Genomic DNA, 56683 nt, shown 5'->3' on the forward strand with positions numbered 1-56683 from the left:
CCCCCCCCCCCCCCCCCCCCCCCCCCCCCCCCCCCCCCCCCCCCCCCCCCCCCCCCCCCCCGCGACTGCACTATTTCCAGTTCTTGCGCCGTTCGATCTCGGCTTGCGAAGGCTTCTCCTGGGCAAACGAGCCCGTGCGGATTGCGCCCGCTCGCTCATAGGTCGCGATGATGACGCCCGTGGCGGAAGTCTGCGATTTGACGAGCTTGAAGGCTGCCGGCATCGCGTTGTCGCCGAACAGCCGCTTGCCCTTGCCCAGCACCAGCGGGAAGATCATCAACCGGATTTCGTCGATCAGCCCGTGGGCGAGCAAGGTCTGGGTCAGATTGCCTGAGCCTTGGATGAGCAGGTCGGGTCCGTCTTCCTGCTTGAGCTCCTTGAGCCTGGCAACGATGTCCGATCCGAGCGACTGGGTGTTCTGCCAGGCCAGCGAATCCGGCCGGTGCGTGGCGACATATTTGACTGCAGGGTTGAAGACATCCGCGATCTGATCGTTCTGATACGGCCAATGCGCGGCGAAGATGTCGTAGGTTCTGCGGCCGAGCAGCAGGGCGAAGGGTTTGGAGAACAGTTCCTCCATTGCCGCGCCGCCCACCTCGTCGAAGTAATGGAAGGTCCAGCCGCCGAACTTGAAGCCGCCGACCGGATCTTCTTCCGGCCCGCCGGGCGCCTGCATGACGCCGTCGAGGCTTACGAATGTGGCGGCGATGATCTTGCGCATCTTTATTCTCCGTTTTCACGATCCGCGCCATCGCGGCCGGATTTCTGCCTAGAGTGGTTTGACGCAATTCCGGACGGAAAACCGCTTCGCGCTTTTCCTGGAATTGCTCTGGATCGGAATGACGATTCATTGAATCGTCATTCCGATCCAGCTCTTGTTGGAGCATGATCTTTTCCGAAAACCGGTTCCACTTTTCGGGATCATGCACCTAGGACGAACGGCAAGGCGCGTTTTCGACAAGAGCCTTAAAATTTCTGTCGCGGGCTGTCGGCGCGAATTGCGCGCGATGAGAACCAGACGTCGCCGAACACGGCGGTTGCGGTGCGGTCCGGCGCCTTGTCTTTACTCAGCCAGATCGAGCGGGTGCGCGCGGCGCGCTCGCGGGTCGGTATTTTCGCGCCAGCCTCGGCAACGGAGGCGCCGACGCAAGGGATGAACCAGGAGCCCATGAAGGGCCGGCAGGCAAAGCCGTTTTCCAGGCGGGTTATCAGGACCGCAAGGCCGACGGTTTCGGACGGGCGCCACGGAAAGATCATGCGACCGCCGGGCTTCAACGCTTTCAGCCACGCGGCGGGCGGAGCGGCGACGCCGGCATTGACATAGATGACGTCGGACGGTGGCGGCGCATTGGCGACGGCGTCGGCTTGGACCACCTCGATGTTGCCGTACCGGGCAAGGTTCGCCTTGGCGCGCGCGGCCAGACCGGCCTCCAGTTCGAAGGCCATGACGACGCCCCCCGGCTCGACCAGCTTTGACAGCAGCGCCGTGTAATAGCCGGTGCCGGCGCCGATATGGGTGACGTGCTCGCCAGGCTTCAGATCGACCTTGCCGATCCACATGGCGTGCAGAAGCGGCTCGCCATTGTTGATGCCCTTGTCGGCATCGAGTACGACAAGCACGTTCTGGTAGATATAGGCTGGATCGGCCTTCGGCGTTTCGATCCTGCCGTCGCCGGCAAAGACGGTCCAGGGCCCCGGGCCGAGAAAGGCTTCACGCGGCACGGAAGCAAACACCTGCTCGATGCGCGGGTCGGCCCAACGCGCCTGCGCCGCCATCAGCCTGGCGTAGAATTTGCGGGCGTCGTCCGATCCGGCCATGCTTGAAGAAGATAGCGCGGCCGGCGCGAATGTCGCGGTCAGCCGGCGATGGTGTCGTAGAGCAGCTTGAAGTTGAGAACGAGGATGATTGCGGCCACCACCCAGGCTAGCGCCGCGACGCCGCGCGGTATGGCGAAACTGCCCATCTTCTTCTTGTCCGACACGAACTGCACCAGCGGGATGACCGCGAAGGGCAGCTGCATCGACAGCACCACCTGGCTGAAGACCAGAAGTTCTGCCGTGCCCTTCTCGCCGTAGAGCGCCGTGACCACCACCACCGGGACGATGGCGATGCCGCGCGTCAGGAGGCGCCGTGCCCATTGCGGGATGCGCAGCCGCAGGAAGCCTTCCATCACGATCTGGCCGGCAAGCGTCGCGGTGACCGTCGAGTTGAGGCCGGAGGCGAGCAGCGCGACGGCGAACAGGATCGAGGCGATGCTCAGGCCGAGCAGCGGCGACAAGAGCTCGAAGGCCTGGCCGATCTCGGCGACGTCCTGGTGTCCGGTGCCGTGGAAGGCGACAGCCGCGACGATCAGGATCGAAGCGTTGACGAACAGCGCCAGGATCAGCGCGATGGTCGAATCCGTCGTCGCCCATTTGATGGCGTCGCGCTTGCCGGCATCGGTGCGCTCATAGGCGCGGGTCTGCACGATCGAGGAATGCAGATAAAGGTTATGCGGCATGACCGTCGCGCCGATGATGCCGATGGCGATGTAGAGCATCGCCGGGTTGGTGACGATCTCGGATGACGGCACGAACATCGAATGCAGGATCGTGCCGGCCGGCGGCGCGGCGACGAATATCTGGATGGCAAAGCAGCCGAAGATGATGATCAGCAGCGCGATGACGAAGGCTTCGAGATAGCGGAAGCCCTTGTTCATCAACAGAAGCACCAGGAAGGCGTCGAGCGCGGTCAGCATGGCGCCGCCGATCAGCGGAATGCCGAACAGAAGCTGCAGCGCGATCGCCGTGCCGATCACCTCGGCGAGGTCGCAGGCGATGATCGCCAGCTCACAGGCGATCCAGAGCACCAGATTGACGGGGCGCGGATAGTAGGCGCGGCAGGCCTGGGCGAGGTCGCGCCCGGTGGCGATGCCGAGGCGGGCGGACAGCGCCTGCAGCAGGATCGCCATCAGGTTCGACAGCATGACGATGAAAAGCAGCGTGTAGCCGAACTGGGCGCCGCCGGCGAGGTCGGTCGCCCAGTTGCCCGGATCCATATAGCCGACCGAGACCATGTAGCCGGGTCCCATGAAGGCGAACAGGCGGCGGAACCAGGCGCCAGTCTGCGGCACCGCGATCGAGGCGTTCACCTCGCGCAGGCTCGGCTGCTCGTCGTCAGGCCTGTCGAATCGCCATGCGGGTCGGGCTACTGTTGCTGCATCGGCGTCGGACATGAGGGATTTCCGCTGGAATGTATCGAGGGTGCTCCTTATCTACGCCATGGCTCAACATTATTCAATAGGCTATATTTCATTGATCATGCTTTCGTGATGCGCTTGGGCAAGTCTGGACGCAGGCGACCGCGAACGCCGGTTGCGCCCGCCCGGGAATGCAAATAAACGCCGGACCATCAGGGGTTCGTGTTATGGATACGATCCCGATTCAAGGAGGAGCGCGTATTGGCGCTGAGGAACAAACTAGTTCGACGCGAAGAGCCGCTTCCCGATGCCGAAATCCATTCGGAAGGATTCCGGCAGCAGCGCCAAGCGCGCCGCAGCGCGCTGGTCGAGGACTATGTCGAGCTGATCGCCGACCTTATCGAGGACGGCAACGAGGCGCGGCAGGTGGATATCGCGGCGAGGCTCGGCGTCGCGCAGCCGACGGTGGCAAAGATGCTGACCAGGCTGTGCGCCGACGGACTGGTCTCGCGCAAGCCCTATCGCGGCGTGTTCCTGACCGAAGCCGGCCGCAAGGTCGCCGAGGAAAGCCGCATTCGCCACCAGACGGTGGAGGCCTTCCTGCGCTCTCTCGGCGTCAGCGCCGAGACGGCACGCATCGACGCCGAGGGCATCGAGCACCATGTCAGCGCCGAAACGCTGGAAGCCTTCCGCCGTGCAATGACGCATCGCCAGGCGTAGGAGCCCGATCCACCCGAGCACCTTGAAACGGAACCGACGCATCTCCGCCGCATTACTTCCCACATCGCGCGATTGTCGCGCTTAGGGAGGAAGCAATGGGCATCGAACAAGCACCGACCGCCAAGGGGAAGCAGGCAGCCGGGGGATTGCGGCAGGCCGCCGCCAGGGACGAGCGCAAGACCGAGGCCGAGACCGGCCATCCGCTGAAGAAGGGAGCGGCGCGTTTTGAGGAACGTTCGAAAAGCTCGGACGGCAAGAGCGCCGGCGCCAAGCAGAAAAGTCGAGGTTTTTAGCCGGTTTATGGTCGGTGAGCCTTGCCTGTCCGATTGACGTTCCCGGCGCATCCGACATTTGGCGGGAGCGAAAAATTCTGTGACTTAGGCCAGCCGTTGCGATAATTGTCTGCAGGGGATGGTCGCGGGCCAGTCCCTCCAGGACATTCGCGTTGCGAGGAGTTGCCATGCTTTGGAGAGGCCGTCGTCAGAGCGACAACATCGAGGATGACCGTAGCGACAGCGGCGGCGGACTTGGCGGTGGATTGGGCGGCGGTGGCCAGTTCCGCCTTCCTATCGGCGGCCGTACCGGTGGCGGCGGCAGCATCCTCCTGGTCATCCTGGTCGTGCTCGCAGGATGGTATTTCGGCTTCGACCCGTCGCAGATCCTGGGTGGCGGCGACGGCGGCCTGCTGCCGGGTGGCGGCGGCCAGATCACCGACAACAGCGGCTCGCAGGATAATGGCGGCGCGCCCGCCAATGACGAGATGAAGCAGTTCGTCGCGACGGTGCTGGCGGAAACCGAAGACACGTGGACGGGCATTTTCAAGGCGCAGGGCCTGACCTACGAGGACCCCAAGCTGGTGCTGTTCAGCGGCCAGGTTCGTTCGGCCTGCGGTTTCGCCTCGGCGGCGGCCGGTCCGTTCTACTGCCCGGGCGATCATAAGGTCTATCTCGACATGACCTTCTTCCAGCAGCTCGACCAGCAGTTCGGCGCTTCCGGCGAGTTCGCGCGCGCCTATGTGGTGGCGCACGAGGTTGGGCACCACGTGCAGAATCTCACCGGCATCATGGGTAAGTTCAACCAGATGCGGCAAGGCATGAGCGAGGCCGACGCCAACCAGCTCTCGGTGCGCATCGAGCTCCAGGCCGATTGCTTCGCCGGCGTGTGGGCACACTACACCGCGCAAAAAGGCATATTGGAGCAGGGCGATATCGAAAGCGCGCTGAACGCGGCCAAGCAGATCGGCGACGACACGCTGCAGAAGAAGATGCAGGGCTATGTCGTGCCGGAAAGCTTCAACCATGGCACCTCGCAACAGCGGCAGACATGGCTGGCGCGCGGCTACAAGAGCGGCAAGCTGTCCGACTGCAACACCATGAGCGGTCCGATCTGAGGCGGCGCTTCCGCTTCTTTTCGGGCGACGATCCACGATCGGCGGCAGCTGGCAAGTGATGTCAGCATAAGACGGTTGCCTTCGTTCGCGGATTGTTCCCGTCGCTAACCTCGCCTATAAGGTCCGTCCCGCCCGTGCCCCAAGGCGGATGAGGAGCTTGTCGCCATGATCGACCCGAAAACCGCCAGGCGGGGCCTTGCGCTCGTTTTCACGACGCTGCTGCTCGACATCATCGGCTTCGGCATCATCATGCCCGTGCTGCCGGCCTATCTTGAGGAACTGAGCGGCGTCAGCATCAGCGAGGCCGCGATCGAGGGCGGTTGGCTGTTCTTCGTCTATGCGGCGATGCAGTTCTTCTTCGCGCCGATCATGGGCGGCTTGAGCGACCGCTTCGGGCGGCGGCCGATCCTGCTTGCCTCGGTGCTGACCTTCTCGATCGACAATCTTATCTGCGCCGTCGCCTGGTCCTATCCGATATTGTTCATAGGCCGCGTGCTCGCCGGCATTTCCGGCGCCAGCTATTCGACGACGTCCGCCTTCATCGCCGATATCTCGAACGACGAGAACCGGGCGAAGAATTTTGGCCTGCTCGGCATCGCCTTCGGTGTCGGCTTCGTCATTGGCCCGGTGCTGGGCGGCCTGCTCGGCACGTTCGGGCCGCGCGTGCCATTCTTTTTCGCCGCCGGGCTCGCTTTCGCGAATTTTCTGATCGCGATGTTCTTCCTGCCGGAAACGCTCGACCAGCAGCACCGCCGCCGCTTCGAGTGGAGGCGCGCCAATCCCGTCGGCACGCTGCTCCAGATGCGCAACTACAAAGGCATCGGCTGGATCGGGCTGGTCTTCTTCCTGATGACGCTCGGCCACATGATGTATCCGGCGGTCTGGTCGTTCGTCTCCAGCTACCGCTACGGCTGGAGCCAACAGCAGATCGGCTTCTCGCTCGGCGCCTTCGGCCTGTGCGGCGCGATCATCATGGCGACGGTGCTGCCGCGGATCATTCCCAGGCTCGGCGAGTGGAAGACGGCGGCTATCGGGCTGACCTTCACCGCGCTCAGCGCCTTCGGCTACGCGTTTTCGACGCAAGGCTGGATGATCTATGCGGTGATCGTGGCCGGTTGCCTGGAGGCGCTGGCCGATCCGCCGCTGAGGAGCCTCGCCGCCGCCAAGGTGCCGCCTTCGGCGCAGGGCGAATTGCAGGGCGCGATGACCTCGATCTTCTCGATCACCTCGATCATCACGCCGCTGCTCTACACGGCGATCTTTTCCTGGTTCACGAGCCCGACCGCGCCGGTCGTGTTCGGCGGCGCCCTTATATGCTGGGCGCGATCTTCCTGACGCTGGCGGTGATCGTCTTCGTGACGAAAGTTGCCAGGCCGGCGCCGAAGGAAGTCGAGCGCCTGCACACGCAGGAAGCGGCGGTGACGGACGCTGCGTGAGGATGACTAATGGATGTCGCCCAGAAGTGTGCTCGGTTCTGGGACAACGACATGCATCAAAACAAAGACTTAAAGCGCGTCGCCTGAATACGGTTCAGCGCGACGCGCTTTAAGGCTCGATCCATTCGCCGGGGATATCGAGCGCCTTCGCCAGCATTGCGCTGGTCTGCTCGGACGGCTTACGGCGATTGGATTCGAGGTCCGACAAGAAACCCTGGCTGACACCGATCGCCGCTGCCAGCTCGGCTTGGGTCAGCTTTCGCCAGTTGCGCAGCGCCTTTAGTCGACTGGAGCCGCGCAAGACATCCATGGTCACGTCCGCGGGCAACGCCCTCTCGGTTTTGAGGTCGGCTTTGCGCTCGTCGTAGATGGCGACATCCGCGGCATCTTCGAGAGCCTCCTCGGCGGCATGCAGCAACGCCTCGTAATCCGCTTTGGGGATCACGACCAATTCCTCGCCGGTTGAGGTTTTGATGATTTGCGGGGCATTCATGACATCTTGTCCTGCTATGACCTGCTGTAGGTTGTTGTCTCGCGTTTTCCTATGTAGATCGCCAGGATAGTGGTGCGATCCTCATCGAAAATAACTCGGTAGCGGCCGATCCGCAGCCTGTAGCCGTTCCTACCAGCTAAGCGCTTTACATCTCCTCGACCGCTTATCGCGTAACCTATCAGGCCCTCGGATACCTGGTTCCGAATGTCGGCGGGTAGATTGTCGAGATCACGAGCGGCGGCTGCCGAGAGGATGATAGTCTTCACGGAATATCGCCGCTCTAACCTCTATCTTGGCGATATTATAGCTAACACGCACGGCGTGTCAACGTTCGGCCAGCGCTTCCTCGCCGCGCCGCTCGCGGATCAGGTTGACGAAGCGGCGGAAGAGGTAGTGCGAATCCTGCGGGCCGGGCGAGGCTTCGGGATGGTGCTGGACCGAGAAGACAGGCCGGCCGGTCAGCGCGATGCCGCAATTGGAGCCGTCGAAGAGCGACACATGGGTTTCCTCGACGCCTTCGGGCAGCGAGTCGGCATCGACGGCGAAACCGTGGTTCATCGACACGATCTCGACCTTGCCGGTGGTGTGGTCCTTGACCGGATGGTTGGCGCCGTGGTGGCCCTGATGCATCTTCTCGGTCCTGCCGCCGAGCGCCAGCGCCAGCATTTGATGGCCGAGGCAGATGCCGAACACCGGGATTTCGGTCTTCAAGAGGCTCTGGATCACCGGCACGGCATATTCGCCGGTCGCTTCTGGATCGCCGGGACCGTTCGACAGGAAGATGCCGTCCGGCTGCATGGCCAGGATTTCCTCCGCACCGGTCTTGGCCGGCACGACGGTGACCTTGGCGCCGAGGCCGGCCAGCAGGCGCAGGATGTTGCGCTTCACCCCGTAGTCGATGGCCACGACGTGCATCGATGGTGCGTCCTGCTCGCCAAAACCCTCGTTCCAGACCCAGGGCGTCTCGCGCCAGACCGAAGACTGTCCCGACGTCACGTCCTTGGCGAGATCGAGGCCGATCAGGCCCGACCAGGCCGCGGCCTGGCGCTTCAGGTCCTCGATGTCGAAGACGCCATCGGGCGCATGCGCGATGACGGCATTGGGCATGCCCTTCTCGCGGATCAGCACGGTCAGCGCGCGGGTGTCGATGCCGGACAGCGCGACGATGCCGCGCCGCTTCAGCCACTGGTCGAGATGGCCGGCGGCGCGATAGTTGGACGGGTCGGTGACATTGGCCTTGAAGATCGCGCCGACCGCGCCGGCGCGGGCCGCGGGATGCAGGTCCTCGATGTCCTCGTCATTGGTGCCGACATTGCCGATATGCGGGAAGGTGAAGGTGACGATCTGGCCGGCATAGGACGGATCGGTGAGGATCTCCTCGTAGCCGGTCAGCGCCGTGTTGAAGCACACTTCCGCGACGGCCGATCCGGTGGCGCCGAGACCGCGGCCTTCGATCACCGTGCCGTCGGCGAGGACCAGAAGGGCGGTCGGCTTTTCGGTGGCCCAGGGGGCGGTGGTCGTGGCCATGGCGGCACTCCTGTCTGTCGCGTCCAAAACGGTCGGCAGCACCGTTTGCGCGGCAAGGCGCGCGAGCTGGACATTTCAGCTCCCACGCGTTGATTCTAGTTGGTCATGTCGTTTCTCCCAAAACCGCTACGCACTTTTGGGCGACATGACTCCATTGTCTTATGCAGGACCGAGTACATAGGGGAAGCCGCGAGAGCGGTCAATGCGCCGCCCCCGAACCGCAGCCGATTTGCTTTCGTCCAGCAATATCAGCGGCTTGGCCGGATTTGCGTTGGCCGTTCGGCGAAGCTATTGTCCGCCGCATTCGAAGGAGAAGCACGATGCGCGAGAAAATCGCCGAATCCATGAAGAGCGCGATGAAGGCGCAGGACAAGCACCGCCTGCCGACGCTGCGGCTGATCCAAGCCGCCATCCACGACCGCGACATCGCCAATCGCGGCGCCGGCAAGCCGCCGGCGAGCGAGGAGGAGATCCTGCAGATCCTCGCCAAGATGGTGAAGCAGCGCGAGGAATCGGCCAAGGCCTTCGAGGACGGCAAGCGGCCGGAACTGGCGGCGCAGGAACGCGGCGAGATGGAGATCATCCGCGAATTCCTGCCGACACAGCTCGACGACGCGGCGATCATGGCCGCCGCGCGCGAGGCGATCGCGGCCACGGGCGCCGCCAGCCAGAAGGACATGGGCAAGGTGATCGGCGCGCTGAAGCAGAAATATGCAGGCCAGATGGACTTCGCCAAGGCGAGCGCCATCATCAAGGGGCTGCTGCAGTAGGGCGCTGCTTCGCTAATCCTTGCACATCGGAACCGGCTGCGGCGGCGGCGCCGGATGGTCCTTCTTGTACTGCGCGATGATCGGCTCCAGCGTCTTCTTCGGCCAGAATTTGGGCGCGCCGATCTCCTTCAGGCAGGAGGCGTTCCAATAGGTTCCCGCGTCTGAGAGCGCCTGGCCGCCGGACTTGGCGCGCGCGACGGCGGCGATGTCGCGCGATTCCGGATAGATGTAGAGCGTCGTCGGGTTGTTCTTCACCAGCGGGATGATCTGCTCGGCATCGGCGGGCGACCAGCTGGTGCAGCCATTGCTGCGACCGCCGGCATAGTTGACCAGCTTGCCGAACGGGACGAGGCCGTCATGGTCGGCGTATGAGCTGTTCGGGTCCTTGCGCATGCACATGCCCCTGAGCAAGGCAGCCGGATGCCCGCCGATCACGCGCTGCCTTGCGTTCGCCGCTTCGCCTTCGCCGTCGAACTGGATGAAGCTGCGCATGAACACCGCGTTCTGCGCGCCGACACGGTAGTAACCCTTGAAGGACGTCTTGGTCTCGGCGGTCATATAGGCGCCGCCGGCGGTGAGCTCGGAATCCATCGCATTGCCGAAATTCTTCGCGCAGCGCCTGCCATTGGAGAAATCGGCAACGCCTTTCAGATTGCGGCCGCCGCCATGACCCGATGAGACCGCGCGGAAAAGCTGCTTGGCCTCGCAGATGATGTAATAACGCTGGCCGAGCACGCTGTTGCCGAGATCGCCGGGACGCGTGGCATCCATGGCGAAGTAGCAGGGGTTGCTGACCGAGCCATCGCTGATTTTCTTCTGGTAGAGCGCGCGCGCCCTTTCCAGCACGACCTGGGAGATCTGGCCCTCGCCGTCGCCGACATGGCGCTGCAGCCAGTCGGGAACGGTCGACGGACGCAGGGCCGCGAACGAGCTGACCGACGCCGTCAAAGCGGCGAGGATCGCGACAAGACAGAAGATGGCCGCGCCCAGCGGAAAAGATCTCAACCGCACCGGTTTGCCCCTCCTGTCGAAGCGTTGTCTGGCACCCGTGATCACCCGGGCCGATGATAGAAGGTCTCGCATGCGTCGGCGAAACACTTCTAGTTTAGCGCCCTTGAACGTTCGCGATTTGAACATTCGCGATTTTTGATTGCCGCGAGCGCCGGTTTGCGGTGACCCCGAGCCTGATATCCGATGGGCTCATCGGCGTCAGCTCATGCCGCGGCATGGCGAGATCACTCCTCAGGTTGAAGGCCCGTCGGGAAAACCACGGAACATAAGTGGCTGGCGATGGCCTCTACCGGTGGCGAAAGCTCCTGCAACGCTATCAAGGCCAGTTCCAGACGAGGGAGTATCGGAAACCTCTCGGAAGGGCCGAGGCGCCGCATACCGGGCGCGATGGTATTTTCCGCCAGAATTGCCGCGCCGAGACCGGCGACGATTGCTGCTTGTACCGCCGCAAGCCCCTGGCCGGTAAAGGCGATTTGCCAGGCCCGTCCGCTCGCGGTCAGCGTTTCGATGGCTTGAGAACGATAAAGGCAACCGTGCGGGAACACCGCCAAGGGAACTATGTCCACGGAAGGGTCGAAGCCCGGCGAGGCAACCCACACCGCATGTTCAGGCCGCGCCGCGAGCGCCGGACCTCCTCGAGCTTGCTTGGCCAGCACAAGGTCGAGCTCGCCGCAGGCCCGCAACCGGTTGAGAACATCACCCCACGCGGAAGTGACCTCCAGCCTCACTTCGGGCACGTGTAGTCGACAGGACTCAAGAAGCCGTACCAGCAAGCTGCTTTCAAGGTCCTCGGTCACCCCCAGGCGAACCACCGCTTGCCTGTTCTCCCGCGAGACCACGGTGCGCGCTTCCGACGAAATGTCGAGCAACCTGCGCGCATACGGCACCAGGACCTCTCCCGAGGGAGTCAATGAAACGCTCCGCCCTGCGCGCTGACGCAAAATCAGCGGCTGCCCCAGCTCTTCCTCCAGGCGGCGTATCTGTTGGCTGATGGTGGATTGCGTCCGCGCGAGGCGATCCGCCGCCCGCGTAAAGCCATCCGCCTCAACCACGGCCAGGAAAACTCGCAGCAGTTCGAGGTCCATTTCATAATCCTGAATTGCGATTAAAAACATCGAAACATTTAATTTTACAATTAATCTGCCACCCCCACAATGGCTCCGACGAATGAAGGGAGCGACCGATGGCACAGGCGAAACGCAAACTGAACTGGCTGGGTGGCAATCCGGGCGACGGCTGGTACGAGATGAGTGAAGGCCTCGTGGCGCTGATCAACGAAGCCAATCCCGGACTCAACATCCAGCTTGTCGCGGGCGGTGGCCGCAGCAATCTCGAGAGCGTCCAAGCGGGCCACGCTCACGTCGCGATGAGCATAGATGTCGTGACCAGCGCGGCGAGGAACGGTGGCGAACCGTTCATCAGCCCGATGGATAGGTTGAACGTGCTTGGAACGGGTTGGTCGCCTCTTCCCTACAATCTGCTGAAGGGACCCAATGGGCCGGCCGATTTGTCCGAGGCCCTGCATAAGGACGGTTTGCGCTTTGGCGCTCCGCCCGAAGACACGACGGACGAACTTGTATTCCGCCGTGTCCTCGGCTTTTGCCAGACATCCTACAAGGACATCGTGCGACGCGGGGGCAAGATCGTCCTCCGAGGATATGATGCGCTGGTCGATGCGCTGGCGCAAAGAGAGATCGACTATGTCTTTGGCGCGACAACGCTACCGGCCCGAAGCATCGCACAGGCAACGGCCACCAAGGGGCTGCGCCTAGCTCCTCTCCCCAACAAGGTCATCTCGCATCTGGCGCGGGAGTGGGGACACGGAAGCGGCATCATCCCCCAAAGCGCCTATCCTGGCCTGTGCGATGGCGACATTCCTACATCGTTCGTTCAGACAGTGCTGGTCGTGTCCTCTGGCGCGTCGGTCGACGACATGCAGGCAATCACGAGAACGCTGCTGGAACACCGCCAAAAGTTGCCCAGGATTCATCCGAGCCTCGCCGCCCTCAACCCGCGGACTGCGTGGAGGAACGTTCCCGCGCCAATGCATCCTGGAGCGTCACGAGCATTTCAAGAACTCGGTTTCATGAGCTGATAGGCGCCGTGCGGAGCAGCTGCGGCGTATCTTCCCGGGTCTATTCCGAAGGTCCGCGATTTTCGATTTGCGAAGTTTCGATTATCATGTGATTCCGGCGCGCGCCCACGCCTCCTCCCTCCATCGGGAAGCATCGTTCATGCAGGGCAGTCCATCACCCGACCAACTGTTCGAGCGCCAGGCATAAGGAGGGGTTGTCGAGACTGCTCGCAGCAGGAGGTTTTTCGATGCGGCTTTCCGCACCCGTCTATCATTTGAAGCGTCAGGCGAGGCTCCTTTCCCGGCGGGAAAATGTGCCCCTGCATCAGGCGCTCGACCGCGTTGCCGCCAGCCAAGGTTTTGGCAGCTGGAGCCTGCTCGCGGCGAAAGCCGCCGAGGCCGCGCCCGCCGGCGTCCTGTTGGCGCGGCTGATACCCGGCGACATGGTTCTCGTGGCGGCGCGGCCGGGCCAGGGCAAGACGCTGATGAGCCTCGAGCTCGCCGTGGCGGCCATGAAGCAAGGCAGTCGCGCCGTGTTCTTCACCCTGGAATACATGCACGCCGACATCCTGGACCGGTTCCGGGACATCGGCGTCGAACCGGCCGATTTCGCCCACCTGTTCGAGTTCGACAATTCCGACGCCATCAGCGCCGACCATATCATCGAGGCGTTGCGCTCGGCGCCGCGCGGCACGCTGGCGGTCGTCGACTATCTGCAACTGCTCGACCAGAGACGGGAGAATCCCGAGCTCATGGTCCAGATAAGCGCCTTGAGATCGTTTGCCCGGGAGCGCGGGCTGGTGCTGGTCTTCATCTCGCAGGTCGACAGATCATATGATTCCGCTCGGAAACCATTTCCGGATATCGGCGATATCCGGCTGCCCAACCCCCTCGACCTGTCGCTGTTCGACAAGGCCTGTTTCCTGAACAAGGACGAAATCCAGTTCCAGGCGACTTGAGAGCGATCCGCGTGGTGGCTATGTCGGTCTCGACAGGAAACGAGCCATGATCGAAATCGTCAAACCCGCGCTCGAACATTTGCCGTCCTACAAGGCGGCGCTGGAGCGCGGGTGGTCGCCCGACAATGTGCGGCTGCTGGAAGCGACGCGCGAGCAGCTCGAGGCGATCGAGAAAGATCCCGTCGAATTCCTCGCCGGCCTCGACGACCCCGAAGCGAAAGGGCCGCCCATCACCTTGCCCGACGGCGCCAAGGTCGCGCGGCTGCCGGGCTTCCGGCGCTGGATCTGGGACGGCGAGGCCGCCGGTTCGATCGGCTTTCGCTGGCAGAAGGGCACGTCGGCGCTGCCTTCGCATGTGCTTGGCCATATCGGCTATGCGGTGGTGCCGTGGAAGCGGGGCCGCGGCTATGCCACCGAAGCGCTGCGGCTGATGCTGGAAGAGGCGAGGGCGGTCGGACTCGACTATGTCGAGATCACTGCGAAGCCGGGCAATCCGGCATCGCAGAAGGTGATCGCGACCAATGGCGGCAGGCTCATCGGCCGCTTCTTCGAGGACGCCGCCTATGGCGGCGCGGAGAGCCTCAAATTCCGTATCGACCTTTAAAGGTCACTCGCCGGGCCTGGCCAGCCTGCCTTCTTCCGCCTTGTGGTAAAACTGGCTTGCCACGAGCCAGCCCTTGAGCGGCCTGAGCGGCGGGATGCAGGTCGCGAGAACGATCGGGATCGAAACGAAGGCGTGGAACCACATGGAGGGCTCGAAGGTCACCTGCGCCCACACGGCGAAGAGCACCGAAGGCACGCAGGCAAAGCAGATGACGAAGAAGGCAGGGCCGTCGGCGGGATCGGCAAAGGAATAGTCGAGCCCGCAAACATCGCATTTCGGCGCCAGCTTCAGGAATCCTTCGAACAGGTGGCCCTCGCCGCAGCGCGGGCAGCGGCCCCGGATCCCTACCTGCCAAGGTATCAGACGTGGATAATGCGCAAGGTCTTCCATGATCGTCGCTCCAGTGGACCTCGCGGGTGGCCAGACCGGCCTTGAGGTCTCTCATGCATACATATATCATTCTTGTATGCATACAATGCGACAAAATGTATGGATGGTGAAAGTGACGGGCGAAAGTGACATCGGCTGGCTCCCGGTCCTGGAGGCGGGGCCGCGACCGGTCTATCTGCAGATCGTTGGCGCCCTGGCGGATGCCCGCTCGAACGGCCGCTTGCAGCCTGGAGACCGGTTGCCGCCGCAGCGGGAGCTTGCCCGGCTGCTCGGGGTCGATCTTACGACCGTCACGCGGGCTTTTTCCGAAGCGCGGCGCAGGAACCTTATCGACGCGACGGCGGGCCGGGGCACCTTCGTCACGCCGGGCGAACCTGAAGAGCCCGTCCTCGATCTCAGCATGAACATTCCGCCGGCACCGGCCGGCCTCAACCTGCCGGCCTTGATCAGGACGGGCATCGAGGGGTTGCTGAAGCGCTCCAGCGCCGAAGCGTTGCTTTCCTACCATCCCGGTCCGGGCTCGCCCGTGGAGCGCGCCGTCGGCTCGTCATGGCTGGCCGAAACGGGGGACAGGCTGCCGGTCGACAGGGTCGTTGTCGGCTCGGGCGCGCAGGCGCTGCTCACGGCCGTGCTCCTGTCAGAGACCCGCGAAGGCGACACGATCCTTGCCGATGCGCTGACCTATCCCGGGCTGATCGCGCTGGCCGGGGCCACGCGACGCAGGCTTGCCGCCGTCGCAAGCGACGGCGAGGGCATGCGGCCCGACGATCTCGAACAGGCGGCGCGACGGCATGGCGCCCACGTTCTCTACCTCAATCCGACGCTGCAGAATCCGACCGCATCCGTCATGCCCGAAGGCCGGCGGCGCGAACTCGCCCGCATGGCCGCAAAGCTCGAGCTGACCATCGTCGAGGACGATCCTTACAGAAGGTTGCTGGCTGCACCTCCGCCGGCCTTTCTGAAGCTGGCGCCGGAGCGGACCTTCCATGTCGCGACATTGGCGAAGTGCATCTCGCCTTTCCTGCGTACGGCTTTCCTGGCGGCGCCCGATCAGCAAGCCGCGGAGCGGGTCGCGGCAGCGATACGCGGCACGACGATGATGGCGCCGCCGCTGATGACGGGCCTTGCCTGCGAATGGCTGCGCAGCGGCCTTGCCGGGGAAATCACCGCCGCCGTGCGCGCCGAAGCGCAGGCCAGGCAAGAGATCGCGCGCAACATCCTGCCCGAAGGCTTTGTGGCGGCGGAGTCCAGCCTGCATCTGTGGTATCCGTTGCAGAGCCAGTTGCGCTCGGCCGAATTCGCCGACATCGCCCGCCGCCGAGGGCTGGCCATCAGCCCCGCAGAAGAGTTCGCGGTCGGAGACGACTTCGCCAACGGCTTCCGCCTGGCGCTGGGCGCTACCCCCAATCGGGAGCGGTTGAAGGAAGGTCTTCAAAGCCTGGCTTCCATCCTTTCGGGCGTGCCGGGCTCGTCGCGGCCGCAGGTCTGAGGCCAGCTATTCCGCCGCTGCCGGCAGTGGCGGCGTCGCGCGGCTGCGCCATTCCCAGGCCTGCGAGGCGACGGCCACCACCACCGCCACCAGCATGGCCAGGGCGCCGGCCAGCGGCAGGCTGCGATAGCCGTAGCCGGCATTGAGCATCGCCGCGCCCAGCGAGGCTGCGAGCGCGATGCCGACATTGAAGCCGGACGGGATCAGCGCGGAAGCGAGGTTCGAAGCATCGGCCGTCCAGGCGAGGATGCGCGTCTGGATCGGCGCGCCGATGGCGAAGTTGAGACCACCCCAGACGACGATGGCGACGACCATCGGCACCGGGTAGGGGCTGACAAGATGGATGACGCCAAGCGCCACCGCCTGCAGGGCGAGCATGACGATCAGCGACGGCATCAGCTTCCAGTCGGCGAGCTTGCCGCCGACCAGGACGCCGATCGTGGCGCCGACGCCGTTGAGCAAAAGCACCCAGGGGATCAGGCTCTGGTCGAGGCCGGTCACTTCGAGCAGCATCGGCGTGATGTAGGTGAACAGCGCAAACTGGCTGATCATCAGCATCAGCATGAGGATCAGCGACGTCCAGACCTGCTGGCGGCCGAGCACCCGAACTTCGCGCGCCAGCTCGGCGGGCCGGTTGGCGGCGCCCGCCGTTCGCGGCAACAGCGCCAGCATGGCGAGGATCGCGATGATGCCCAGCGCGCCCATCACCCAGAAGGTCGCGCGCCAACCCCAAAGGCTGCCGATCGCGGTGCCGGCGGGCACGCCGATGACGTTGGAAACCGTCAGTCCCGAGAGAATGACCGCGACCGCCCGGCCGCGCTGGTCCTCGCGCACAAGGCTGACCGCAACCACCATGGCGACGCCGAAATAGCAGCCATGCGCCACGGCAGTCGCAATACGCAGCAGAAGCATCGAGGTGAAATCAGGCGCCAGCGCGCAGGCCACCTGGCCGAGTGTGAAGGCGATCGTGAGTCCGATCAACAGCGTCTTACGCGAGACTTTGCTCGTCGTGAGCGCCAGCAGCGGGCCGCCGATGGCAATGCCGCAGGCATAGCCGGAGACGAGATAGCCGGCGGTCGGCACCGAAACGCCAAGGCCCTGAGCCACCTCCGGCAGCACGCCGGCGATGACGAATTCGGTGGTGCCGAAGGCGAAGGCGGCAAGGAAAAGGGCAATCAGCGGCAGCATGATTCAAAACATTTGGGAGGAATGCATGCCTCAAACCACGCCCGGGCGGGCACGGCAATGCAGAAATTGACGATGGCGCTTTAGCTTTTCTTGACTGGACCGATCCGAGCCGGCCTATCGCTCCGCTATGCGGGCGTTTTGCGTCCATACGGGATCTTCAGCCAGGCCCGTTCATGCAGGTAGTAGAGCAGCGACTTGGTGACGACTTCGGTGAGGCCGATGGTGGCAGCGAGCTTGATGCTGCCGGTGACCACCAGCGATATGATCATCGTGTCGATCGTGCCGGTGGCGCGCCATGAGAGTGCCTTGGCGAAGCTGCGCGAATGCGTATCCATCGACCGATCGTCCTCCCATCAGGTCCTCAGGTGATCCTTAGCCGACGGAAGCGAGGATGAGCAAAGCCTAATTTTCTCGGCCGCAACCGCCGAGCCTCAGCTGGCCTTCAGCCGCGAGCCGCCAAGCAGGCCGCGTTCCTCAAGCACGGGATAGGCCATCGAAGCCAGCAGCGAGTTGATCTGCTTCAGATCGCGAATGGTATCGAGATGGATCGAACTGGTCTCGACGCTCTTGGCCGTGCCGTCGCGCAGCCGCACAAAATGGCTGGCGCTTGTTTCCTTCTCGCGCTCGCGCAGCAGATCTTTTTCCAGCACCAGCTGCCTGGCGGTTTCCGGATCGCGCGAGACCAGCACGTTGAAGGCGAGCCGCGCATTGGCAAGCACAGAGGAATGGAAGGCGCAAAGCTCCTGCCAGCCTTCGGGCGTGAACTCCAGACCGCGCTCCAGCTTCTTCTTCACATGCACCAGCATGTTGCGCACGATGATGTCGCCGACCTGCTCCAGCTTGACGCAGGCGCCGATCAACTCCTGGCACCGCAAGGCCTCGTCCTCGGTTAGCGGATTCCTGGTGATCTTGGCGAGATAGAGCTTGATCGCGGCGTGCTTCCGGTCGACGCGGTCGTCGAGCGCGGCAAGCGCCTTGATCTTGGCGGGGTCGGCATCCTCGTAGAGCTCGATGATGCGCTTCAGCATGATCTCGACCGTCTCGCAGACCCGCACCACCTCGCGCGTCGCGTTGGCCAGCGCCTGGCTCGGCGTATCGAGGGCGCTCTCGTTCAGCGCCGACAGCTCGACGACTTCAAGTGTGGCGGCCGGTTGCGGCTTGCTGCCCAGCGCCACGATCTTTTCGGACGCGCGGTAGACGAGGCCGGCCAACGGCAGTCCGGCGAGCAGGATCAGCACGTTGAACAAAATGTGGGCGTTGACGATCTGATCCGGCGCGGTCTTGCCGAGGAAGGCGACGTCCGGCTTGAAGGTCATGATCAGGACCAGCATGATCAGTGAGCCGAGCCCGCGCATCAGGAGATTGCCGATCGGCACGATGCGCACCTCCGGCGGCGCCGACCGCGTCAGCATCGGCGCGATCAGCGACGAGCCGAGGTTGACGCCAAGCACCAGCACCACGCCGAGCTCCGGCGTGATCAGCCCGCGGCCCGCCAGCGTCGCCATCAAGAGGACTGCGGCGATGCTGGACTGGAACAACCAGGTGACCAGCGCGGCCAGGAGATAGGTGGTTATGGAGTCGCCCGAGAAATAATTGATGATCAACGGCATCAACTGGCTGTTGCGCAGCGGCTCCGACGCCTGGCCGATCATCTCCAGCGACAGGATCAGCAGGCCGACCCCGATCAGGATACGGCCCAGCTGCCGCCAGTCGCGCCGCTCGGTGGCCATGAACATGACCGTGCCCGCGATCAGGCAGAGCGGCACCAGAAGCGTGAGGTCGAAGGTGAGCAGTTTGGCCACCAGCGCCGAGCCGATCTCGGCGCCGCGCACGGCCAATTGCCCGGCGGCGCCCGAAACGATGCCGGCGCCGGCGAAGGAGCCGACCAGCAGCGTCACCGCGGTCGAGCTCTGCAGCGCGACCGCCAGCCCACAGCCGGCCAGCACCGCCATGATCGGATTGCGCATGGTGGCGCGCAGCCTGTGGCGCAGCACGTCGCCATAGGCGCGCTCGACCCCTGTCTTCACCATGCGGGTGGCGAACAGCATCAGCGCCACCGCGCCGGCAAGGTGCAGGAGGACGACGGAGCCGCTCACAGCCCACCTCGCAAGGTGGCTCTGGCAATGTGGAGAGAAGGACGAATCTCAATCATTTCAATGCGTGGAAATATACCAATTAAGATTAGCCGAATAATAGATTTTTCTGATGCGATGATAGTCTCGGCTCGACGGCGCATGTCGGAAATGAATGGCGGAAGCATTGGTTGCATGCGCCTGGCGGCGGCGCTTTCGCTCGGAAGCGATGCCGGGATCGCACGGCCGACGCGATCCGAAGCCTTGTTGAAGCAGGCTCTGCAAGCATCGGAAACCATTACAAAATTGTAATTTTCATGTTCAGTTTCAGTTCATCCATTGGCGGCTATTCCTCTGCCTATCGACAACAAGGAGTACCGACCATGAAGCGTCTCATACTTTCCGCCGTCACCGCCTCCATGCTGGCCGCCTCAGCCTTCTCCGGCCAGGCCGCGCCGCTCGCCCAGCCGAGCGCGCCGCAGTCGAACTACACGCAGGTCGACTGGCAGAAGCCCAACCGGCATGTCGACAAGCGCGTCATCGTCAAGAAGAAGGTGGTGAAGCGCAACCATTGGCGCAACGGCCAGCGCTATTCCAGCTGGAAGCGCCACCAGCCGGTCCGCGACTGGAACCGCTACGGCCTGCGCCGCCCCGGCCCCGGTCAGGAATGGATCCGCGTCGGCAACGACTATGTGCTGGTCAGCATCCTTTCCGGCATCATCTTCGGCGCGATCGCCGCGCAGTAAATCGCGACAAGCAGGAATCCAAAAAGAAGGCGGCCACCCGGCCGCCTTCTTTTCGTCTGTGAAAAGCGGGTACGATAGGGCGGACGGGGTCGCCCTTGCCAGGCGGCTTGCTTATATGGAGGGCAAACGAGTTCCCCGATGCGCTTTCCGCCCGCCTTCCTCGACGAGATACGCGACCGTGTGCCGATTTCATCGGTCATCGGCGCGCGCGTCGCGTGGGATAGGAGGAAGACCAACGCGTCGCGTGGCGACTATTGGGCCTGCTGCCCATTCCACGGCGAGAAAAGCCCGTCCTTCCATTGCGAGGACAAGAAGGGCCGCTACCACTGCTTCGGCTGCTCGGTGTCGGGCGATCACTTCAAGTTCCTTACCGAGCTCGACGGCATGAGCTTTCCCGAGGCGGTCGAGAAGATCGCCGAGATGGCCGGCGTGCCGATGCCGGTGCGCGATGAACGGGAAGAGCGGCGCGAGAAGGAACGCGCCAGCCTCACCGACGTCATGGAGATGGCGACCACCTTTTTCCAGGAGCGGCTGCAGAGCCCGGAAGGGGCAAAAGCCCGCGCCTATCTGAGGGAACGCGGACTGACGTCGGCGACACAGCAATCGTTCCGGCTTGGCTTCGCGCCCGACAGCCGCAATGCCTTGAAAGAGCACCTGGCGGCAAAGGGCGTGCCGAAGGCCGATATCGAGGCCTGCGGACTGGTGCGGCATGGCGACGACATTCCGGTCTCCTATGACTGGTTCCGCGACCGCATCATGTTCCCAATCCCGGATTCGCGCGGCAAGATCATCGCCTTCGGTGGGCGCGCGCTGGCGCCCGATGCGCTCGCCAAATACATGAACTCGCCCGACACCGAGCTCTTCCACAAGGGCAACGTGCTCTACAATTTCGCCCGCGCCCGCAAGGCGCTGGCCAAGGGCGGCACCGTCATCGCGGTCGAAGGCTATATGGACGTGATCGCGCTGGCGCAGGCCGGCTTCGAGAACTCCGTGGCGCCGCTCGGCACGGCGCTCACCGAAAATCAGCTCGAACTTTTGTGGCGCATGGCGCCGGAGCCGGTGCTGTGCTTCGACGGCGACAAGGCCGGATTGAAAGCGGCATGGCGTGCCGCGGACCTGGCCCTGCCTTCGGTGCAGGCCGGACGCTCGGCTCGTTTTGCCTTGCTGCCGGAAGGCAAGGACCCCGACGATCTGGTCAAGGCCGAGGGGCCGGACGCCTTCCGGGCGGTGCTGGCGGAGGCGCGGCCGCTCGTCGACCTACTATGGATGCGGGAGACCGCCGGCGGCGTCTTCGAAACGCCGGAGCGTCGCGCCGAACTGGGAAAGAGGCTGAGTGAGCTCGCCAGCCGTATCCGCGACGAGAGTGTGCGCTACGAATATCAACAGGTAATGCGCGAGCGGGTGCGGAGTTTCTTCGGCGCCCAGCGCGACGCCAGGCAGGGCCGGCACGAAGGAGGCCGGCCGGGAGAGCGCGGCCAGGGCAAGGCCGCGGCACCCGGCGGGCAGTTCGCCAAGGGTGGAGGCGGCCGCATGGCGATCAGCGAAAGCCTCGGACAGTCGGCGCTGGTCAAGCGCGGCGGCGAGGGCATGCCGGTGCGCGAGGCGACGATCATCGTGGCCCTGGTCAATCATCCGGCGCTGATCGACGAGAATTTCGCGCATGTCGAATTCCTCGACCTGGCCAATTCGGATTTGCGCAAACTCCACGTCGCCATCCTCGACGCCATGGCGCATGACGCGGCCGACGAGCGCGGCGCGGTCATCGCCACCATCGAGCGCGCCGGCTGCGGCGGCATCTGGGAGCGGGCGGTGGAGTTGATCAAACGCGCGCGGCAATGGCCCGCACTCGAGACAGCGGCGCTCGACGATGCCCGCGACGCCTTCAACCAGGCGCTGCACTTGCAGCGTAGCGCCCGCACATTACATAGAGAGCTGAAACAGGCGCAGGCGGCGCTCGATGCAGATCCTTCGGACGAAAACTTCCGGCATCTCGTCGAGATTCAAGCGCAATTCAACGATGTGCAGGCAACGGAAGCGCTGATCGAAGGGTTCGGCGTTTCGTCGGGCAGGGTTGGACGCGTTTAGGCCGGACTGCTCCCGGAAATGAAGTGGAAATGTGCAGCGCGTCGAATCGACGCCGCTAAGTCGGGTAATTGATTCGCTTTTTTCATGCGAATCATGCCAGAGGCGCTTGACCTTCTGGCAGATTGGCGGAATCAGGACGATTCGAAACGTTAACCGTGCCCCGGCGTCGCGGGAAATTTGAGCGATGTGAGGTATCGGTGACGTCTGGACAGGCAAAGTGCCTGCTCCAGATATCAGGGTTAATCTGGACTTAATGCATGTCGCCCAAAAGTGGAAACCGGTTTGGGACAGCGACGTGCACAAAACAAAAGAGATGACGCGGTTACTGGGCCGGTGAAAAGCGTTCTGGTGCGAGCGCGTCCAGCATAACCGGTCCGGCAGTTTACGCGGCCTCGATATTCGGCCGCTTGGAGACGACAAAGAATGGCGACAAAGGAAAAGGAAGAGGTCGAGACCGAACGCGAAGGCGCCACCGATGGCCCCCTGCTCGACCTTTCCGACGATGCTGTCAAGAAGATGATCAAGGCCGCGAAGAAACGCGGCTATGTCACGCTCGACGAGCTCAATGCGGTGCTGCCCTCGGAAGAGACGGATCCGGACCGAATCGAAGACATCAATGCGATGCTCAACGACATGGGCATCAATGTCGTCGAGGACGACGAGCAGGGTGAAGAGACCGAGGCCGAAGCGCCCGCCGACACCGAGGAAGACGCCAACGAGCTCGCCGAGCAGACCGGCACCGCCGTTGCCGCCACGACCACCAAGAAAGAGCCGACCGATCGCACCGACGACCCGGTGCGCATGTATCTGCGCGAGATGGGCTCGGTGGAATTGCTGTCGCGCGAGGGCGAAATCGCCATTGCCAAGCGCATCGAGGCCGGCCGTGAGACGATGATCGCGGGCCTTTGCGAAAGCCCGCTGACCTTCCAGGCCATCATCATCTGGCGCGACGAGCTCAACGAATCGAAGATCCTGCTGCGCGAGATCATCGACCTCGAGGCGACCTATGCCGGCCCCGAGGCCAAGCAGGCGCCCGTCGTCGAACGCATCGAGGAAGCGCCCAAGCCCGAGGAAAAGCCGCGCGGCCGCGCGGCGGCACGCGAGGAAGAAGACGACATCACCAATGTCGGCGGCGACACGCGCGGGCTTGAGGAAGAGGAAGACGACGAGGACGAGGCGAGCCTGTCGCTGGCCGCGATGGAAGCGGAACTGCGCCCGCAGGTGATGGAGACGCTCGACGTCATCGCCGACACCTACAAGAAGCTGCGCAAGCTGCAGGACCAGCAGGTCGAGAACCGTCTGGCCGCCGCCGGCACGCTTTCGCCTAGCCAGGACCGTCGGCTGAAGGAGCTGAAGGACCAGCTGATCAAGGCGGTGAAGTCGCTGTCGCTAAATGCCGCGCGCATTGAGGCGCTGGTCGAGCAGCTCTACGACATCAACAAGCGCCTGGTGCAGAACGAGGGCAAGCTGCTTAGGCTCGCCGAGAGCTATGGCGTGCGCCGCGAGGAATTCCTCAAGGAGTATCAGGGCTCCGAGCTCGATCCGAACTGGACCCGCTCGATCGCCAACCTGACCTCGCGCGGCTGGAAGGAATTCACCAAGAACGAGAAGGACGCGATCAAGGAGCTGCGCGCCGAGATCCAGAACCTCGCCACCGAAACGGCGATCTCGATCCTGGAATTCCGCAAGATCGTCAACCAGGTGCAGAAGGGCGAGCGCGAGGCCGCGATCGCCAAGAAGGAAATGGTCGAGGCGAACCTTCGCCTCGTCATCTCCATCGCCAAGAAATACACCAACCGCGGCCTGCAGTTCCTGGATCTCATCCAGGAAGGCAATATCGGCCTGATGAAGGCGGTCGACAAGTTCGAGTACCGCCGCGGCTACAAGTTCTCGACCTACGCCACCTGGTGGATCCGGCAGGCCATCACCCGCTCGATCGCCGACCAGGCGCGCACCATCCGCATTCCGGTGCACATGATCGAGACGATCAACAAGATCGTGCGCACCTCGCGCCAGATGCTGCACGAGATCGGCCGCGAGCCGACGCCGGAAGAACTGGCCGAGAAGCTCGCCATGCCGCTGGAAAAAGTGCGCAAGGTCTTGAAGATCGCCAAGGAGCCGATCTCGCTCGAAACGCCTGTCGGCGACGAGGAGGATTCGCATCTGGGCGACTTCATCGAGGACAAGATGGCGATCCTGCCGATCGACGCGGCGATCCAGGCCAATCTGCGCGAGACGACGACGCGGGTGCTTGCCTCGCTGACGCCGCGCGAGGAACGCGTTCTCAGAATGCGCTTCGGCATCGGCATGAACACCGACCATACACTGGAAGAAGTCGGCCAGCAGTTCTCGGTCACGCGCGAGCGTATCCGACAGATCGAGGCCAAGGCGCTGCGCAAGCTCAAGCATCCGAGCCGCTCGCGCAAGCTGAGAAGCTTCCTCGACAGCTGAGCGGAAACGCAAACACACCAAGATCCAAAGGGCGCCTCTGGCGCCCTTTTTGCGTTTCCGGCTACCCTCTCATGCCGCCTTGCCGGGTTTGCCCGAGAGGAGGATAATTCCGGGGTCGGATGCATTGTGGGCGACAAGCCGGATGCCCGCCCGGCGTCAGCCGTCAACGGCCAGACGCCTGCACCGTGGCCCCGGAGGGAGGTGTGCCATGACAACCTACATCGTGCTTATCAACTGGACCGAGTTGGGCGCCAGGAATGTGCGGGAGTCGCCGAAGCGGCTCGATGCCGCCAAGAAGCTGCTGGGGGAAATGGGCGGCTCGTTCAAGTCGTTCTACCTGACCATGGGCGAATGCGACATGGTCGCCATCGTCGAAGCTCCGGACGATGCGGTGCTCGCCCGCTTCGCGCTGCTGTTGTCGTCGGGCGGCAATGTCAAAACGCGGACGATGAAGGCGTTCCCGGAATTCGCCTATCGCGAGATCATCAGCTCGCTTGGATGAAGCGTAGGGAACAGGCTGGCCGATCGGTCACATTGCGGCGCTGCGCTCGGTCGCCGATAGTCACGCCATGCCCAAGCCTTGGCTGACCGTCTGGTACAACACGCGCTGTCCGGTGTGCGACGCCGGCATCAATCGCCAGAAGCGGCGGCTCATCGAAGCCGTCAAGGCGGGCCGGGTCGAATTCCGCGACATCAATTTCGAACCGGAAGCGCTTTCCGACTTCGGCGCTTCGCTGGAAGACATCCGCCGCCGGCTGCATGCGACTGACGCCAGCGGGCGGCTGCTGGTCGGCGCCGATGTGGCGATCGCGGTCTGGCGGCTTACGCCGGGTGAGGGGTGGCTGGCGACCCTGTTCGGCAATCCTGTCGTGCTGCCGCTGACGCGCTTTGCCTATGACCGTTTCGCGGACCTTCTCTACGCCTGGAACCGGCGCAAGGGCCGTTGGTAGGCGGCAACTCCACTTCCCAAATCTCAGCGATGCCGGGGGGCCTTGGCGTACCGTGCGATACATCGTAAGATATATCTTGACTCCGTAAGAAGCACGCCTTACTTAAGATGTATCGTAAGATATAACTCAAGGAGCAATCCATGCACAGACACGACCATTTCGGGCATAATCATTTCGGCGAGCGCATATTCATGCGCATGGCCGGCAAATTTGGTGGCAAATTTGGTGGCAGAGGGGGTGGCGGCTTCGGTCCGTTCGGCCATGGCGGCCGGGGCGGCGGACGCGGCGGCCCGGGCGACATGTTCCGTGCCGGACGCATGCTGGCCGACGGCGATCTCAAGCTGATCACGCTGTCGCTGCTGGCCGACGCGCCGCGCCACGGCTACGACATCATCAAGGCGCTGGAAGAGCGCACCAGCGGCGTCTACAGCCCGAGCCCGGGCGTGGTCTATCCGACGCTGACCTTCCTGGAGGAGGCGGGCTACGCGGTTTCCTCGAGCGAAGGCAACAAGAAGGTATTTTCGATCACCGAGGCCGGCAGGGCGCATCAGGAGGAAAACCGCGAGATGATCGACGGCGTGCTCGACCATCTCGAGCGTTTCGGCCGCAAGATGGCCGCGGCGCGCGAATGGTTCGGCTGGGGCGACGACAAGGACGAGGGACCCCGCGGCCGCTCTGAAACCCGCGACCGGTTCCGCGCGCTGCGCCACCGGCTGCGCGCCGCTCTCGGCGACATCGCCGACGCGCCGGAAGACAAGCAGGCCGAGGCGATCAGCATCCTGGAAGACGCCGCCGAGGCGATCGAGGCGCTGTCGCGCCGCTAAGTCTGACTGCGGTTTCTTCAGTTCAGCGAAAAAAGGCCCGGAGCGATCCGGGCCTTTTTCTTGTCGACCGGGAAGCGGTCAATCCTTGCCGACATACTCGCTGATCAGCTTCTCATTGCGCGCCTTCTCAATCTTGGCGGTGGTCTCGGCGGAGATGCGTTCGTCGGTGCGGTACTTGACCAGGTTCACCAGGCTGCCGGTGAGCAGGAGGACGCCCATCGCCCAGTAGCCCTTGGTCGAGAGGTCGACCGGCGCCAGCCACAGCGACAGGGCCAGCATGAAATAGGCGGCGCCCACCGACACGGTGTTGAACAGGATATAGGTCTGATTGCCGTTCATCTTAGTGTTCCTTTGATTTGATCCGTTTGGGAAAATTCAGGTTCAGTTGAGCGATTTCAGGCGTTCAAGAACATCCTGGGCGCGTACCTTGGTGGCTGGTCCATGACCCGCTTCGGCGAGGCGTTCGCGGATCGCCTCGTGGCGCAGCTCGCCGTCGATCTCGTCGAGGATGCCGGCCTCCTCGAACGGGTCGGGGCTCGCCTTGATGCGGGCGAGCAGTTCCTCCGCTTCGTTGATGCTTGCGGTGCGGCCGATCGAACGGTTGAGGCGCGACTGCGCCTTGCGTTCGGCATCGATCGCCCTGGCGGAAATCATGCCCTGGTTGAGATCGATGATGCGGCGATGCGCCTGTTCGACGGACAGACGCATCCGCAAGGTCTTCTCGCCGAGGCTCTTCACGGTGGCGCGGCGGACCTCGCGCTCGTTCTCGAGCTCGGCGATCGCGGAAGCGCCGCCTTCGGCAAGCGTCTGGTTGTTGGCGGAAAGCGCGCTCAGCGTGCGGGTTTCCAGGTCGGCGATGCGGCGGTCGAGCTGGTCGAGGCTGGTCTGCTCGGCACGCTGGCGCACGATCAGCGAGGCGAGCGTCTGCTTGGCGGCGGCGAGGCCCGCCTCCGCGTCGCGGATGCGCTGGGCCAGAAGGTCGATGGCGAAGCGGTCCTTCAGATTGTCCTCGGCCCGGGCGCTGGCGCCATCCAGCAATGTCTTGATCAGGCTAAGCATGGTCTTCTCCCTGTTGATGTGAACGTTGTTCACGAGGCAAACATAACATGAAATGAACATTGTTCAAGAATTATTTTGAACGCTGTTCATGAGGTGTTGGACATGGTAAACGCAGGCCGATGGAATGAAGCCGGGCGGGCTGCACCGGCCCGGGGACAAGGACAGGAAACTGCATGGCGCTGGACAAGGAAGAGATGAGCGAGAAGGTGCTCGCCATTGCCGAGGCGCTGCTCAACGAGGGCGGCGCCGAAAACCTGAAGGCGCGCACCATCGCCGAGCAGGCCGGCATTTCGGTCGGATCCGTCTACAATCTGTTTGCCGATCTCGACGAGGTGCATCGCGCCGTCAACATGCGGCTGCTCGACCGGCTCGGCGCGACAGGCTTGGCGGCGATGGCCGATCTCGAAAGGCAAGGGGTGACCGATGTCCAGCACCGCATCCTGGCGATGGCCGCCGCCTATGTGCGTTTCGTCGAGGCGCATCCCGGCAGTTGGCCGGCGGTGCTTGCCTTCAACCGCCGCCGCGCGACGCGGCCCGGCCCGGACGCCTATGACGCGCTTCTCGACGCGCTCTTCGACATCGTCGCCGGCGTGCTCAAGGCAGGCGATTTCGATCTCGACGACGGCCGCCGGGCGCTTGCGGCGCGGACCTTGTGGTCAAGCGTGCATGGCATCGTGACCAGCGGCTATGTGGCGAATTCGGACAGCCGGCAGGGCGAGGAGATCTGGCATCAGATCGAGCTTCTGGTCGGCGTCTTCGTCAAGGGGCTGGAACACGGCGGCGCATTCGCGCATGCTGAGACAAAGCCTGTGTGAACAGGGGCCTGTGTGAACAGGGGCCTGCGTGAACAAGGGGGCGCCGCAATTTCTGGTGCCCGTATGAAATGGGAGTTTTGAAAAATGTCTTTTCTGAAGAAGCTTTTTGGCGGCGGCAATAGTGAGGCTACGGAGACCGGCTCCGCCAAGCCGGCCAAGCAGGTCGAGCACAAGGGCTTCCTGATCAGCGCGACGCCCTATAAGGCCGAGGGCCAGTACCAGACCTGCGGCGTCGTCTCGAAGGAAGTAGACGGTGTGATGAAGGAGCACCGCTTCATCCGCGCCGACCGTTTCGCCGGACTGGACGATGCCGTCGACATCTCGATCAAGAAGGGCATCCAGCTGGTCGACGAGCAGGGCGAGCGCATCTTCGGCTAGCGCCGCCCAATCAGAATGCGACCTTGTCGCCGCCCTTGAGCTGGAGGATCTGCCGCGCCTCGTCGGGTGTGGCGATCGATGCGCCGAGGCCTTCGATGATCTGGCGGACCTTGGTCACCTGTTCGGCGCTGGAGCGGGCGAGCTTGCCCTTGCCGATCCACAGCGAGTCCTCCAGGCCGACGCGCACATTGCCGCCCAGCGCGATCGCCTGCGTGGCGATCGGCAATTGGTGGCGGCCGGCGCCCAGCACCGACCAGTGATAGTCGTTGCCGAACAGGCGGTCGGCCGTGCGTTTCATATGGGCGACGTCTTCCGGATGGGTGCCGATGCCGCCCAGGATGCCGAACACGCTCTGGACGAAGAATGGCGCCTTGACCAGGCCGCGCTCGACGAAATGCGCCAGCGTGTAGAGATGGCCGATGTCGTAGCACTCGATCTCGAAGCGCGTGCCGTTGTCGGCGCAGGTGCGCAATATGTGCTCGATGTCGCCGAAGGTGTTGCGGAAGATGCGGTCGCGTGAGGATTCCAGATAAGGCCGCTCCCAGTCATGCTCGAAGGTCTTGAAGCGTTCCAGCATCGGGAACAGAGCGAAATTCATCGAGCCCATGTTGAGCGAGGCGACCTCAGGCGCGAACACCTTCGCCGGCCTGACACGCTCCTCCACGCTCATCGTCGCGGCACCGCCGGTGGTGATGTTGACGACGCAGTTGGAGCGCTGCTTGATGACCTGCAGGAACGGCGCGAAGGCCTCGGTCGACTGGTCGGGGCGTCCGTCGACGGGATTGCGCGCATGAAGATGGACGATCGCGGCCCCCGCTTCGGCCGCCTCGATGGCCGCGGTGGCGATCTCCTGCGCCGTCACCGGCAGATGCGGCGACATCGATGGCGTATGGATCGAGCCTGTGACCGCGCAGGTGATGATGATCTTGTTCTGGTTCGCCACTTTGATGCCCTGACTTCGTTGTTGGACCGCGCCTACTTGACCGCGCCTTGCGTTATGCCGGAAATGAACTGCTTCGACAGCACGATGTAGAGCAGCGTAATCGGCAGCGCCGCCAGTGTCAGCCCGGTGAACAGCACCCCCCAGTCGGTGGTGAATTCGCCGACGAACACGGTCAGCCCTTGCGGCAGTGTCTTCAAATTGTCGGAGGTGATCAGGACCAGGGGGAAGAAAAAGTCGTTCCAGATCGGCACCGCGTTCTGGATCGCCACGATGACCAGCGCCGGCCGCGCCAGCGGCAGCATGATCGACCACATGATGCGCAGCTCGCTCGCGCCATCCATGCGGGCGGATTCCTCCAGCTCGCGCGGCAAGGTGCGCAGGAAGCCGGTCATGATGAAGACGGCGGAGGGGATGCCCATCGCCACATAGACCAGCACCAGACCGAGATAGCTGTCGACGAGGCCGAGCGTATCCAACTGGATGAAAAGCGGGATGATCGCGAGCTTCAGTGGCACCGTCATGCCGCTCAGGAAGAACATCAGAACGAGCGAGCTCAGCCGGAACCGGTAGCGGGCGATGGCATAGCCGGCCAGCGTGCTGAACAGCAGGATCAGCGCGACCGATGCCGCGGTTATGCCGACCGAATTCGCCAGATAGCGGACGAAATTGGTCTCGGTCCACACCTTCTCCAGATTGGCGGTCGAGAAATGCGTCGGCAGGGAGAGCGGCGAGGAAAAGATCTCGGCGTTGGTCTTGAACGACGACGTCACCATGACGAACAGCGGATAGATCATGATGACGGCATTGACCGCCAGCAAGAGCTGGATGGCGCCGTTCCTGACGGTCTCGCCACGATCCCTCACTGCTCGATCTCGCGGCGGCGCAGGTAACGCAGGGCTATTGCCGTGACGCCGGCGACAAGGATGAACATCAGCACGGCCAGCGCGCTGCCCTGGCCGAAATCCTGGATGCCGGTGGTCGTGCTGCCGAAGGCGGTGCGGTAGAAATAGAGGCCGAGCACATCTGTCGAGCCGCCAGGCGAACCGGTCAGGCCGGCCATGACATAGGGGATTTCGAACCAGTTGAAGCTGCCGATGAAGGTCAGGATGGTGACGATGGTGACGCTCGGCGCGATCAGCGGCCAGACGATCTTGGTCATCAGCGCGTAGTCGCCGGCGCCGTCGAGGCGGGCGGCTTCCAGCACGTCCTTGCTGATGCGCTGCATGCCGGCGAGCAGCACAAGCGTCGGGAAGCCGAGCCAGTGCCAGACGTTGGCGAAGAGGATGCTGCCGAGCGCTGTGTTTTCGTTGCCGAGCCACGGAATGGCGCCGATCCCGACCAGCCCAAGCAGCTGGTTCACCAGCCCGAACAGCGGATGCAGGAACAGCTTCCACAGGAAGCCGACGATCACGGCCGACAGCACCACCGGCAGGAAGAGGATGACCTGGTGGACGCGATGGCCCGGAAGCGCCTTGAGCAGCGCGAAGGCGATCAGGAAAGCGGTGCCGTTCTCGAAGACCATCAGCGCCAGGAAAGCGATGACATTGTGCTTCAGCGCATTGTAGGTCCAGTCGCTGAACGGCTTCTCGAACAGGACCTGGCGGAAGTTTTCGAGCCCGATGAAGCCGGATGGCCTGAGCCCATTGAACTCATAGAAGGCGAAGCGAAAGGCCGAGAGGAGCGGCCACAGCACGAACAGCACCATGACCACCAGCGCCGGCGTCAGCAGCGCGGCAATCCAGAGCGCGCGGCGCCACGGAAAAGGTCTTTCGGTGTGGCGCCAGCCGTCGGTCATCTCATTTGCCCTGGAACGGCTTGTACCATTTGGCGAGGCCGTCGGTGAGGTCGGCGGCAAGCTGGTCCGGCGTGATCGAGCCGGACATCATCTTGGTGATGTCGCCCTGCAGCAGCTCCGATCCCGTCGGCTTCTCGAAGCGGAAATAGACGACATTGATATGCGGCATCGCCGTCTCGTTCAACTTGGCGACATGCGACAGCAGCTCATCCTTGATGACGACGCCCTTGATCGGCGAGATGTTGCCGAGAAGCGCGGAGAACTTGTCGCCGAACTCCTTGGTGCCCATCCAGTTGACCAGCTTGAGCGCCGCTTCCTTGTTGGCCGACTTAGAATTGACCGCATAACCGCCGTCGAAGAACTTCGTGGCTTGCGGCGTGTCGCCGGCCTTGGCCATCGGCGGGGCGACGAAGTCCATGTTGATGGCCGGGTTCTGCGACCGGTAGGTGGCGATGTCGAAGCTGCCGCCGGCGAGCATTGCCGCCTTGCCGCTCAGGAACAGCTGGCCGGCCGTCTCGTAGTCGATGCCTTCGAAGCCGTCGGGCATGTAGGGACGCAATTCAAGCAGCTTGCCGAGCGCCGCGACATAACGCGGATCCTTGAAGGTAGCCTTGCCGCTGGTCAGGTCGCCGACGAAGCCTTGGCCGAGGAACGGGTTGGTGAAGATGGCCACGAACATCTCGTTGAACCAGCTGGTGCCCATGCCGTTGGCCAAGGGATAGATGCCCTTCTCCTTCAGCGCCTTGCTGACGGTGATGAACTCGTCCCAGGTGGTCGGCGGCGTCAGCCCTGCCTTGGCGAAGACGTCCTTGTTGATGAACAGGCCAAGCGTCTGCGAGGCGAAGGGCAGCGAATAGACCTTCTTGTCGGCGCGGTAGGTGCCGGACACAAGCGCGTCCGCCGGCTGGTTGGCGAGCGACGGCACGGTGTTCATATCGAGTGGCTCGAAGTAGCCGGCCTTCACGAACTGCTCGAGCCAGCCATAGGCGTGGGTGTGGATGACGTCGCCGCCCTTGCCTCCGGCCAACGCCGTCGAGACGATGGTCGGATAGTTCTCGTCCGGGAAGGACTCGAACTTCACGTGGATGTCCGGATTGGCCTTGGTGAAGTCGGCGAAGAGCTCGTTGTAGGCGGCCTTGTCTTCCTGGCGCCACGTCCAGAACGAGATGTCGGTGGCATGCGCCACGCTTGATGCGAATCCCCATACGAAAGAGGCGGCCGCGAGGGCCAGGCCGATCCTTCTCCTGCTCATCTTGCTGATCTCCCATTGCGCGCTTGATGCGCTTTTGACGGGATCGATCAAATCATAGTTCTTGCTGTCTGGAAAGATAGTTTGTAAAGTTTCCTAACTAATGTGATTGCAGCATTGCGCAGGGCTTCGGCGGCGCGTCTGGCGAAGGGAATGTTCGTGGATCGGAACCTGTTGGCGGGCGTGGACATAGGCGGCACCAAGACGCGCATCATGGGGCGTCGCGGGAACATAGTGCTGTTCGACAAGACCATCGTGACCGACGAGTGGCGCATCCGCCAGATGGAGGCCGATGCGGCGAAGCTTGCGGCCATCGTCATGGACCTCTGCGACGGCGCGGCCCCGGCCGCCACGGCGGTCGGCGCGCATGGTTGCGACACCGACGAGCAGTGCCGGCGGTTCCAGGCGCTGCTGTCGGCCGCCCTGAAAACGAGCGTGCAGGTGGTAAACGACGCCGAACTGATGGTGCCTGCTGCGGGCTACGATGACGGCATCGGCGTGGTGGCCGGAACCGGTTCGATCGCCGTCGCGCGCACAGTCGAGGGCAAGATGCTTGCCGCCGGCGGCTGGGGCTGGATCCTCGGCGACGAAGGCAGCGCCGCGGCACTGGTGCGCGAAGCCGCCAAGGCGATCCGCCGCGCGCTCGATCGCGGCCAGGAGGGCGATCCGCTGATTGCCATGCTGATGCGCGAGATCGGAACCGACGACCAGACCAAGCTCGGCATATTGCTCAACGAGACGAGGGGCGCCGCGGCCTGGGGCCGCTACGCCAACGCCGTCTTCGATGCCGCGAACGCTGGTTCCCCGCTCGCTTCGCGCGTCATCAAGGAAGGCGGCGAGGGGCTTGCGGCACTTGTGCCCCTGCTGATCGAACGCGGCGCCAATGCCTCGCTGGTCGTTGCCGGCGGCGGCGTCATTGCCGAGCAGCCGACGCTGATGGAAGCTTTCGTCGTGGCGATGGCATTGGTGTCGCCGGCAAGCCGCGTGGTCCTGCTGCGCGAGCCGCCGGTGATCGGCGCGGTGGCACTGGCTGCGCGCCTTGTCGCCAGCCAGAGCGGTGGCAACGGCTGAAGGGCGGATCGAGGGAGTATCGACGATGAAGCGTATCGGTTACCGCCCCGCGGTGTCGCGCCAGGCTGAAAGCCTGGAACTGGGAAGGCAGGCCGTGGTAGGGGCGCTCGGCTCGCTCGACCTGTCTGGTTTTGCCGGCGGCACGATCGGCTTTGCCGGCATCGGCGCCAGCTATCAGGCGGCGCTTGCCGGCGCCTTCTATCTGCGCCAGTCCGGCAGGCGGGGTTTGGCCTTCGTGCCGACCGAGCTCTATGGCCGGACGGATGCGGCGGCGGACGCCTTTGTCGCTTTGTCGGCCTCCGGCCAGAGCCGCGAAATCGCCGACGTGATGCTGGAGGCGAAGGCCTATCCGCGTCTTGCCATCTGCCGTGGCGCCGACAATCCGCTGGCCGGTATAACCGGCGCGGTGATCGCGATGGAATCGGGCGCCGACAATGGCGCCAGTTCGACTGGCTACACCGGCACTTTGCTCGCACTCGGCATGCTGGTCGACAGGATCGCCGGCGGCGCCTTCGACTGGACGCAATTGCCGCCAGCCGTCGGGCGGCTGCTGGCCGATGGCTGGAAGAGCGCTGGGCGGGCGGCAGGGTTGCTGACCGGCCGCGCCTCCATCGACATCGTGGGAGCTGGTATCGGCTTTGCCAATGCCGGCGAGGCGGCGATGCTGATCCGCGAGGCGGTCCGGGTTCCCGCCTCCGGCTGGGACACGCTGAACTATCTGCATGGCCCGATGGAATCGCAGGACGCGGCCACCGGCCTTATCGCCTTCGGCGACGACCGCGAGGTCAAGATCGGGCAGGATATGGCCGGCTTCGGCTGCCCCTCGGTTCTGATCACGCGACGGACCGATATCGCCGCCACGGAAAAGCTCGCCGTGATCGTCATCCCGGCGTTGAGCAATGCGATCGCGGACGGCATCCTGGAGATCATCGCGCTGCAGATGATCGTCGCAGACTTGCAGGATGCGGCCGGCCTCACCGACATCACTTTCCGCTACCGGCAGACCGACACCAAGCTGAAGCCCTGGTCGCCGACGGAGCTTTAGTTCTCCTGGACGCCGGACTTGCTCTCTCAGTGGGGCGCATTCGCGCAATCCGCCGACACGCATCACAATGGCAAGTGTCGCGGTTGATTCGTGATATGCGATCCGGCGCGCCCGGCCGAGCGCCGAGAGGATGAAGGCGGAACAAGCGTCGCAGATGGCTCCATCCGAAATCCCCAGCCTGACGGAAAGCGCCCGCGCCGTTTTGCGCCTGCTGGCCGCGCAGGGGCCGGTGACGCGGCCGAAGCTCGGCTCGATGCTGGAGCTCTCCAAGCCGACCATGTCGGCCGCAGTTTCCGAGCTCAGCGCGCTCGGCCTCGTCGCGTCGCGCGGGACCGAACGCGGCGCCATTGGGCGGACCGCGACCATCTATGGCATCGGGCCGGGTGCCGGCTATGTGATCGGCATCGATGTCGGGGCGGCACAAGTGCGCGCCGTCGCCTATTCGATGGACGCCCAGCCCTTGGTGACGGTGGAAGAGAGCATTCCGGAGGGGGCGACCACCGACGGGATCGGCGCGGTCGTGCTCTCGGTTGCCAAGTCGATCCCGGCAAAGGTCGGCAAGACTTTCCGCACCTTGCGCAGCATAGCGGTCGCGGTGCCGCGCATCGTCTCGCACAGCCGCCTCGGCAATGGCCAGGGCAACGGCCCGGACGCCGTGCTGCATACCCTTCGCCGCAAGATCGATGTGCCGATCATCCTGGAAAACAACGTCAATTGCGCGGCGATCGGCGAAATGCATTTCGGCGCGGCGCAGGGCCACCAGACCTTTGCCTTCCTGCAGGTCGGCGTCCGCGTCGGCCTGGGTCTGATCAATGAAGGCCGGCTTTATCGCGGCGCCGGGGGTGCGGCCGGCGAAGTCGGCCGCATGCCTTTTCCGTGGTCGGCCAGCGAAGTGCCTTATCGCGAAGGGCTCGAGCATTATCTCGGCTCGCGGGCGCTCGTCGAACGCAGCCGGCAGTCCTGGCCGGCGGAAGAGGGAACCCCGCCGAGCTCAGCCAAGGAATTGTTCGCGCTGGCGCTGGCAGGGTCGCGCCCGGCCGCCGCGGCGGTGTCGCGCCACGCCGCCGATATCGGCCGGCTCGCCGCCGGCTGCATCGGCATGTTCGATCCGGGCCTGATTGTGCTTGGCGGCGGTGTCGGGCGCAATGCGCTGATGACGGCCGAGGTCGAGCGCATGGCCGGCGAACTGGCCTGGCCGACGCCGATCGCCGTCAGCGCGCTGGAAGATGTCGGCACCGCGCTCGGCGCCATGAAGCTGGCGCTGGATTACAGCCTTGGGCTGATCCTGCGCGAGGACCGCCACCCGGCCGTGGTGCTGCCACCGCTGTAGGGCGGGGGCACAACTAAGCGAATGCAAAAAAGGCAGGCGCTGGCGGGCGCCTGCCTCTTTCATTTCCTGGCATCGGCGGTCAGGCCGCGACCGCGACCTGATTGGCATTGGCAGCCGCGATCGCGTCAACCTTGGCGGTGGCCTTGGCGAGCGCGGCCGTGACCGCACCGGCGCCCATGCCGACGCCCTCGACGCGGATGACCTCGACGTCGGTCATGCCGAGGAAGCCGAGCACGCTGCGCAGATACGGAACCGCATGGTCCATCTGCACCGCGGCGCCTTCCGAATAGATGCCGCCGGAAGCGAGCACGATGTAGACCTTCTTGCCGCTGACGAGGCCCTTCGGGCCACCTTCGCCATAGGCAAAGGACCTGCCGGAGCGGGCGACGTGGTCGACCCAGGACTTCAACGTCGAGGAGATGTTGAAGTTGATGAAGCCGGTGGCGAGGATGATCGTGTCGGCGGCGAAAAGCTCGTCGAGCACGGTGTCGGAAACGCCGACGACCTCGGCCTGGCGCGGCGTACGGGCTTCGGCCGGCGTATAGATGCCGGTGGCGTAGTCAGGATCGATATGCGGCAGCGGATTGGCGACCAGATCGCGCACGACAAGCGTGTTGGACGGATCGGCGGCATTGAGCTTCTGGGCAAGATCGGTGGCGACGCGGCTCGAGTGCGAAGCGGCGCCGCGCGGGCTGGACGTAACGAGAAGAATAGACATGGCGGTGTCCCCTTGGGGTTGGATTGAAACTTTCCAGCGCAATATGGGATTGCCGCTCCATCAGAATAACTGGTATAATGTGTATACAATCCATCAACAAAATGGATATAAAAGCATGCAGCCGAACCCGACATTGGATCAGCTTCAAATCCTGGTGGCGGTGGCCGACACCGGCAGCTTCTCGGCCGCGGGGCGTAAGCTCAACCGCGCGCAGTCGGTGGTGAGCTACGGCATCGCCAATCTCGAAGCGCAGCTCGGCCTGAAACTGTTCGAGCGTGAAGGCGTGCGCGAGCCGCAGCTGACCGATGTAGGCAAGGCGATGCTGGAGGACGCGCGACGCATGATCGGCGTCCTGCAGCGCATCCGCTCGCGCGCCGACGGCTACCGGCAAGGGCTGGAAGCGGAAGTGGCCGTATCTGTCGACGTGGCGCTGCCGTCACCGGCGCTGGTGCGCGTGCTCAAGGCTTTCGAAGCCCAGTTCCCGGCGGTCACGCTGCGGCTTTATATCGGCTCGCTCGGCCTGATCGTCGATCAGGTCGTCAACGGCCAGTCGGATCTCGGCTTCGGCGGCCTGCAAGGCGATGCCGACGTCACCCTGCTGCGCATCGGCTTCACCTCGATGGTGCCGGCCGCGGCGCCCGGCCACCCATTGGCCAAACTGCCGAAGCCGGTCGCCGTCGAGGATTTGCGCGAGCACATCCAGATCGTCGTCTCCGATCAGTCGGAGCGGACGCGCGGGCGCGACTATGGCGTCTTTGCCTATCGGACCTGGCGGTTGACGGACGTGCGCACCAAGCATGCCCTGATGCGCGAAGGTCTTGGCTGGGGCGGCCTGCCGCGCTGGCTGATCGCCGACGACCTCGCCAGCGGCAGGCTGGTGGAGCTCGACCTGGAGCCCTATCGCGAGGTGCGCTCGCCGCTCTATGCCATGCACCGCGCCGACCGCAGCCCCAAGCCGGCGGCATCCTGGCTGATCGACGAGTTCAAGCGGCAGCTCGGCTGCTTCAACGAGATGGAGCCGGGCGTCTGGACGGAGGAGGGGCCGCAGACAAGCCGTCCATGAGCGCGACCAACACCACGCGATAATCCGCGCCGGACGCGCCTGCCTCGACGGCCAGGGCGGCCCGGTCGAAGGCGGCGGCCAGCAAGGCGGTCAGCGCCTCGGCCGGCAATCTGGTCATCGCTTGCGCCCGCATCGCGGCGACCAGGCCTTCGCGCAGCGAGCGGTTGCCGTGCCGGTTGTCGATCTCGTCCATGGCGGCGCGCCCCAGCACGGCCGGCCCGTCAAGCAGCAGAAGCCGCGTGCGGCCGGGCGCCCGCATGGCCTCCAGATAAGCGTCCGATCCGGCGATCAGCGCATCACGGGCGGAGAGCGAGGGCGGCGAGGCATGATCGATCTCGGCAGCCACCGCTGCCGCCTCCTGCTCGACGACCGCCGCGAACAGCGCCTGCTTGTCGGCGAAGTGATGGTAGAGCGCGCCGCGCGTGACGCCGGCCTCGGCGACGATCTCCGGCGTGCCGGTCTCGGCATAGGATTTTTCCGTGAATAGTTTTCGCGCCGCACGGATCAGATCGGCGCGCGTCGCCTCGGTGCGGTCGCGGTTGGAGCGGCGTCCGGACTCTTGTTGCATACATGCAGCCTGTATGTTATTTGCACTTACATACAGACTGTATGTTAAATGAGAGGAGAAGGAAAGATGAAGACGACGAGCTATTATCCAGTGCTGATGACGAACGATGTCGCAGGCACTGCCGCCTTCTATGTCGAGCATTTCCGCTTCAAGGCGCTCTTCGAGAGCGACTGGTATGCGCATCTGCAGTCGGCCGAGGACAGGCGCGTCAATCTGGGCATCGTCCAGGGCGACCATGAAACGATCCCGCAAGAGGGGCGTGGACGCGCGTCCGGGCTGCTGATCAATTTCGAGGTCCGCGATCCCGACGCCGTTTATGAGCGGATTGTCGCCGCGGGCTTGCCGATATTGCGCAGCTTGCGCGACGAGCCCTTCGGCCAGCGCCATTTCATCACCAGGGACCCGAACGGCGTGCTGATCGACGTCATCAAGCCGATCCCGCCAAGCGAGGAGTTCCTGGCGCAATACGCCGAGGGTATGGTAGGAAGGTAGGCTGGACGCCGGGTCTCAGTTCGTCCGCGCCACCGGCGTCACCTCCACCTGGCTGACGCCGGTGCGGCGCACGACCGTACAGAGCGTCGCGCGGCCGATGCGCTCGGCATCGAGCGTGCGCACGAGATCATCGACGCCGGTAACCGGCCGACCGTCTATTGCGGCGATGATGTCACCTTCCTTCAGGCCGGCCTTGGCGGCGGGACCGTCCTTCTCGACGCTGCGCAGGCGCACCGCCGTGTTCGTGGTCACCTGCGACAGGAGGGCTGCACGGCGGGGCAGGTTGGTCGTGTCGGCGGAAACGCCGATGAAGGCGCGGCGTACGCGGCCGAAGCGGATGATCTCGGAGATGACGAAATTGGCGGTGTTGGAGGCGACCGCGAAGGCGATGCCTTGCGCGCCATGGATCATGGCGGTGTTGACGCCGATCACCTCGCCCGCCGACGACACGAGCGGTCCGCCCGAATTGCCGGGATTGAGCGCGGCGTCGGTCTGGATGACGTCGTCGATCAGCCGGCCGGTCGAGGCGCGCATCGAGCGGCCGAGCGCAGAGACGACGCCGGCGGTGACGGTCCATTCGAAGCCGAGCGGATTGCCGATGGCGATCGCGATCTGGCCGCGGCGCAGGCGCTTGGAATCGCCGAGCGGCGCGACATCGGCGAAATTCCCGTCGGCGCGCACCAGCGCGATGTCGGTGTCGGGGTCGCGGCCAAGCACGTGGCCTTCGCGCGACGCGCCGTCCGGCATGGTGACTCGGACGGCGCGCGCATCGCCGACGACATGGAAGTTGGTGACGACCAGCCCATCCTGCGCGATGACGAAGCCGGAGCCATGGCCGCCGGCGCCGATACGCTCGATGCGGCACACTGCCGGGCCGATGCGGTCGACGGCGTCGGCAACGGATGCCGAGTAAGCGTCGAGCAAACTGTCATCCGATGGAAGTTTTTCGGCTGCGAAAGCCATGGGCGTGTTCCCTCGTAGAATGATGACTATATGTGCGGAGCAGCCGCAGGCGCCGCGACCTGACCAGATGGCCAGTCCGGCCGGCGACTAGCCGTCAGGCGAGTATCCCCGGCGGCGTTCCGGAGCGATATCTGGGTCACCGAACCCAGGAGACAGTCTTATGAGCGACTTCAATCTCAGTGCCTTTTCCGACGCGATCGCCGATGTCGCGGCCACCGCCGCTCCGGCGGTGGCGAGCTTCGTCACGCACCATCACCGCACCGCGAGCGCCTTCCATTGGCGCGACGGCTACTTCGTCACCGCCGAGGAAGCCGTCGAAGCCGGCGAGGAGATCGAATTGACGCTGGCCTCGGGGGAAACCGTGAAAGCCGAGCTTGTCGGCCGCGATCCTTCGACGGGCGTTGCCCTGTTGAAGCCGGCTTCCGTGGCTGCCGGTTTGCCGCAATTGGCTGAGGCCGGCGCCGTGCGCCCCGGCAATCTGGTACTCGCCGTCGGCAACAGCGATGGCGCCGCGCTTGCGGTGTTCGGCACGGTCGGCGAAGTCGGTCCGGCCTGGCGCTCGATGCGCGGCGGCACGATCGACCGGCGCATCAACCTTGCCATCAACACCGGCGGGCGTTTCGAGGGCGGGCCGGTGCTCGACGCCAAGGGCGGCCTGATCGGCATGCTGTTGTTCGGACCGCGCCGACGCGCGCTGGTCATGCCTTACGAGACGATAGAGCGCGCTGTCGCGACACTGCGCGAGAAGGGCCATGTCGCGCGCGGCTATCTCGGCGCCGGGCTGCATCCGATCCGCAATGGCGACACCAAAGGCGCCATGGTGATGAGCCTCGACGAGAACGGCCCGGCCAAGGCCGCCGGGCTGCATGTCGGCGACATCGTCATCGCCTGGAACGGCGAGGCAGTGCATGGACCGCGCGAGCTGATCCGCAAGCTCGGGCCGGACAGCGCGGGCACAACGGTGACGCTCGGTGTTTCGAGCGGCGGCGCGGAGCGCGACGTGTCGATCACCATCGGCGAGAAGCCGCTGAGCTGAGAGGGCCGATGGCAAGCAGCGCCGCACAAGTGATCGCAAGACCGGAACCGTCAGCCCACCGACTGACGGTGCTGGTGGCGCTCGGCGATGCCCGGCGCGCCGAGCAGCTTGCCGATGCGCTGGCCGCGAGCGACGATCTGGCGCCGGCATTGGCTGGAAGTGGCGTCGGCCAGATGGCGGATGTCGCTGTCGCCGACGAGGCCGGCCTGGAAAGCCGGGTCGTCAGTTCGGCCACGCCCGTCGTCCTGCTTTCGCGGCGGGTGGGCAGCGAGCGGGTGGCTGACAATGTGCTGGCCGTGCTGCCCCTCTCCGCAGATGGCCTGCTGATCGCCGCCGCCGCGCGATTGGCAGCGTCAGGCTACCGCGTCGGCAAGGCGCCGCCGTCGGAGGTCGCGCATGACGCTTTCCACGATGACGAGCTTGCCGAGGAAGAGACGCCCGACGACAACCAGCCCCGCCCGGCCTTGTCGCCGCGCGAGGCGGAAGTGCTGGCGCTGCTTGCCGAGGGCGCGCCGAACAAGGTGATCGCCCGGCGGCTCAACATTTCCGTGCATACGGCGAAGTTCCACGTCGCCGCGATCCTGATCAAGCTCGGTGCCGCCAACCGCACCGACGCCATCGCAATCGCGATGCGGCAGGGGCTGGTGCTGGTCTAGGGTCACCTGAATCTCAAGTGACCCAGGTCCGGTGCCACCGAGGTTGCTACCCTACGCAACGTAACCGCTTCGACTGCTTTCGGCTCTTGCGTCACGGCTGTGCGCCGCGCAATTTGCCTGCCTGTTTAAGAGGGAGGCGAAGGATGTCGCTCAACGGAAAGACGCTGTTCATCTCGGGCGGATCGCGCGGTATCGGGCTGGCGATCGCGCTGCGCGCGGCGCGCGACGGCGCCAATGTGACGATCGCGGCCAAGACCGCCGAGCCGCATCCGAAGCTGCCGGGCACGATCTACACGGCGGCGCAAGAAATCGAACAGGCCGGCGGCAAGGCGCTGCCGGTGCTTTGCGACATTCGCGACGAGGCGCAGGTCTCCGACGCGGTGGCCAAGACGGTCGAACGGTTTGGCGGCATCGACATCTGCGTCAACAATGCCAGCGCCATCCAGCTTACCGGCACGCTGGAGACCGACATGAAGCGCTACGATCTGATGCACCAGATCAACACGCGCGGCACCTTCCTGGTCTCCAAAATGTGCATTCCCCACCTTAAGTTGGCAAAGAACCCTCACATCCTGAATCTGGCGCCGCCGCTCGACATGAAGGCCAAGTGGTTCAAGAACCACGTCGCCTACACGATGGCGAAGTTCGGCATGTCGATGTGCACGCTTGGCATGAGCGCCGAGTTCGCGGGAGCCGGCATCGCCGTCAATTCGCTATGGCCGATCTCCACGATCGATACCGCGGCCGTGCGCAATCTTCTCGGCGGCGCGACGGTGGCGGCGATGAGCCGCTCGCCCGACATCATGGCCAATGCCGCGCACGCCATCTTCATGCGATCCTCGCGCGAGGCGACCGGCAATTTCTACATCGACGAAGAGGTGCTGCGCGCCGAAGGCGTGACAGACTTTTCGGTCTACGCGCCGGGCGCGGCCGATCAGCTCGCTGGCGACTTTTTCGTGCCCGACGAGGTGTTCGCCAATTCGGACACGAAGATAACCCGAGCCTTCTAGAGGTGTCTGGGGTAATCCATCTGTTGATGCAAAATGCGCACAACATCGATGGATTGCTCATTCATCCGCAGATACACTACGTGAGAACCGACTGAGTATTTCAGTAGGCCAGGTCGGATATCCGACGCGTTTCGTACTATCGCCGGAAATTGGTCTATCAGATTGAACGTGGAATGGATGGAACGGATATAAGCGTCGGCTCGCTCTGCTCCCCACAGGTTAAGCGAATAATTCCAAATACCGTCCAGGTCCGACTTTGCCTTCGGCGAGTACCGGACCGCCCGCTTCATCCACGTTTCTTAGACTCGATAAACGCCTCGATGTCGAATGGTTCGGGATCGCCTGACATATCGCCCTCGTCGATTGCGGCTCGTAGCTGCTCGATCTTTAGTTCCTGTTCTTCAAGAAGACGAAGACCTGCGCGAACGGTCTCACTTGCCGATCCAAAGCGGCCTTTTGCGATCTGTCGCTGAATGAAGGTGTCATACTGATCGCCAAGGGTGATAGAGGTGTTTTTGGGCATGATAAAGCTCCAATACCAATAGATGGTATCAGGGGTGTGTCATGCTGACAAGATCAACGCGCCTACTCTTCCATCTTCTTACCCTTGGCCAGCGCCATGATCCGGTCGATATAGGCCAGCATCAGCGCCGAGACGACGAAGGCGAGATGGATGATGGTCAGCCACATCAACTGGTCGGTCGTGTAGGACACCGAATTCAGGAACACCTGCAAAAGGTGGATCGAGGAGATTGCGACGATGGTCGAGGCGACCTTGACCTTCAGCGAGCCGACATCGATCGTTCCCAGCCAATGGACCTCGCCGTCCTGCTCGTCGAAGCGGCTGACGAAATTCTCGTAGCCCGAGATGATGACCATCACCACCAGCGAGGCGACGAGCGCGGCGTCGATCAGGCCGAGCATCTTCAGGATCGTGTCGGTGTCGCCGAGCGTGAAGGCGCTCATGACGAACTCGTAGAGCTTCTTGCCGAAGGACAGCGCGTAGATCGCCAACGCCACGCCAAGCCCGAGATAGAAAACCACCAGCAGCCAGCGCGAAGCCAGGATGACGGATTCGATGGCGAGTTCGAGACGCTTCATAAAGGCTTCCGGACAAATTGCGATAGGTGGGTATTTCGGCCAGACGGGACGAGTTTTCAAGGCAAAAAACCCCGCCGGGGAGGGGACCCGGCGGGGCTCAGTGTGTCCCGCTGGAGTCGGGACAGGGCAGGGAACGCCCTGCCTAGAATCTGGGTGTCGCAATGCGGCAATTCAATGAGTTAGCTCTAATCGACAGGACAAATCTTCTTGAGCCAGGAAAGGAAAAGGCCCGTCCGGCGCGGACGGTCCTTTTCCTTAAGCACTGATTCCAAAGATCCGGGCAGGGTCTTGAAATCAAACGCTGAACCGTGTCGCGCTGAATGGGCTCAGCGCGACACGGTTTATGTCTGTCCAAGTGCATGTCGTTATCCCAAAACCGCTGCACACCTTTGGGCGACATGCACTGATCACTGGTCGCTGTTGCTCGCCACCGGCGCGACCAGCGAGGTGATGCGGCGGATGGCGACACGCCGGTTCTCCCGGTTCGGACCGGGCGTGTTCACCTTGAGATATTCCTCGCCATAGCCCTGCGTGGTGAGGTTCTCGGCCGGGATGCCAAAGGCGTTGGTCAACGCCTCGGCGACCGCCTCGGCGCGGCGGTCCGACAGCGCGAGGTTTGCTTCCGGCGTGCCGACCGCGTCGGTGTGGCCTTCGATCAGGAAGGTCTCGGCCGGGTTTTTCTTCAAAAGCTTTTCCATGGCGTTGGCGACGCCATCGAGCTTCTGCACCTCGGTGTCGGAGATGGTGGCCGAGCCGAACTCGAAGTTCAGCGTGTCGAGATCGATGCGCCGGGCGATGTCGCGCACGCGGGCCGAGCGCTTCACCTCGTCGATCGAATAGAGACGCTGCACCCTTTCCACCGGCGGCTGCTCGAGGAAGGTGTAGTAGTCGTCGTCGCTCTCGACATCCTCGGAATCGAGGATGTAGTCGCGCCGCGGGATGGTCAGCCGCATCGGCGGCAGGTCGTCGCCGGGATCCCGCCAATCGCCGTCATCCTGGTATTGCCGCTCGTCGACATAGCTCAGCACATATTCGCGGCCGTCCGGCATGACGCGCGAACGCTGGATGACATCGCCATAGCGGTTGCGGATGGTGACGACGCGGACGCCGTTGCCGCGTTCCACCGTCTCGCGCGTGCGGTCGCCCGACAGGTCCTCGTAGTAGACATCCCTGGCGCCGCGGGTGATGCGGGGCGCCTCGTTGCTTTCCACGAATGTCTGGTTGTTGAACTGGAGGATCACACGGTCGCCGAACTGCTTCACGACGTCGGCGCCCTGCGGTCGCCGGCGGTCGCGGGCAAACTGTTCGGGCGTGCGGTCGATCCGCTTGCCCTTCTCCTCATCGACGGGGACGATCTTCTCGGGCCTGATCGCCTGCTGCGCCGACTTGTCGTCGGTGGGTGGCGGGCCCTGATCGACCGGAGCCGGCCTCTGCGCCTGCCTGCCACCTTGCTGCTGCCCGGCCTGATTGTCGTTCTGGCCGTTGCCCGCCTGCCCATTTTCGGTCTGGGCACCGCCGGTCTGGGCGCCGCCGTTCTGGCCGTTGTCGTTGCGGCCACGGTGCTTGCGCACGGCATCCTTCTGGCTGTCCAGAACGGGCGCCTCGTTCGGATTTGCGGTTTCGCCCTGCGCGGCGTTGCCGCTATTGGCAGGCTGGTTGTTGTTCGCCGGCTGGTTGCCATTGGTTGGCTGTTCGCCGGTTGCGGGTTGCTGCTCGCCGGTCGTGGGCTGCTCGCCATTTGCCGGCTGTTCGGAAGTCGGCTTCTTGCGCTTCTTCTTGTCCTGGGCCTGTTCGCCCTGGACCGGCTGCTCGCCATTCTGCAACGGTTCGGCCTGCGGCACAGGTTCACCTGTCGGCGCCAGCTTTTTGGCCGGCTCGTTGGTCTGCGTCTGCTCGGCGGGGGCGTTTTCGTTCTGCTGGTTCTGCCGGTGCTTTTTACGACCCTGGTTGCCACCTTGCTGGTTGTCATTGGCGGGAGCGGTCTGTTCGGTCGGGGCGACCTGCTCGCCGGCCTGGCCAGCGGGCGCCCCCTCCGTCTGCTGCTGACCGTGCTTGCGCTTCTTGCGGCCCTGGTTGCCCTGCTGGTCGCTTTGTTGCTGGTCTGTCGCGGCAGGTGCGACCTGCTCCGCAGGCTGCTCAGCCGGCGCCGCTTCCTTTTGCTGGCTGCGCTTCTTCTTGCGCGGCTGCTGGTCTTCGGTCGCGGGCTGGCCGCCCTGGTCGGCGGGTGCCGCCTCGATCTGCTGCTGCTGGTCACGCTTCTTGCGCGGCTTGACCTGCTGCTCGGCCGGGGCAGCTTCCCCCGACTGGCCATTATCCATCTGCTGCTGCTCTTGCCGCCTCTTGCGTGGCTTCTGCTCGGTCTCGGCGGGTGCTGCTTGTTCGCCGGCCGGCGCCGACTCGCTTTGCTGCTGCTGCTCGCGCTTCCTTTTGCGCGGCTGCTCGGCTCCGCCCTGCGCGCATTCCTCGGCCGACTGGCCTTCGGCGCAAGCGGCCTGGGCCAGCACGAGCGGTGCCCCATGCAGGCTGCCGGAAGCGACACCCCCCTGCAGCGGGTACGCGCCCAACGGCGCGGATGCCATAAGCAGGCCGATTGCTGTGCCCGCCAGAATCCGTGGTTGGCGTTTCATATCAATTTTCTCCTAGTGGGGTCCCATCCCTGCCCAAACCTTCATCAACCGCAATTGGTTCCGTCGGGCATTGGCGCCAGCCAAGGATGCCTGGCCGGCCTTTTGAAGGCTATTTCGTGTTTTTCTAATGTTGATACTGGGTCACCTGTCATCGTAGCGCTTGACCGGAAGGCCGCGGAGGGCCAAATCCACCAAAATGACCGCGCCGTTCTGGAAAACGAAGACGCTTGAGGCGATGACCCCGGTCGAATGGGAATCGCTTTGCGACGGCTGCGGCAAATGCTGCCTGTCGAAGCTCGAGGACGAGGATACGGGCGAGATATTCTGGACAAGCGTCGGCTGCAGGCTGTTCGATGCGCAGAACTGCCGTTGCTCCGACTATGCCAACCGCCTGGCGCGGGTGCCCGATTGCGTCGGCCTGACGCCGCAGAATGTGCGCACCATCGCTTGGCTGCCAAAAACCTGCGCCTACCGGCTTATCGCCGAGGGCCATGATCTCTACTGGTGGCACAGGCTTGTCTCGGGAAGTGCGGCGACCGTGCACGAAGCCGGCATTTCGATCCAGGGCCGGGTGAAGGCCAAGGAAACCGATCTGGCTGAGCCGGACGACTACTTTGATTATATATTGGATGACGAACCGTAACCGGTTCGCGTCTTGACGACGAATCGTAACCGGTTCGCGTCTGGATGGGGGCTCGCGTTGTGGCGAACGACGAACCCAGCGGGTTCGCGTTTTGATGACGAACCATAACCGGTTCGCAACGCATATTGATGACGAACGCCGAAGCGTCCGCGTTTAAGGACGAGGCGTGATGAGGTTCGCGTTTGGCGTAAGAGCGACGAACCCTGGCGGGTTCGCGGTTAAGGACGGACCTGATCAGGTTCGCGTTTGGCATAAGAGCGACGGACCCTGGCGGGTTCGCGCTTATATGAACCGGACATGAATGGCTGGTTCGCGGAAAGTTCAGACACAAAAAGGCATTTTCCAATCATCGGTTCTACGGGCGCAAGCCCACAACAAGGAGAGAAGACGATGTTCAACACGATCAAGACGGCAGCCCTTTCGGCCCTTGTCGGGTTTGGCACTTTCGCCGCCACTCCGGCGCATGCGGACAGCCTCTATCTCGGTTTCGGGGACAGGCACGACCCGCGTTTCGGCATCTACACTGGCGACGATGACGGCTATCGCCGCGACCGCGACCGCGACCGCGATTGGCGCGGCTGCTCGCCGGACCGCGCCCTTGATAAGGCCGAGCGCATGGGTCTGCATCGCGCCCGCATCGTCGACATGAGCCGCCGCACGGTGAAGGTGGCAGGCCGCCAGTATGGCGACCGTGTCGTGGTGGTGTTCGCCAACGAGCGCGGCTGCCCGATCATCTATCGCTGAGGCCGGAGCCGAAAGGACGGTCCTCCGCGAGGATCGCCTATAAGTACGATCTTCTTTGAAGATCGACTTTGAGTAGCGGAGCCCCTCGAGGTGAGGCGCGGCTCGAAAAAAGCCCCGGAGGATCGATCCTCCGGGGCTTTTTTGTTGGTGGCGCTTGCGACGCCTGCGGCGCGCTTGCGATGCCGGTCGGCTGTTACTTCAGCTCGAAGGTGACCGTGACCTGGACGTTGTAGGAATTTTCGCCGGCCTGCACCGGCACGGCCGAGCGAGCGGCATCGAACGACTTGGCCGCCATCGGCATCGGTACCGGCGCGACATTCTGGTCGGTGATCTCGAGCACCTTGCCCAGGCTGACGCCGGCCGCTTCGGCGAGCGTCTTTGCCTTGGCCATCGCATCGGCGACGGCCTTCTTGCGCGCCTCGGTGATCGTCGCCTTCGGATCGTCATTGGTGAAGGTGATGCCGCCACCCTGGTTGACGCCGAGCGACACCGCCTTGTCGAGGATCTCGCCCGTCTTGTCGACATTGCGCACGCGCACCGACAGCGTGTTGGTCACCTGATAGGCGACGAGTTGCGCCTCCTGGCTGCCGTCGGCCTTGTTGGTGTAGTTGTAGCGCGGGTTGATCTGGATGCCGGCCGTCTGCAGGTCGCGGTCGGCGATGCCGGCGGATTTCATCGCCGCGATCACCGACGCCATGGCGTCGTTGTTGGCATCGAGCGCTTCGCGCGCGCTCTTGGCCTCGCGCATGACGCTGAGCGAAAGGATCGCCATGTCAGGCGCCACGGTCGCTTCGCCTTCGCCCGACACGATGATGCGGGGCGGCGGTTGGGTGTCGGCGGCGCGTGCCAGCGCCGGGAACGCGACCGCGGCAGCGAGCGCGATGGGCAAAAGATGTCTGGTCATGAAACTCCTCGAAGTCTGCGGTCCTCAGTCCCGTGCCGCATCGCATTTCGACCCCGCAAAGGCGCCGATTCCCTGCGATGCGGCGCATGGGCCTGGACCTGTTCACGCGCCTTATGGGCGCAAGCCGCTCTACGCAGCGAATATGGGCTGATTTTGACGGTTCCCGCCAGAGCTTTCGAAAGCCTTGTGCGACGACAAGAAAAACACTAAGCCAGCCCGCGTGGGGCCTGTAGCTCAATGGTTAGAGCCGGCGGCTCATAACCGCTTGGTTGGGGGTTCGAGTCCCTCCGGGCCCACCAAAATCTTTCAATATCAATTAGTTATGGCAAACTTCGCTCTGAAGTGGGCCAGTTTGCTTGTTCTACGCAGGACTCAGTTCGATTGCTCTGGCATGAACATGATCCATGCGCGGGGACAATCTATGGCTGGCTCTATCTTTTTACCCTTGCTCCGGTTCGTCGATCGGGTTGCGCACAGCCATTCATAGCGCAGTTGTTTCATGGCTGAAAAGACCACTGGACGATAGGGGCGGCGAAAGGCGGCAACGGCGTGCGATCGGGATGGTTTGGAGTGCTACATCGATAGGCCGCGGCTGTGACTAAGCTAGTGTGAAAACAGCAACCGTGTCCCAATGGTCGTTGCAGCTGCGTTATCCTGACTTGGAAGAGGGCTTCCGCCGAACCGTTATTTATGGCCGTCGTTCTCGCTGCGCCTGTTGAAGACGGCTTCGCGCCCTTTTAGAGTCCCCGATAGGGGATCTGTAAACCCCACGCCTTTGGGCGGCAGGGATGGGGCGGCGGTGATTTGCGGTATAGATTGGCTGGATGGAAGCGTACAAGCGCGGCAGCCACACGGTTTGGGACTGCAAATATCACCTGGTCTGGGTGACGAAGTACCGCTACGCGGTGCTTGGCGGGGACGTTGGCAATCGGTGCCGTGAGTTGCTGCGAGAGACGGCGCAAGCGCATGAAATGGTGGTGCATGCCGGGTCGATCAACCGAGACCATGTGCACATGCTTGTGTCGATCCCACCGAGCCTGTCGGTATCGCGCGCGGTGTAATATCTGAAAGGGCGCAGTTCGCATAAGCTGCTGAGCGAGTTCGGGATATTGCGTAAGCGTTACTGGGGCCAGCATCTGTGGGCGAGGGGCTATTGGGCGGCGACGAGCGGGAACGTTACCGACGAGATGTGGATTGAGTACATCAAGAACCAGATGCCACCGGAGCCGGACGACAACTTCAACGTGACGTGAGTTGACACCCTGTCCGCCAATGGGCGGACCGATCCGGCTTTAAGCCGTAACCTGAAGCCACCGCCTTTCAAGCGGTGGAGAATTCACGTCGTTCGAGTCGTTTATGACGGCCGCCAAAAGTAGACATGCCCGACAGGATCGCCATGGCTTTGTTCGGGAAAACTGACAGCTATCATGCGTGCCAGGTCTATGGCGACCCGAGGCGGCCCGATCGTTCGACAGCCATACAGGCCAACCACTCGGTACTGCCGATCGGCAGGCTGGCGTGTAACATTGCTTGCTAATATACGAAGGAAAGGCATTCCGCTCGAACTTGGCGGAATGCGTTTTTGGGAGAAGCCGACATGCGGGGCGCAGTTAAAGGCAACGATGCCAGCCGCTTGGCAGACGCCAAACGACGTATTGCCGAGTTGGAGAATATCAATGCAGTCGCAGCGATCGAACTTGACCGTCTTGCCATTGAAAACAAGCGCCTAATTCAGTTCAACGAAGAACGCACCAAGGAACTGGCCATCCTCAACAGCGTCGGCGACGCGATGGCGAAGTCGCTGAATGTCAAGACGGTGACCCGCATCGTCGGTGATCAGGTGCGCGAAATATTCTCGGCGGACATTACCGAAATCCTATTGCGCGATGAGACCTCTGACCTGATCACTGTCCCGTATTCATTCTATCGCGAGTATCAAGAGGTAGAGCCCTTCGCCTTGGGCGCAGGACTTACCTCCAAGGTCATCTTGTCTGGAAAACCACTGATCCTCTCGACGTTCGAGCAGTCCCTCGAGTTCGACGTGATCGCGCTCACCGAAGCGGAGCGATCCGAATCCTACATAGGCGTACCCATCATCGCCGGAGGCAAAACGCTGGGCGTTGTCAGCGTGCAGAGCTACGAGAAGCATGCCTTCAACGAAGATCATATACGCCTGTTACAAGGGTTATCCTCTAGCATGGGCGTTGCGATCGCCAACGCGCGCCTTTTTGACGAAACCCAACGGCTTCTGAAAGTATCAGAGGACCGCGCAAAGGAACTCGCGATTCTCAATAGCGTCGGCGAAGCGATGGCGAAGACCCTGAATGTGAAGACAGTGACCCGAATTGTCGGCGACAAGGTTCGTGAGATATTCGGCACTGAGGTAACCGAAATCCTGCTGCGCGATGAGACGTCCGATCTGATCACTGTCCCTTACGCATTCTACCGCGACTACCAAGATCCTGAACCATTTGTAATGGGCGAAGGCCTGACTTCGAAAGTCATACTGTCGGGCAAGCCACTGCTGTTAGGGAATATAGAGGAGCACATTGCTCTGGGCGCACTGATGCCGACGCAGGACGACCGGACCGAGTCCTATCTCGGCGTCCCGATCATTGCCGGCGACAGAACGCTGGGTGTGGTCAGTGTGCAGAGCTACCAAAAGAATGTCTTCAACGAAGATCATGTGCGCCTGTTGCAAGGGCTCTCAGCCAGCATGGGCGTTGCCATTGCCAACGCATACCTGTTCGACGAGACGCAGCGACTCCTGAAAGTGGCGCAAGACCGAGCCAAGGAACTCGCCATTCTCAACAGCGTCGGCGAAGCGATGACGAAGTCGTTGAATGTTGACACCGTTATCCGACTGGTAGGCGACAAGGTCAGGGAGGCCTTCGGCACCGAAGTCAGCGAGATTCTGTTGCACGACAGCCAATCCGGATTGGTTCGAGTGCCTTACGCTTACTACAGGGGTTACAAGGCCATCGAGCCGTTCCCACTCGGGATAGGACTTACATCGGAAATCATCTCCACGGGAAAGCCGTTGGTTTTCAGCACTATGGAAGAGGGAAAAAGGCGGGGTGCCTATTTTCCGTATGAGGAGGACAGGACCACGTCATACATTGGCGTGCCGATCAATTCGGGCGAGAGAACGCTCGGCGTGGTTAGCGTACAAAGCTACGAAAAGAACGCGTTCGACGAGAACCACGTACGTTTGCTGCAGACGATAGCCTCCAATATGGGGGTTGCGATCGCCAACGCCCGCCTGTTCGACGAGACCCAGAGGCTTCTCAAGGAGACGCAACAGCGCGCGGCCGAACTGGGTGCGATCAGCAAGGTCAGCCAGGCGCTGATCGGCGAAGCTGAACTTGGCAACACGATTCAGTTGATCGGCGATCAGATGCAGGAAATCTTCAGCGCCGACATCGTCTACGTCGCTTTGCTCGATCCAAAGACGAAGCTCATTCATTTCCCTTATCAATTCGGCGAAGCCTTTACCACGCTTCGGCTCGGCGAAGGCCTGACGAGTAAAATCCTGGAAACCGGAGAGCCGTTGCTTATCAACCAGGATGTGGCCGAACGCGGTGCGGAAATTGGGGCAACTCCGGTGGGTAAGGACGCACTGTCGTATCTTGGTGTTCCGATCAAGACCGCTCAGGGCAATGTCGGCGTCATCAGTGTGCAGAGCACAACTCGCGAGGGTATGTTCGACGATGACTCCCTCCGGTTGCTCTCCACCATCGCAGCCACTGCCGGTGCCGCCCTGCACAATGCGCAACTGTTCAGCGATCTCAAGTACACCGAGGCCGCCGTTCGCCAGAGCGAAGGACGGTTCCGTCAACTTTTCGAGTCAGCTCCGATTCCGCTTTGGGAGGAGGATTGGTCAGGTCTCAAAGTTATCGTCGATGGCTTGGTAAGGCAGGGGATCGGCGACATCCGCGGCTACCTACGAGACAATCCACAAGTGGCGGAGTCACTCCACGCTTCCGTGCGCTGGATCGATTTCAACGATGCTCTGGTTCGTCTCTACGGTGCTGAAAGCAAGGATGCATTGCGAGCTCGGCTGGAGGCGGACACCGGTGAACATTCCTGGGCAACCTATCCCGATGCCGTAGCGCAATATCTCGATGGCCACCTGCACACTTCAACCGAGGTCGTCGAACAGGATTTTAGCGGACGCGATCTCTACCTCGTCGAGACGGTGCAGCTTCCTGGCGATCCGGCAAATGACTGGTCGCGCATCGTCTCGTCCACTCAGGACGTGACGGAGTTGAAGCAATTGTCCCTCGCTCTCCAGCAGGCGAAGGAGGCGGCCGAATCGGCCAACGAGGCGAAGAGCACATTTCTGGCAACCATGAGCCATGAAATCCGCACACCGATGAACGGCGTAATCGGCATGGCCAACTTGATGCTTGCCACTAAGCTGGACGACGAGCAGCGGGAAATCGGCGAGACGATAAACAACAGCGCGGAAGCTTTGCTGACCGTCATCAATGACATTCTCGACTTCTCCAAGGTCGAGGCGGGCAAGATCGATCTCGATCCTCGGCAGTTCGAACTGCGCGAATGCCTCGAAAGTGCGATCGATCTGATCGCGCCAAGGACGGCCGAGAAGGGGTTGGACCTCAGCTATCTCGTCGAGCCGGGCACGCCGGAAGCGATCATTGCCGACAGCAGCAGGCTGCGGCAGGTCCTGATCAACCTCCTCAACAACGCTGTCAAATTCACTGAGCGGGGAGAGATCGTACTTTCGGTGGCGGCGGTACCGTCCGCAGCCGCAAGTGCCGGTTCACAAGCGGACGGCGAGCGGAACATGTGCACACTCCAGTTCGCCGTGCGCGATACGGGTATCGGCATACCAAGGGACCGGATGGATCGCCTTTTCAAATCGTTCAGCCAGGTCGATGCCTCTACGACTAGGCGCTATGGCGGGACTGGCCTCGGTCTGGCCATCAGCAGGCGTCTAGTAGAGTTGATGGGCGGTGAGATCTGGGTCGATAGTGCAGAAGGAAAGGGCACGACATTCTTCTTCACGATCCGCGCTCCAGTGGCTTCGAGCCAAAAAGCGGCTAACGCGTTGCCGGCAAATGGCGAGCTGGCCGGCAAGCGACTGCTGGTCGTCGATGACAACGCTACGAACCGGCGCATCATGTCCCTGCAGGCGCAGTCATGGAATATGGTTGCATCGGCAAGCGAACATCCGGCCGACGCGCTGCTAAGGCTTGAGGCAGGTGAAGCCTTCGATGTCATCGTTCTCGACATGAACATGCCCGACATGGACGGGGTCGAACTGGCCAGAAAGATACGGGCACTCGAAGGTAAGGACAGCGTTCCGCTGGTGTTGCTGAGTTCGATCGTTCCGATGTCGGAAGACAGGAAAAAGGAGATGGAAGGCCTAAAGTTCGCGGCCGCGCTTTCTAAGCCGATCAAGCCTTCGCCGTTGTTGAACGCGCTGCTCTCGATCTTCGCCGGAACCCCTACGCGCTACCACAGACCTGATCAACCGAAAGGAACGGCGCTTGATAGCGCGATGGCCGAAAAGCTTCCGCTTCGGATACTCCTAGTGGACGACAATGCCACCAACAGAAAGCTCGGCTCCAAGGTGCTTGAGCGTCTGGGCTACCGGCCGGATTTGGCAGTCGATGGGCGGTCGGCGGTCTCGTCCTACATGGAAGCCAGTCATGACGTCATTCTGATGGATATCGAAATGCCGGACATGGATGGCCTTGAGGCGACGAGATTAATCCGGGCGTCGGGTAGCGAACACGCGCGGCAGCCCTTCATCGTCGCGCTCACCGCCAACGCCATGGCCGGCGATCGGGAGCGATATCTGGAAGCGGGCATGGACGACTATCTTAGCAAGCCGCTACGCGTCGAGGACCTCATCGCCTCGCTGAACAAGGCGGTGCTGGCCGGCCGGCGGCGAAACGCTGGGGCAGCAAAAGATTCTGGGGAAACTGACGTGGCAGGGGCCTAGAACGAAAGGGGTAGCCTTGGCGCAATCACCTCTGGCGCCGTGGCAGAATTGTTCTAAAATTATGAGCTATCGCTAAAATAGCATGGCTGCGATATTCGATACGCTTAAGCTTGCCGAGGACATAGATATCTCAGGAAGTGGTTCGATTTCGGTCTTGCTTCAATAGTCGATTGAAGAAGTTCGCGGTTGGGCTAAAGCCTAAAAAAGAAACCGTGCATTCGGGGGTCGTTTTGGCGATCGACAGAGGGGCGCTTGCAAAGCTTCGTCAGCTTATGGGTGGCGAGGAATCCGATTTGGTAGAGCTGGTGGAGTCCTTTCTCGAGGAAGGACCTTCCATCATGCAAGCCTTGCAGGCGTCCGCTCAGGCATCGGACCTGAATGCTGCCCGCCGGGCCGCGCATTCTCTCAAATCCAACGCCCGGGACATGGGGGCGGCCGAACTCGCCGCAATCTGCGCTGGCCTGGAGGTTAGCTGCGCTAGTGGCGAACCGCTCGATCGGCGAGAAATCGACGCCGCAACGCACGCCTTCGACGTGGCGGTGGCCGAGCTTCGAGGGATTTTCAGTTTGGGAGGATAGCGTGGGCAGCCCTGGCAGGATTCTCATTGTAGACGACTCCCCGACCATAAGGATCAAGCTCAAGAAATCGGTTGAGGTTCTCGGACACAAGGCCGAGGCGGTGGAGGGCGGTCGCGCGGCTATCGATCGTCTTGCGGCTGAAAGCTATGAACTCATCCTTCTCGATATCATCATGCCCGAAATGGACGGCTTCGAGGTGCTTAGGGCCCTGAAGGCGTCACCAAGGACTCGGGATGTGCCCGTCATCGTGATTTCCGCGCTCGACGATGAGATGAGCAGCGTCGTAAAGGCCATTGAACTCGGTGCCGAGGACTTTCTGCCCAAGGACTTTGAACTTGCTCTTCTCAAGGCACGCATCAATACCTGCATTGAAAAGAAGAGACTCCGTGACGTCGAGACGGAATATCTGCGGCAGGTAGCCAAGTTGACCAAGGCGGCCGCAACCTTGGAAGCGGGGCGGTTCAATCCTTCGAAGCTTGGCATTCGCGATGTGGCAGGCCGCCCGGACGGTCTTGGCAAACTCGCCACCGTGTTCGCGAATATGGCCCAGAAGATCTACGAGCGCGAGCGCAAGATGCGGCAGAACATCCGCACGTTTCGAGGCGCCTTGCTGCTGCTCGCCTGCGGCGGCTTGTGGGGCCTTGGCGTGCCACTTTCGAAGATGGCTTCGCTCGTTGAAGCCCATCCGGTCGGACTGGCGATCCTCATCGACATAGTCGGGGCGCTGTTCTGCATCGGAATAAGCATGAAGCGCAAGACGATGCCGAACCTGAAAGAACTCACGCGAGCGGATTGGAAGTTCATCCTGTGCTTTGCGCTCATAAGCTCGGTGATCAACCAGGTTCTGCTTTACTGGGTCGCAAGCAAGCTTCCAGCCTTTATCGTCTCCATAGTCATCGTGCTCGAGGGGTTTGCCGTATTCCTTTTCGCCGCCCTGATGCGGACCGAAGCTCCCAATTTGAAGCGCTTTCTGGGACTTGGATTGGGTCTGGTTGGCATATGCATCATACTCTTCTACGGAGAGCCCGGGGAAATGACGACGGATTGGTTGTGGCTCGTCATCGCCCTTATCATCCCCGTTACTTACGCGACTGAAGATATCTATCTCTCGGAGGGCAAACCCGCCCATATCGATAACGTTGCCCTGTTCGGCATTACCCTTTCTGTTTCAGTTCTGATGCTGGTCCCACTGGCCGCCTTTTATCAGGATTTCATTCCGTTTGACCTGTTGGCCGGTCGGCTTGGCGTGATCGTCCTTTTGATGGCCGTCGCGGGGAATTTGGCGATGCTGCTATTCATGGCGCTAGTCTCCAGCACTGGTGCGGTTTTCGCCAGCCAGAACGCCTACGCCGTGACGGCGGCCGGCATAGCCTGGAGTATGTTGTTGCTGGACGAAGCAATACCGGCGCTGACCTGGGTTTCTCTGGCGCTGATAGTCGTCGGTCTTCTGATGGTCGAGCCCAAGCAGGAGGCCGAGGAAGAACCGCCATTGCTTGACGGCTCGTTGGATGAATTCGTGCCTCGGCTCGACCTGCTCCCGTCTGGCACGGAATGAAAAGATCC

Annotated in this window: 54 protein-coding genes, 1 tRNA gene and 2 pseudogenes; 32 read left to right on the top strand and 25 right to left on the bottom strand. The window is 63.0% G+C overall.

The window, feature by feature from the left end; all coding sequences use genetic code 11:
* Positions 1 to 70 precede the first annotated feature (70 nt).
* The 3 genes from LB572_RS06330 to LB572_RS06340 all read right to left on the bottom strand — a co-directional run bounded on the left by LB572_RS06330 (position 71) and on the right by LB572_RS06340 (position 3215).
* The gene (locus tag LB572_RS06330) at positions 71 to 721 is read right to left on the bottom strand and encodes a dihydrofolate reductase family protein (RefSeq protein WP_224667131.1); all 651 of its coding nucleotides are present in this window, start codon (positions 719 to 721) and stop codon (positions 71 to 73) included.
* Positions 722 to 966: 245 nt separating this feature from the next.
* Positions 967 to 1818, bottom strand: a complete 852-nt coding sequence (locus LB572_RS06335; protein ID WP_224667132.1) for a protein-L-isoaspartate O-methyltransferase family protein — start codon at positions 1816 to 1818, stop codon at positions 967 to 969.
* Between the two features lie 38 nt (positions 1819 to 1856).
* On the bottom strand, positions 1857 to 3215 hold the full coding sequence (locus LB572_RS06340; RefSeq protein WP_224667133.1) for an Nramp family divalent metal transporter: 1359 nt from the start codon (positions 3213 to 3215) through the stop codon (positions 1857 to 1859).
* Positions 3216 to 3440: 225 nt separating this feature from the next.
* Between LB572_RS06340 and mntR the strand changes: the two genes are divergently transcribed.
* The 4 genes and pseudogenes from mntR to LB572_RS06360 all read left to right on the top strand — a co-directional run bounded on the left by mntR (position 3441) and on the right by LB572_RS06360 (position 6725).
* Entirely contained in the window at positions 3441 to 3899 is a 459-nt protein-coding gene (mntR, locus tag LB572_RS06345; RefSeq protein ID WP_224667134.1) for a manganese-binding transcriptional regulator MntR, read from the top strand.
* Between the two features lie 95 nt (positions 3900 to 3994).
* On the top strand, positions 3995 to 4192 hold the full coding sequence (locus LB572_RS06350; protein WP_140808056.1) for a hypothetical protein: 198 nt from the start codon (positions 3995 to 3997) through the stop codon (positions 4190 to 4192).
* A 167-nt stretch (positions 4193 to 4359) separates the two neighbouring features.
* The gene (locus LB572_RS06355; RefSeq protein ID WP_224667135.1) at positions 4360 to 5289 is read left to right on the top strand and encodes a neutral zinc metallopeptidase; all 930 of its coding nucleotides are present in this window, start codon (positions 4360 to 4362) and stop codon (positions 5287 to 5289) included.
* 165 nt (positions 5290 to 5454) lie between these two features.
* A pseudogene (locus LB572_RS06360) lies at positions 5455 to 6725 on the top strand (TCR/Tet family MFS transporter).
* A gap of 109 nt (positions 6726 to 6834) precedes the next feature.
* On the opposite strand, the gene LB572_RS06365 reads toward LB572_RS06360, so the two are convergent.
* Positions 6835 to 7170 carry a helix-turn-helix domain-containing protein gene (locus LB572_RS06365; protein WP_224667136.1) on the bottom strand — a complete coding sequence of 112 codons (336 nt, stop codon included), beginning with the start codon at positions 7168 to 7170 and terminating at the stop codon, positions 6835 to 6837.
* Between the two features lie 372 nt (positions 7171 to 7542).
* Entirely contained in the window at positions 7543 to 8745 is a 1203-nt protein-coding gene (gene carA, locus LB572_RS06370; protein ID WP_224667137.1) for a glutamine-hydrolyzing carbamoyl-phosphate synthase small subunit, read from the bottom strand.
* A 320-nt stretch (positions 8746 to 9065) separates the two neighbouring features.
* On the opposite strand from carA, the gene LB572_RS06375 reads away from it, so the two are divergent.
* The gene (locus LB572_RS06375) at positions 9066 to 9515 is read left to right on the top strand and encodes a GatB/YqeY domain-containing protein (protein WP_140808067.1); all 450 of its coding nucleotides are present in this window, start codon (positions 9066 to 9068) and stop codon (positions 9513 to 9515) included.
* A 12-nt stretch (positions 9516 to 9527) separates the two neighbouring features.
* Here LB572_RS06375 and LB572_RS06380 read toward each other — a convergent pair whose 3' ends face one another.
* Positions 9528 to 10526: a murein L,D-transpeptidase catalytic domain family protein gene (locus LB572_RS06380; protein WP_224667138.1), complete on the bottom strand. Its 999-nt coding sequence runs from the start codon at positions 10524 to 10526 to the stop codon at positions 9528 to 9530.
* Between the two features lie 224 nt (positions 10527 to 10750).
* Positions 10751 to 11611 carry a LysR family transcriptional regulator gene (locus tag LB572_RS06385; protein WP_181179796.1) on the bottom strand — a complete coding sequence of 287 codons (861 nt, stop codon included), beginning with the start codon at positions 11609 to 11611 and terminating at the stop codon, positions 10751 to 10753.
* A gap of 98 nt (positions 11612 to 11709) precedes the next feature.
* Here LB572_RS06385 and LB572_RS06390 point away from each other — a divergent pair, with 98 nt between their 5' ends.
* The 3 genes from LB572_RS06390 to LB572_RS06400 all read left to right on the top strand — a co-directional run bounded on the left by LB572_RS06390 (position 11710) and on the right by LB572_RS06400 (position 14163).
* On the top strand, positions 11710 to 12621 hold the full coding sequence (locus LB572_RS06390; RefSeq protein WP_224667139.1) for a TAXI family TRAP transporter solute-binding subunit: 912 nt from the start codon (positions 11710 to 11712) through the stop codon (positions 12619 to 12621).
* A gap of 227 nt (positions 12622 to 12848) precedes the next feature.
* Complete coding sequence (locus tag LB572_RS06395; protein ID WP_224667140.1) at positions 12849 to 13559, top strand: DNA helicase; 711 nt, start codon at positions 12849 to 12851, stop codon at positions 13557 to 13559.
* 46 nt (positions 13560 to 13605) lie between these two features.
* Entirely contained in the window at positions 13606 to 14163 is a 558-nt protein-coding gene (locus tag LB572_RS06400; protein ID WP_140804371.1) for a GNAT family N-acetyltransferase, read from the top strand.
* Between the two features lie 3 nt (positions 14164 to 14166).
* On the opposite strand, the gene LB572_RS06405 is transcribed toward LB572_RS06400, so the two are convergent.
* The gene (locus tag LB572_RS06405) at positions 14167 to 14553 is read right to left on the bottom strand and encodes a DUF983 domain-containing protein (RefSeq protein ID WP_140804369.1); all 387 of its coding nucleotides are present in this window, start codon (positions 14551 to 14553) and stop codon (positions 14167 to 14169) included.
* A gap of 112 nt (positions 14554 to 14665) precedes the next feature.
* Between LB572_RS06405 and LB572_RS06410 the strand changes: the two genes are divergently transcribed.
* A complete protein-coding gene (locus LB572_RS06410; protein ID WP_224667141.1) occupies positions 14666 to 16042 on the top strand; it encodes a PLP-dependent aminotransferase family protein in 1377 nt (458 codons plus the stop codon).
* Between the two features lie 6 nt (positions 16043 to 16048).
* On the opposite strand, the gene LB572_RS06415 is transcribed toward LB572_RS06410, so the two are convergent.
* The 3 genes from LB572_RS06415 to LB572_RS06425 form a co-directional block, all read right to left on the bottom strand.
* Positions 16049 to 17233, bottom strand: a complete 1185-nt coding sequence (locus tag LB572_RS06415; protein WP_224667334.1) for an MFS transporter — start codon at positions 17231 to 17233, stop codon at positions 16049 to 16051.
* 122 nt (positions 17234 to 17355) lie between these two features.
* Positions 17356 to 17565: a DUF2061 domain-containing protein gene (locus LB572_RS06420; RefSeq protein ID WP_040989497.1), complete on the bottom strand. Its 210-nt coding sequence runs from the start codon at positions 17563 to 17565 to the stop codon at positions 17356 to 17358.
* 96 nt (positions 17566 to 17661) lie between these two features.
* Entirely contained in the window at positions 17662 to 19326 is a 1665-nt protein-coding gene (locus tag LB572_RS06425) for a Na/Pi cotransporter family protein (RefSeq protein ID WP_140804364.1), read from the bottom strand.
* Between the two features lie 359 nt (positions 19327 to 19685).
* Here LB572_RS06425 and LB572_RS06430 point away from each other — a divergent pair, with 359 nt between their 5' ends.
* From LB572_RS06430 to LB572_RS06455, 6 genes are all read left to right on the top strand, one after another.
* Positions 19686 to 20048 carry an RcnB family protein gene (locus LB572_RS06430; RefSeq protein WP_140804362.1) on the top strand — a complete coding sequence of 121 codons (363 nt, stop codon included), beginning with the start codon at positions 19686 to 19688 and terminating at the stop codon, positions 20046 to 20048.
* Between the two features lie 138 nt (positions 20049 to 20186).
* Entirely contained in the window at positions 20187 to 22133 is a 1947-nt protein-coding gene (gene dnaG / locus LB572_RS06435) for a DNA primase (RefSeq protein ID WP_224667142.1), read from the top strand.
* A 423-nt stretch (positions 22134 to 22556) separates the two neighbouring features.
* Complete coding sequence (gene rpoD / locus LB572_RS06440) at positions 22557 to 24584, top strand: RNA polymerase sigma factor RpoD (protein ID WP_140804358.1); 2028 nt, start codon at positions 22557 to 22559, stop codon at positions 24582 to 24584.
* A 208-nt stretch (positions 24585 to 24792) separates the two neighbouring features.
* Positions 24793 to 25086 carry a GYD domain-containing protein gene (locus LB572_RS06445; RefSeq protein WP_042646984.1) on the top strand — a complete coding sequence of 98 codons (294 nt, stop codon included), beginning with the start codon at positions 24793 to 24795 and terminating at the stop codon, positions 25084 to 25086.
* Between the two features lie 67 nt (positions 25087 to 25153).
* On the top strand, positions 25154 to 25534 hold the full coding sequence (locus LB572_RS06450) for a thiol-disulfide oxidoreductase DCC family protein (RefSeq protein WP_224667143.1): 381 nt from the start codon (positions 25154 to 25156) through the stop codon (positions 25532 to 25534).
* Positions 25535 to 25674: 140 nt separating this feature from the next.
* The gene (locus LB572_RS06455) at positions 25675 to 26358 is read left to right on the top strand and encodes a PadR family transcriptional regulator (protein WP_224667144.1); all 684 of its coding nucleotides are present in this window, start codon (positions 25675 to 25677) and stop codon (positions 26356 to 26358) included.
* A 78-nt stretch (positions 26359 to 26436) separates the two neighbouring features.
* On the opposite strand, the gene LB572_RS06460 is transcribed toward LB572_RS06455, so the two are convergent.
* Positions 26437 to 26697 (bottom strand): YiaA/YiaB family inner membrane protein, encoded by a 261-nt coding sequence (locus LB572_RS06460; protein WP_140804354.1) that lies wholly within the window; start codon positions 26695 to 26697, stop codon positions 26437 to 26439.
* A 42-nt stretch (positions 26698 to 26739) separates the two neighbouring features.
* Positions 26740 to 27417: a PspA/IM30 family protein gene (locus tag LB572_RS06465; RefSeq protein WP_224667145.1), complete on the bottom strand. Its 678-nt coding sequence runs from the start codon at positions 27415 to 27417 to the stop codon at positions 26740 to 26742.
* Positions 27418 to 27590: 173 nt separating this feature from the next.
* Between LB572_RS06465 and LB572_RS06470 the strand changes: the two genes are divergently transcribed.
* A complete protein-coding gene (locus LB572_RS06470; protein ID WP_140804350.1) occupies positions 27591 to 28232 on the top strand; it encodes a TetR/AcrR family transcriptional regulator in 642 nt (213 codons plus the stop codon).
* Positions 28233 to 28316: 84 nt separating this feature from the next.
* Complete coding sequence (locus LB572_RS06475) at positions 28317 to 28610, top strand: HlyU family transcriptional regulator (protein ID WP_140804348.1); 294 nt, start codon at positions 28317 to 28319, stop codon at positions 28608 to 28610.
* Between the two features lie 10 nt (positions 28611 to 28620).
* Here the strand turns inward: LB572_RS06475 and LB572_RS06480 are convergent, their stop codons facing one another.
* The 4 genes from LB572_RS06480 to LB572_RS06495 are packed head-to-tail and all read right to left on the bottom strand — an operon-like array spanning position 28621 to position 32600.
* Positions 28621 to 29553 (bottom strand): 3-keto-5-aminohexanoate cleavage protein, encoded by a 933-nt coding sequence (locus tag LB572_RS06480; RefSeq protein ID WP_095817398.1) that lies wholly within the window; start codon positions 29551 to 29553, stop codon positions 28621 to 28623.
* Positions 29554 to 29585: 32 nt separating this feature from the next.
* Complete coding sequence (locus LB572_RS06485) at positions 29586 to 30416, bottom strand: carbohydrate ABC transporter permease (protein WP_140804346.1); 831 nt, start codon at positions 30414 to 30416, stop codon at positions 29586 to 29588.
* Entirely contained in the window at positions 30413 to 31348 is a 936-nt protein-coding gene (locus LB572_RS06490; protein ID WP_224667146.1) for a carbohydrate ABC transporter permease, read from the bottom strand. The genes LB572_RS06485 and LB572_RS06490 overlap by 4 nt, the downstream gene beginning before the upstream one ends.
* Position 31349: 1 nt before the next feature.
* Complete coding sequence (locus LB572_RS06495; RefSeq protein WP_224667147.1) at positions 31350 to 32600, bottom strand: extracellular solute-binding protein; 1251 nt, start codon at positions 32598 to 32600, stop codon at positions 31350 to 31352.
* Between the two features lie 156 nt (positions 32601 to 32756).
* On the opposite strand from LB572_RS06495, the gene LB572_RS06500 reads away from it, so the two are divergent.
* The 3 genes from LB572_RS06500 to LB572_RS06510 all read left to right on the top strand — a co-directional run bounded on the left by LB572_RS06500 (position 32757) and on the right by LB572_RS06510 (position 36043).
* Positions 32757 to 33668, top strand: a complete 912-nt coding sequence (locus LB572_RS06500; RefSeq protein ID WP_224667148.1) for a BadF/BadG/BcrA/BcrD ATPase family protein — start codon at positions 32757 to 32759, stop codon at positions 33666 to 33668.
* Positions 33669 to 33693: 25 nt separating this feature from the next.
* Positions 33694 to 34713, top strand: coding sequence for an SIS domain-containing protein (locus LB572_RS06505; protein ID WP_224667149.1), 1020 nt, complete (start codon positions 33694 to 33696; stop codon positions 34711 to 34713).
* 154 nt (positions 34714 to 34867) lie between these two features.
* Entirely contained in the window at positions 34868 to 36043 is a 1176-nt protein-coding gene (locus LB572_RS06510) for an ROK family transcriptional regulator (RefSeq protein WP_224667150.1), read from the top strand.
* 79 nt (positions 36044 to 36122) lie between these two features.
* Here the strand turns inward: LB572_RS06510 and LB572_RS06515 are convergent, their stop codons facing one another.
* Positions 36123 to 36761, bottom strand: coding sequence for an FMN-dependent NADH-azoreductase (locus tag LB572_RS06515; protein WP_224667151.1), 639 nt, complete (start codon positions 36759 to 36761; stop codon positions 36123 to 36125).
* A gap of 115 nt (positions 36762 to 36876) precedes the next feature.
* Between LB572_RS06515 and LB572_RS06520 the strand changes: the two genes are divergently transcribed.
* Positions 36877 to 37824: a LysR family transcriptional regulator gene (locus LB572_RS06520; protein ID WP_140804332.1), complete on the top strand. Its 948-nt coding sequence runs from the start codon at positions 36877 to 36879 to the stop codon at positions 37822 to 37824.
* Here the strand turns inward: LB572_RS06520 and LB572_RS06525 are convergent.
* Positions 37766 to 38392 carry a TetR/AcrR family transcriptional regulator gene (locus LB572_RS06525; protein WP_140804330.1) on the bottom strand — a complete coding sequence of 209 codons (627 nt, stop codon included), beginning with the start codon at positions 38390 to 38392 and terminating at the stop codon, positions 37766 to 37768. The two genes, LB572_RS06520 and LB572_RS06525, sit on opposite strands and share 59 nt — an antisense overlap.
* Positions 38393 to 38458: 66 nt before the next feature.
* Here LB572_RS06525 and LB572_RS06530 point away from each other — a divergent pair, with 66 nt between their 5' ends.
* Entirely contained in the window at positions 38459 to 38884 is a 426-nt protein-coding gene (locus LB572_RS06530) for a VOC family protein (RefSeq protein WP_224667152.1), read from the top strand.
* A gap of 15 nt (positions 38885 to 38899) precedes the next feature.
* Here the strand turns inward: LB572_RS06530 and LB572_RS06535 are convergent, their stop codons facing one another.
* Positions 38900 to 39847 (bottom strand): S1C family serine protease, encoded by a 948-nt coding sequence (locus LB572_RS06535; protein ID WP_224667153.1) that lies wholly within the window; start codon positions 39845 to 39847, stop codon positions 38900 to 38902.
* A gap of 160 nt (positions 39848 to 40007) precedes the next feature.
* Between LB572_RS06535 and LB572_RS06540 the strand changes: the two genes are divergently transcribed.
* The 3 genes from LB572_RS06540 (at position 40008) to LB572_RS06550 (ending at position 42549) form a co-directional block, all read left to right on the top strand.
* Positions 40008 to 40883 (top strand): S1C family serine protease, encoded by an 876-nt coding sequence (locus LB572_RS06540; RefSeq protein WP_224667154.1) that lies wholly within the window; start codon positions 40008 to 40010, stop codon positions 40881 to 40883.
* Positions 40884 to 40891: 8 nt separating this feature from the next.
* On the top strand, positions 40892 to 41539 hold the full coding sequence (locus LB572_RS06545; protein ID WP_140804322.1) for a helix-turn-helix transcriptional regulator: 648 nt from the start codon (positions 40892 to 40894) through the stop codon (positions 41537 to 41539).
* Between the two features lie 143 nt (positions 41540 to 41682).
* Positions 41683 to 42549, top strand: a complete 867-nt coding sequence (locus LB572_RS06550; RefSeq protein WP_140804320.1) for an SDR family oxidoreductase — start codon at positions 41683 to 41685, stop codon at positions 42547 to 42549.
* On the opposite strand, the gene LB572_RS06555 is transcribed toward LB572_RS06550, so the two are convergent.
* From LB572_RS06555 to LB572_RS06570, 4 genes are all read right to left on the bottom strand, one after another.
* On the bottom strand, positions 42546 to 42839 hold the full coding sequence (locus tag LB572_RS06555) for a type II toxin-antitoxin system RelE/ParE family toxin (protein ID WP_140804318.1): 294 nt from the start codon (positions 42837 to 42839) through the stop codon (positions 42546 to 42548). The two genes, LB572_RS06550 and LB572_RS06555, sit on opposite strands and share 4 nt — an antisense overlap.
* Positions 42836 to 43072 (bottom strand): type II toxin-antitoxin system ParD family antitoxin, encoded by a 237-nt coding sequence (locus tag LB572_RS06560; protein WP_224667155.1) that lies wholly within the window; start codon positions 43070 to 43072, stop codon positions 42836 to 42838. The genes LB572_RS06555 and LB572_RS06560 overlap by 4 nt, the downstream gene beginning before the upstream one ends.
* 62 nt (positions 43073 to 43134) lie before the next feature.
* Positions 43135 to 43650, bottom strand: coding sequence for a TIGR00645 family protein (locus LB572_RS06565; RefSeq protein ID WP_140804314.1), 516 nt, complete (start codon positions 43648 to 43650; stop codon positions 43135 to 43137).
* A 407-nt stretch (positions 43651 to 44057) separates the two neighbouring features.
* Positions 44058 to 46277 (bottom strand): OmpA family protein, encoded by a 2220-nt coding sequence (locus LB572_RS06570; RefSeq protein WP_224667156.1) that lies wholly within the window; start codon positions 46275 to 46277, stop codon positions 44058 to 44060.
* A 196-nt stretch (positions 46278 to 46473) separates the two neighbouring features.
* On the opposite strand from LB572_RS06570, the gene LB572_RS06575 reads away from it, so the two are divergent.
* Complete coding sequence (locus LB572_RS06575; RefSeq protein ID WP_224667157.1) at positions 46474 to 46920, top strand: YcgN family cysteine cluster protein; 447 nt, start codon at positions 46474 to 46476, stop codon at positions 46918 to 46920.
* 390 nt (positions 46921 to 47310) lie between these two features.
* On the top strand, positions 47311 to 47664 hold the full coding sequence (locus LB572_RS06580) for a hypothetical protein (protein ID WP_224667158.1): 354 nt from the start codon (positions 47311 to 47313) through the stop codon (positions 47662 to 47664).
* 193 nt (positions 47665 to 47857) lie between these two features.
* Here the strand turns inward: LB572_RS06580 and LB572_RS06585 are convergent, their stop codons facing one another.
* Entirely contained in the window at positions 47858 to 48568 is a 711-nt protein-coding gene (locus LB572_RS06585; protein ID WP_224667159.1) for an SIMPL domain-containing protein, read from the bottom strand.
* Between the two features lie 223 nt (positions 48569 to 48791).
* Here LB572_RS06585 and LB572_RS06590 point away from each other — a divergent pair.
* The 5 genes and pseudogenes from LB572_RS06590 (at position 48792) to LB572_RS34575 (ending at position 56675) form a co-directional block, all read left to right on the top strand.
* Positions 48792 to 48867 (top strand) — tRNA-Ile (locus LB572_RS06590).
* A 525-nt stretch (positions 48868 to 49392) separates the two neighbouring features.
* Positions 49393 to 49821 (top strand): annotated as a pseudogene (gene tnpA, locus LB572_RS06595) (IS200/IS605 family transposase).
* Between the two features lie 344 nt (positions 49822 to 50165).
* Entirely contained in the window at positions 50166 to 54542 is a 4377-nt protein-coding gene (locus LB572_RS06600; protein WP_224667160.1) for a GAF domain-containing protein, read from the top strand.
* A 170-nt stretch (positions 54543 to 54712) separates the two neighbouring features.
* Positions 54713 to 55120 (top strand): Hpt domain-containing protein, encoded by a 408-nt coding sequence (locus LB572_RS06605; protein ID WP_224667161.1) that lies wholly within the window; start codon positions 54713 to 54715, stop codon positions 55118 to 55120.
* A 1-nt stretch (position 55121) separates the two neighbouring features.
* Positions 55122 to 56675, top strand: coding sequence for a response regulator (locus LB572_RS34575; RefSeq protein ID WP_224667162.1), 1554 nt, complete (start codon positions 55122 to 55124; stop codon positions 56673 to 56675).
* Positions 56676 to 56683: the final 8 nt, after the last annotated feature.

Source organism: Mesorhizobium sp. BH1-1-5, assembly GCF_020165615.1.
Lineage (GTDB): Bacteria > Pseudomonadota > Alphaproteobacteria > Rhizobiales > Rhizobiaceae > Mesorhizobium.

Coding starts and splice junctions, on each gene's coding strand:
- LB572_RS06330 (WP_224667131.1), bottom strand. CDS start 721: ATGCGCAAGATCATCGCCGCCACATTCGTAAGCCTCGACGGCGTCATG.
- LB572_RS06335 (WP_224667132.1), bottom strand. CDS start 1,818: ATGGCCGGATCGGACGACGCCCGCAAATTCTACGCCAGGCTGATGGCG.
- LB572_RS06340 (WP_224667133.1), bottom strand. CDS start 3,215: ATGTCCGACGCCGATGCAGCAACAGTAGCCCGACCCGCATGGCGATTC.
- LB572_RS06350 (WP_140808056.1), top strand. CDS start 3,995: ATGGGCATCGAACAAGCACCGACCGCCAAGGGGAAGCAGGCAGCCGGG.
- LB572_RS06355 (WP_224667135.1), top strand. CDS start 4,360: ATGCTTTGGAGAGGCCGTCGTCAGAGCGACAACATCGAGGATGACCGT.
- carA (WP_224667137.1), bottom strand. CDS start 8,745: ATGGCCACGACCACCGCCCCCTGGGCCACCGAAAAGCCGACCGCCCTT.
- LB572_RS06375 (WP_140808067.1), top strand. CDS start 9,066: ATGCGCGAGAAAATCGCCGAATCCATGAAGAGCGCGATGAAGGCGCAG.
- LB572_RS06385 (WP_181179796.1), bottom strand. CDS start 11,611: ATGGACCTCGAACTGCTGCGAGTTTTCCTGGCCGTGGTTGAGGCGGAT.
- LB572_RS06390 (WP_224667139.1), top strand. CDS start 11,710: ATGGCACAGGCGAAACGCAAACTGAACTGGCTGGGTGGCAATCCGGGC.
- LB572_RS06395 (WP_224667140.1), top strand. CDS start 12,849: ATGCGGCTTTCCGCACCCGTCTATCATTTGAAGCGTCAGGCGAGGCTC.
- LB572_RS06400 (WP_140804371.1), top strand. CDS start 13,606: ATGATCGAAATCGTCAAACCCGCGCTCGAACATTTGCCGTCCTACAAG.
- LB572_RS06405 (WP_140804369.1), bottom strand. CDS start 14,553: ATGGAAGACCTTGCGCATTATCCACGTCTGATACCTTGGCAGGTAGGG.
- LB572_RS06420 (WP_040989497.1), bottom strand. CDS start 17,565: ATGGATACGCATTCGCGCAGCTTCGCCAAGGCACTCTCATGGCGCGCC.
- LB572_RS06430 (WP_140804362.1), top strand. CDS start 19,686: ATGAAGCGTCTCATACTTTCCGCCGTCACCGCCTCCATGCTGGCCGCC.
- dnaG (WP_224667142.1), top strand. CDS start 20,187: ATGCGCTTTCCGCCCGCCTTCCTCGACGAGATACGCGACCGTGTGCCG.
- rpoD (WP_140804358.1), top strand. CDS start 22,557: ATGGCGACAAAGGAAAAGGAAGAGGTCGAGACCGAACGCGAAGGCGCC.
- LB572_RS06445 (WP_042646984.1), top strand. CDS start 24,793: ATGACAACCTACATCGTGCTTATCAACTGGACCGAGTTGGGCGCCAGG.
- LB572_RS06450 (WP_224667143.1), top strand. CDS start 25,154: ATGCCCAAGCCTTGGCTGACCGTCTGGTACAACACGCGCTGTCCGGTG.
- LB572_RS06455 (WP_224667144.1), top strand. CDS start 25,675: ATGCACAGACACGACCATTTCGGGCATAATCATTTCGGCGAGCGCATA.
- LB572_RS06460 (WP_140804354.1), bottom strand. CDS start 26,697: ATGAACGGCAATCAGACCTATATCCTGTTCAACACCGTGTCGGTGGGC.
- LB572_RS06465 (WP_224667145.1), bottom strand. CDS start 27,417: ATGCTTAGCCTGATCAAGACATTGCTGGATGGCGCCAGCGCCCGGGCC.
- LB572_RS06470 (WP_140804350.1), top strand. CDS start 27,591: ATGGCGCTGGACAAGGAAGAGATGAGCGAGAAGGTGCTCGCCATTGCC.
- LB572_RS06475 (WP_140804348.1), top strand. CDS start 28,317: ATGTCTTTTCTGAAGAAGCTTTTTGGCGGCGGCAATAGTGAGGCTACG.
- LB572_RS06490 (WP_224667146.1), bottom strand. CDS start 31,348: ATGACCGACGGCTGGCGCCACACCGAAAGACCTTTTCCGTGGCGCCGC.
- LB572_RS06495 (WP_224667147.1), bottom strand. CDS start 32,600: ATGAGCAGGAGAAGGATCGGCCTGGCCCTCGCGGCCGCCTCTTTCGTA.
- LB572_RS06505 (WP_224667149.1), top strand. CDS start 33,694: ATGAAGCGTATCGGTTACCGCCCCGCGGTGTCGCGCCAGGCTGAAAGC.
- LB572_RS06510 (WP_224667150.1), top strand. CDS start 34,868: ATGGCTCCATCCGAAATCCCCAGCCTGACGGAAAGCGCCCGCGCCGTT.
- LB572_RS06515 (WP_224667151.1), bottom strand. CDS start 36,761: ATGTCTATTCTTCTCGTTACGTCCAGCCCGCGCGGCGCCGCTTCGCAC.
- LB572_RS06520 (WP_140804332.1), top strand. CDS start 36,877: ATGCAGCCGAACCCGACATTGGATCAGCTTCAAATCCTGGTGGCGGTG.
- LB572_RS06525 (WP_140804330.1), bottom strand. CDS start 38,392: ATGCAACAAGAGTCCGGACGCCGCTCCAACCGCGACCGCACCGAGGCG.
- LB572_RS06530 (WP_224667152.1), top strand. CDS start 38,459: ATGAAGACGACGAGCTATTATCCAGTGCTGATGACGAACGATGTCGCA.
- LB572_RS06535 (WP_224667153.1), bottom strand. CDS start 39,847: ATGGCTTTCGCAGCCGAAAAACTTCCATCGGATGACAGTTTGCTCGAC.
- LB572_RS06540 (WP_224667154.1), top strand. CDS start 40,008: ATGAGCGACTTCAATCTCAGTGCCTTTTCCGACGCGATCGCCGATGTC.
- LB572_RS06545 (WP_140804322.1), top strand. CDS start 40,892: ATGGCAAGCAGCGCCGCACAAGTGATCGCAAGACCGGAACCGTCAGCC.
- LB572_RS06550 (WP_140804320.1), top strand. CDS start 41,683: ATGTCGCTCAACGGAAAGACGCTGTTCATCTCGGGCGGATCGCGCGGT.
- LB572_RS06555 (WP_140804318.1), bottom strand. CDS start 42,839: ATGAAGCGGGCGGTCCGGTACTCGCCGAAGGCAAAGTCGGACCTGGAC.
- LB572_RS06560 (WP_224667155.1), bottom strand. CDS start 43,072: ATGCCCAAAAACACCTCTATCACCCTTGGCGATCAGTATGACACCTTC.
- LB572_RS06565 (WP_140804314.1), bottom strand. CDS start 43,650: ATGAAGCGTCTCGAACTCGCCATCGAATCCGTCATCCTGGCTTCGCGC.
- LB572_RS06570 (WP_224667156.1), bottom strand. CDS start 46,277: ATGAAACGCCAACCACGGATTCTGGCGGGCACAGCAATCGGCCTGCTT.
- LB572_RS06575 (WP_224667157.1), top strand. CDS start 46,474: ATGACCGCGCCGTTCTGGAAAACGAAGACGCTTGAGGCGATGACCCCG.
- LB572_RS06580 (WP_224667158.1), top strand. CDS start 47,311: ATGTTCAACACGATCAAGACGGCAGCCCTTTCGGCCCTTGTCGGGTTT.
- LB572_RS06585 (WP_224667159.1), bottom strand. CDS start 48,568: ATGACCAGACATCTTTTGCCCATCGCGCTCGCTGCCGCGGTCGCGTTC.
- LB572_RS06600 (WP_224667160.1), top strand. CDS start 50,166: ATGCGGGGCGCAGTTAAAGGCAACGATGCCAGCCGCTTGGCAGACGCC.